This is a genomic window from Candidatus Competibacteraceae bacterium (assembly GCA_016713505.1).
Classification (GTDB): domain Bacteria; phylum Pseudomonadota; class Gammaproteobacteria; order Competibacterales; family Competibacteraceae; genus Competibacter_A.
This window is the reverse complement of record JADJPA010000002.1, coordinates 229,618-286,129: the sequence shown is the minus strand read 5'-3', so window position 1 is coordinate 286,129 and position 56,512 is coordinate 229,618. Positions and strand designations below refer to the sequence as shown.

Genomic DNA, 56,512 nt, shown 5'->3' with positions numbered 1-56,512 from the left:
CCTTAGCGGAAATTCCATTAAAGTCAGCCCACATCCGGCCGATAACCTCAGACGTACTCTTTGAACCAATGGGATGGATTTGCACCATGGCCATCAACACTATCAACGGCGCCTATGCCGCACCCGTTCGCGGCGGCTACGCCGAGCGCGCCGCTCCGTCGAACGTGGCGGCTACGCCGGACAAACCGGTCGGCGAAGTCGATAAGGTCCAGCTGACGCCGGGCTCGATGAGCTTGCGCCAATTGGAAACCGGGCGTCAGGAGCCACCGGTCGATGACCCTAAAGTCGCGGCTCTGCGTAAAGCCGTCGCCGAGGGCAGCTATCAGGTCGATTCAAGCCGGCTCGCTCGCAAGATGTCCGACTTTGAAGAAACGCTGTTTTCCTAGGAAGGCGGTTCAATGACGCTGGCGACCTTGATGCGTGAAGAATTGACGGCGGTCGAGCGCTTGCAGCAGTGGCTGCAACGCGAATACGACGCTTTGAAAGCGCGGGATTTAGCTGGCCTGGAGCAGGTCATCACCGAAAAACAGCAGTGTGTCGAGCGGCTGCGAGCGTTGACCGATGCCCGGCTGCATTATCTGAAAGCCCAGGGAATCGCCGATGCCCGGCACTGGACATCCCATGTCGAGAAGTTGCCGGTCGCGCAGCGGCGAGAAATTGACACGCTATGGGGTGCGCTGGAACAAACCGCCCAGCAGGTCCGCGCGCAAAATGATGTGAACGGCGCGGTGATCGCCGCCAGCCGCAACCACGTCGAGCGGACGCTGGCCATCCTGCACGGTCGTGATTCCTTGGATTTCCTGTACGATCAGGACAGCCGCAAGGTGTTCGGCAGCCGCAATCAGCCGATTGCGAAGGCGTGATATCCGTGACTGCTCCGCTCGCTCAATCCCGTTGCGGATTTCGCGGCGACCGGTGTTTCGCCGGTCGGCCAGCCATTCTGTCAAGCGGGTTCCAGTCGAGCCGCGTCAGAGCTGCCAGCAACGGTTCCGGCCCGCCTGCTTGGCCCGGTAAAGAGCCTGATCGGCTCGGTCGAACACGCTTTCTGGAGCATCGCCCGCTTCAAAACCGGCCACGCCGCAGGAAATCGTCACCGGAATCGTCACGCCATTATGGCTGAACTGTGCTTCCGCGATGTTGCGACGCAGCTTGTCGGCGACGTTGAACGCGGCCGCGTTGTCCGCCCCCGGCAACAGCATGGCGAATTCCTCGCCGCCGAAGCGCGCGATAAAATCCGTACTGCGGATGCGGCCGGCCAATTGCTGGGCCACGCCGCGCAATACCTCGTCGCCGGCCGCGTGGCCGTAGCGGTCGTTGATGTCCTTGAAGCGATCGATATCCCAGATCACAAAGCTCAAAGGATTGCCGAAGCGTTTCCAACGCTGATACTCGTTTTGTAGCTGATCTTCGTAAGCGAGCCGGTTATAAACACCCGTCAGCGGGTCTTTGCGCATGGTTTCGCTCTTTTCCTTCAACAAACGAGCCAGCATTTCTTTCTCTTTGCTCAACACAACCACCTGGTTTTGCAGGTCCGCAATCAACCGGTCTTGCCCGACCATCAACGACAGCGGCTCGCCGGCCAACGCGGGTTGCGCGGTCCGCTCTTTGGCGTGAGTGACTTTTTGCAGCTTGCGCCACCCGTGAAGTCCGGCTTGCGTCGCGGCGAACGAGCCGATGATCGCCAACAGGGTCGCTGAAATAGCGTACGGCTCCAGTGTTTGCAACACCCCCCATTGCTCGGTCGCCATGCCGCCTGACACCATCGCCGAAGCCCCGCGCCAGACGCCTATCAATGCGAATGCTTGAACGGAGATTTCAAGAAAACGCCTCATCTTGGTTTTCATTTTCATCCTACCTTCGTAGTGATTCCCTGACCGTCGCTCGTGACTGATTCACGCGTTGACGCAGTTTTTGGCAGCTTTCAATACTCACAACGTCTCCCACTCGAACGTAACGATTCCTCCTTTAACCGTTACCTGTTCGCTTTCCCGGAATCCCACGAGACGTTTTGCAAGAACAATACCAATTAAAATAAGTTAATAATCAATATCTTGATAAAAAACAGGACGTCAATAATTTGACTTGGCCCACTCTGCGCGAGCGGCCCGCTGCGTTGTCAATTCATTGACGGCGGCCCGCCGCACGGTTTTGGTGTTTGCACGGTGAGCCGTCACCAACAGCCAGCCGCTCGCGGCGCTTTAACCGAAACTCATCGATCAAGTCGCTTTTCAGTTAAATCCGAAAATTTGGCGTTCATGCGATAAAATCAGGATCAGGCTGGCATTCAGTGGGAGCGGACCTCATGCAAGCGATGCGATTCAATTTCAGAACCCTGTGCCGCAACGCGGCGGAGCGCGGCGGCCAGATGCAGCGCCGTTTGCTGGATGCGCTAGAGGCGCGACACACCGTCAAGAGCTTGCCCGAGTTCGGCATCGAACGGGCGGCGCAACTGGCCGGTTGCACCGCCAGTCACATCCGTAATTTGGAACTGCGCGGCGACTTGCCCGAACCCCGGTTGGTGGAAGCCGGCTCGATCCAGCGGCGGATTTACAACTACAACGAGGTCAACCGCATCCGCGCCGCCATCGGCAAACGGCCCGGCCGGCCGCTCGGCGCCGGCTGCGTGCGAGTGGTGTTTTCCAACCTCAAGGGCGGCGTGGCGAAAACCACCATGTCGCTGCATTTCACGCAATATCTGGCGCGTGAGGGCTACCGCGTCCTGCTGGTGGACGCCGACCCCCAAGCCACCGCCACCGGCGCGTTCGGTTTCATCCCCGATCTCGATCTCGGCGACGGTGACGACCTGTTTCCAGCTCTGACCGAAAGCCCGGCGCTGATCGAAAAAGCGGTCAAACCCACTCATTGGGAAAATCTCGACTTGCTTCCGGCCCGACTGGCCCTGCAATACACCGACTGGCGGCTGTCGCAACCGGAGGAGCGCTACAATGAAGCGCTGGGACCGCCGCCGGTGCGACTGCACCGGGCGCTGAAAGAGATCGAGGACGGCTACGACATCGTCGTGATCGATACCCCACCCTCGCTGGGGATGCTGTCATTGAACGCCATCGCCGCCGCCAATCTGATCGTTATGCCCATCGTCCCGCACATGTACGACATTTCCTCCAGCGTTCAATACTTCCGCATCCTGGAGCAGATTTGCGCGCTGTACGAGCGGGAAATCAACGTGCAGCGGCTGAGCATCCTGCTGACCAAGGTGGACGCCAGCACCGAAACCCTCAACAACATCGCCGTGATCAACGGCGCTTACGGCGAATTGCTGCTCAGCAACCGGATGGGCCTGACCAAGGAGCTGCAAAAATCCGCCAGCGATCAGGTCAGTATCTACGAGATCGACCAGCCGCGCGGTTCCCGCGACACCTACAACCGGGCGGTGATGATGCTGGATGGCGTCAATTCCGAAATCCTGCTGGCGGTGCGCCAGCTCTGGCAACAGGAAGTGCTCAGCGGCATCGAGGCGGCCGAGCACCGCGCCAAGGTGATCGTATGAGCCGCCGCAAACCGCTGAAAAGCTTGAGCGACTGGATCGGTGCCGGCGGTCACAGCTTCAACGGCAGCCTGCTGAAAAGCGACGATGACGGCGCCATCCGCCAACTGGAGCTCGACCGGATCATCGCCGGCCGCTACCAGCCCCGGCACCGTACCGATGACGACTATCTGGCCGAACTGGAACGCAGCGTCCGCCAGTTCGGCATCATCGAGCCGCTGGTGGTCCGGCCGCTGGCGGACGGCAGTTACGAGATTCTGGCCGGCCACATGCGCTGGCGGGCGGCGCAACAGGCCGGTTTGAGCAGCGTGCCGGCCGTACTGCGGGAAGCCGACGACCGCACCGCCGCCGCCATCGCCCTGGTGGAAAATCTGTTGCGCCGCGCCCTGAACCCGATCGAGGAAGGGCGGGCGCTGCGGCGGTTGCGCGAGGAGTTCGACCTGACTCAGGAGCAACTGGCGGAACTGCTCGGCCTGTCGCAACCGGCCATCAGCAAGGCGCTGCGCTTGTTGAGCCTCGATCCGAAGGTGCAAGAGCTGATCGAAGACGGAAAGCTGGAAGCCGGCCACGGAAAAACGCTGCTCGGTTTGTCGCGCGCGGCGCAAGTCCGGCTGGCCGAACAAACCGCCGCAGCCGGCTGGAGCGTGCGCGAGCTGGAGCGACGCCGGACGCTGCTGGCCGCTTCCCCACCGTCGCGCTCGACCGTAGCGCGCGATCCTGACCTGGTTCGGTTGGAGGAACGCTTGCGAGAGCGGCTGGCTGCCCCGGTCCGGTTGCGCTACGACGCCGCTCGCGGTTACGGGCGTATCGAAATCAGCTTTTCCAGCCTTGAGGAGTGCGATGGAATTCTATCCACCATTGGAATCAATAAAGCCGATAAATGATAATTTAATTTTACATCTGTAAGTAATTTAATATTAATAACAGTTATTTTACCGTTTATCGTGTTTTACTTGAATTTTTTTATAAAAACGATATAATGTAAAAATTATATATCAACAATGTTTGTGGTAGACCTCACTTTACCGCGCCACTCCAGGCGCGGTCTTTTTATTGCCGATTCGCCTTTGACAGTAACGGGTGCGATCCCGGCCACGGCCATCAAGCCCCGCCTCCTTGCCGTCGCCACCCGAGCAGCCTTTAGTCACTCTCACTCCTTCAGTCTTACCGTTGCAATCGGCGAAGCGCGACTGTCACGTTTTTCCAGTAAAGCCGTCACCGCTTGCAAAACAACCATTGACAGAAAACTAAATTCATACTATGTATTATCCTTGTATATACAAAATAGATTTTTCCGATGGGGAAAAGCAAAAAGAAATCCAGCAAGGACGATGATGTAAAGCTGGTGGTCCGGATCGAGGCGACGTTGCGCGATGCGTTCATCGAAACTTGTCAAGAAATGGATACTACCGCTTCGAGGGAGGTGCGGCGGTTCATTCGGGATTTTCTGACCCACTCGTCCAAGGAAGCCGAGTAAGCCGCGGCGGCGCTCGCCGTTCTGCATCGTTTATTAATTGTTAGTTAATTGATTAATTTAAATTTTTATTAACTTGATTTTTTGAGGTGCGCCGTCATGTTTCCCTCCCCCCGCATCACTGGCTCTCAGGAGCAAACCCGCGCGGCGCTCAAGGCCATGAGCGCCTATTTTATCGCGACCGATCAAGCCCGACCCCGGCAGGAACGGCAGCAGTTGGCTCAGGAATGGCTGGCGGCCGTCCGTCGTTTGCGCGCCCCCCGCTAGCGTCTGCTCCGGCCCGCCGCTCCGGCGGCCGGCGGTCTTGCATCCCATCTGGCCCGCCGCTCCGACGGGCTGGAACCCGCTCGTGAATTCCATCCGCCAACGGCTTCTGTGGTGGCTGTTGGCCGGCTTGTCCGCCGTATTGGCCGCCTCTGGCTACGCCGCCTACCGGCAGGCTCGGACCGAAACCAATGCGTTGTTCGATTACCAGTTGCAACAAACCGCGCTGGCGCTGCGCAACCAAAATCTGCTCGTCCTGGCCATCGGCGGCGACAACGAGGTGACCGGCGATCTGTCAGTGCAAATCTGGGACCGGAGTCGGGGTCTGTTATACGTCTCCCAGCGCCAGCGGGAACTGCCCTTCGCCACCCAACCCGGCTTCGCCGATCTCGCCTGGCAAAACGAGTCCTGGCGGCTGTTTGCGCTGCATGCCGGCGAGCGAATCGTGCAAGTCGCCCAACCGTCAGGGGTGCGCTTGCGGATGAGCGCCGATATCGCCTTGCGCAACCTCGCGCCGTTCCTGCTGCTGTTGCCCGGCATGGGGCTAGTGGTCTGGTTCGGCGTGGGCGCGAGCTTGCAACCGTTGTACCGGATCGCTTCCGAGATCCAGCGCCGCCGTCCCGGCGCGCTGGAACCGGTCGCCGCGGATCGCCTGCCGACGGAAATCACCCCGCTGATCCGCGCGCTTGACGAGCTGCTGGCGCGGTTGGCGCAAACGCTCGACAACCAGCGGCAGTTCATCGCCGACGCCGCCCACGAACTGCGCACCCCGCTGACCGCCGTGCGCCTGCAAGCCGCGTTGGCGCGACACGCCAGCACGGCTGAGGAGCGCGCCGGCGCGATTCAAGATTTGGAAGCCGGTTTGGGGCGCGCCACGCATTTGATCGAACAACTGCTGGTTATGGCGCGACTGGACGCCGAGCCGACCGGTCGGTTGGAGCCGATGGATTTGCTTGAGCTCGCCAAAACCGTGGTGGTGGAGCAGTCGCCCATCGCCGATAGCAAAGCGCTCGATCTGGGTCTGTTGTCCGGCGAACCGGCTACCATGACCGGCGATCCGGCCGAACTGCGCGCCTTGCTCGACAATCTGGTCGGCAACGCCTTGCGCTACACGCCCGCCGGCGGACGCGTGGATATCGAGGTGCGTCAGACCGAAACCGAGGTGGTGCTGGCGGTCAGCGACACCGGACCCGGCATCCCGCCCGCCGAACAAACGCGCGTGTTCGACCGCTTCTACCGCGGGGCTGACGCCGCGGCGCCGGGCAGCGGGCTCGGCTTGGCGATCGTCAGGCGCGTCGCCGACCGGCATCACGCTCGCATCGATTTGGACTCCTCTCAAAACGGCTCGGGCTTGCGGGTCACGGTGCGTTTCCCGCAGGCCCGAGTCATGGCTTGACCACATCGCCCGGAAGCAGGGCCGATAGGGCTTTCCAAGGCCGCTCGGAGCCTGTTGGCGCGCGCCTGCCACGGACCGCGAGCGGCGGGTTTTGGAGTATAGTGAGCGCCGGCATAAGACCAATGATGAGAAGAAACGCCCATGCCGTTCATCGATAAACTCAAGGACGCGGTCTTCGGCAAGCCGTACGACCCGCTCAACCCCGAGACCCGCCATAATTTGGCCATGGTCGCCTTTCTGGCTTGGATCGGTCTGGGGGCCGACGGTTTATCCTCCGCCTGTTACGGCCCGGAGCAAGCCTTTTTAGCCCTGGGTCAGTACACCCATTTCGGGCTTTATCTCGCCGCCGCCACTTCGCTTACCGTGTTCGTGATCGCCCTGGCGTACAACCAGGTGATTGAATTGTTCCCCAGCGGCGGCGGCGGCTACAAGGTCGCCACCCAACTGCTGGGGCCGCGCGCCGGCTTGGTATCGGGGTCGGCGTTGCTGGTGGACTACATACTGACCATCGCTATTTCGATCGCCGCCGGCGTGGACGCTCTGTTCAGCCTGCTGCCGCCCGGCGCGCAAGCGTACAAGCTGCCGACCCAAGTCGCGCTGATTATCGTCTTGATCATGCTCAACTTGCGCGGGATGAAGGAATCCATTCGGGTGCTGTTGCCGATTTTCATGGGATTTTTCCTCACCCACGCCTTTCTGATCGTCTACGGAATTATCGCGCACTTCGAAGGGCTGCCTCATCTGATCCCGGACACGATCACCGAAACCCAACAGCTGACCCAACAAATGGGCTGGGTCTTTGCCGTTTCGTTGTTCTTGCGGGCTTACTCATTGGGCGGCGGCACCTACACCGGCCTTGAGGCGGTTTCCAACAACGTCAACATGTTGAGCGAGCCCCGCGTCCGCACCGGTAAATACACCATGTTCTACATGGCCGCCTCGCTCAGCTTTACCGCGGGCGGCGTCATCTTGTTGTACTTGCTGTGGCAGGCCCAATACGTTCCCCACCAAACGCTGAACGCGGTCACTTTCAGCGCCATCATCGACAGTTGGGGATTTGGGCCGCTGGTCGATCATGCCTTGCTGGCGGTGGTGCTGGCGCTGGAAGGCGGCTTGCTGTTCGTCGCCGCCAACACCGGCTTTCTCGGCGGTCCGACGGTGCTGGCCAACATGGCGGTGGATTCCTGGGTACCGCGACAGTTTCGCAACCTGTCTGGCCGGCTGGTCACCCAAAACGGCATCCTGCTGATGGGGCTGGGCGCGCTCGTCATCCTGCTGTGGACCAAGGGTGACGTGTCGGTGCTGGTGGTGCTTTACAGCATCAATGTCTTCATTACTTTTTCGCTGTCCTTGCTCGGGCTATGCAAGCATTGGTGGGCCAGCCGTTACGATGAGATCGACTGGAAACCGCACCTGCTGCTATCTCTGCTCGGGTTCGCGGTGACCGGCGGCATCCTGATCGTCACCGTGGTGGAAAAATTCACCGAGGGCGGCTGGCTGACCATCTTGATCACCGGTCTGCTCATCGCGCTCTGCGCTCTGGTCAAGCGCCACTACGAACACGTCCGCCAACAGTTGCGCAAGATCGACGCGCTATATGCGCCCCGCCCCGACTGGGGCGAGGACCTGCCCGAACCGCCGCTGGCTCCCGAACAACCGACCGCCATCTTCCTGATCGGCAAAAACCGCGGCTTGGGCATGTACGCCCTCAAATGGATCAATGAAGTATTCAGCGGGCACTTCAAGAACTTTGTTTTTGTGAGCATCGGCGAGGTGGACGCGGAAAGCTACGGCGGCAAGGGCGCGCTGCGCTCCTTGCAATACCAGATCGAAAATTCCTTGCGTTACTACGTCAACTATTGCCATAGCCAGGGTCTGGCCGCCACCTCTTATGCCGCTTACGGCACCGACGTAGAGAACAAGCTGGAAGAACTGGTGGTTAAAGTGGTGGCGGACTACCCTACTTCGGTTTGCCTGGGGAGCAAGCTGATCTTCGACAACGAGAGCTGGCTGATCTCGTGGCTGCACAACCACACGGCCCTCGCCATGCAGCGCCGCCTGCACATGCGGGAAATCCAGATGATCGTGATTCCGCTGAAGATTTGAACGGCGCGCCGAACCGTTCCAAAGCCTGTCGCTATCGATCCAGCGACGGGTCTAGCAACGCTTCGACCGACACCGCCAAGCGGTCCAAGGCATCGCCATAAAAATGGTCGGTTCCCGGCAGCACGTGCAACCGGGCGGTCGGCTGCCAGCGTCGCAGCCATTCTCGCAACCGCGCCGGCGGCGCGAACTCGTCGCGCTCGCCGACGATGACCAGCCATTCGGCAACCGGCTCGGGCAGATTGCTGAAATCCAGAAAAGCCAGCGGCGGCGCCACCAGCAGTTGCCGGCGCGCCGAGGCCAGCGGCGGCGCGAGCGTCAGGTTGATCCAAGCCCCGAAGGAGTAACCGGCCAGGTCGGTCACGATCTTGTCACGTTCGGCCAGATACGTCGCGGCGGCTCGAACGTCGTCCCGCTCGCCCGGACCGTCAGCGTACTGGCCTTCGCTGGCGTTCACGCCCCGGAAATTGAAGCGCAGCGTGGTGTAACCCCGTCGCTGGTAGGCGGCGGCGATGACCCCTACCACCGGGTTGTCGAGATCGCCGCCATACAGCGGATGAGGGTGGGTGATGAGCGCCGCCTTCGGCCCGGCCATTTGACACAACCGCCCCTCCAGACGCAGCGAACCCGCAGCGAACGAAACGGGTTGTTCGACGGCCGGCATCGAACCGCACCCGCGAGTTTATTTGGAATAGACCGAATCCCAGATTTTCCCTATCCAAGAGCGCTTGTTCCAGCTTCCTTTCAGCCCTTTTTCGAGGAAGAATCCGGTGTATTTCTTATCGGTCCCCATGATGTGTTCTCGCAGCCATTTTCTCAGAAAATGGATAAGCTCCAGGTTGACCGCTTTGGCATCGGTCCTGAATTTATTTTGAATTGCAATCACCTCTTTCTTGAGGTCTTCATGCTGTTTTCTGTGCGCTTCATAATAAGGGTAATCAAATATGCGGAACAGGCTTTCTTCAAGCGCAAAATGAACGATAGTGTATTGGACGAGCTCGTTTAAAATATCTTCGACAACGGTGGAATTGGGATAGGGTTTTACTGTTTCATCATAGAGCTTGTTAATCAAGACCACCAGCACCTTATGCTGCTCATCAATTTCCTCGATACCGACCGAAAGCTCATCCGCCCACGGAATAAATTCTTTCATGCTCATCTCCAGTTCTGTATTCCAATAAAAGCCCGCATTTTCGTAAAACTATTGTAAGGCGCATTTTGTAAAAACCGGTCGGCCGTCGATGCGAAGACCCGCAACGCACGGCCTGTTCGGTAAAGGGTCACTGGCCATCGGTCGATATGAGCCAGCGGTGGCGCTCAGGCCACCGCCGCCGCGCGCAGCCGATCGTGCGCTAGCAGGTTCTGAAACTCAGCGAATGGCAAAGGCCGACCGAAATAATAACCCTGGCCTTGATCGCAACCGTGCGCCCGCAGGAACTCGACATGTTCGAGCGTTTCCACACCCTCCGCCACCACCTCCAGCCCGAGGCCGTGCGCCAGAGTGACAATCGCATCCACGATAGCGGCGTTGCTGTCGCTGGTCGGTAAATCGGTGACGAAAGAGCGATCGATTTTCAAAACGTCGACCGGAAACCGTTGCAAATAGCCCAGCGACGAGTAGCCGGTGCCAAAATCGTCGATGGCGATTCGAACCCCCATCGTTTTAAAGGCTCTCAGCGCCGCGATATTATCCTCGGTGTGATGCATCAAAATCCCTTCGGTCAGCTCCAGTTCCAGACAGGCTGGCTCAAAGCCGGTTTCCGCCAATAACCCTTTCACCAGATCGGTCAAATCGCTTTGCCGGAATTGGCGGGCCGATAAATTGACCGCGATCCGAAATCCGGGATAGCTGTTTTTATGCAGTTGGCCGATCGTGCGAACCGCCGTCCGCAAGACCCATTCACCTACCGGCAACACCAGTCCGCTGTCCTCGGCGATCGGAATGAAGCGAGCCGGCGGCAGCAAGCCGAGTTCGGGATGGTTCCAACGGACCAGCGCCTCGGCGCCGGTAATGGCGCCGATGTGAAAATCCCATTTGGGCTGATAATACAATTCCAGTTGCTGGCGCTCTACGGCATGGCGCAGGCTATTTTCCAGATTCAGCCGCTCGCGGGCGATGATCGTGGCGCCAGACAGATAAAATTGGTAGCTGTTGCGGCCCAAATCCTTGGCCCGATACAGCGCGCTGTCGGCATTCTTGAGCAGGTTTTCGGCGCTGCGGCCATCGCGGGGACACAGGCTGATGCCGACGCTGCAATTGATATGCAGCTCGTGATCCTCGATCTGATAAGGCTCGCTCACCACGCCCAGAATCCGCTCCGCCATCCGGGCGGCGCCGTCGTTTTCTTCCAGATCGGGCAAGACGATGGCGAATTCATCTCCGCCCTGCCGGGAGATGGTGTCGCCTTGCCGCACGCAGTCCTGCAAGCGCTTTGCGACCTCCCGCAGCAACTGATCCCCGACCGTGTGGCCGAGCGTGTCGTTGATCCGCTTGAAGTGATCCAGATCGACCAACAGCACGCCCACTTGCACGCGGTCGCGCAAGGCCCGCAACACCGCCTGCTCCAGACGGTCGCCCAGCAGCGCTCGGTTGGGTAGGCCGGTCAGCACGTCGAAATGCGCCAGATGCTGGATGTGCTCTTCCGCCTGTTTGCGTTCGGTGATGTCCTGGATGACCGCCACGAAGTAATCCACCACGCCGTTGGGGCGGCGCACGCAGCGGGTGGAAACGCTGGCGTGAAGCAAGGCGCCATCCTGACGCAGGAACCGTTTTTCGAGCGAATAACCATCAATCCGCCGGTTCATCATCCGGTCGAATTGGGCTAGATCGGTCGCCAGATCGTCAGGATAGGTCAGTTCCGCCCAGCTCAAGCGCAGCAATTGCGAGCGCCGGTAACCGAGCAAATCACACAGCCGGTCGTTGACCTCCCACCAGCGCTTGTCCGGCCCGATCAAGGCGATGCCGACCAGGGGCAATTCGAAATAACTGCGAAAGCGGGCTTCGCTGGCGCGCAGGGTTTCCTCGGTGCGCTTGAGATCGGCGATATCGGTATTGGCGCCCAGATAGTGGGTCACGCGGCCGGCTCGGTCGCGCAAAGGCACGGCGCGAGTATCCAGCCAGGTCGTCCGGCCCGAGAGGCTTCGAAACCGGTGGTCGACCGCAAACTCGCTCCCCTCTCGCACCGCTTGCCGCCACGTCTTTAACACCTGCTCGCGCTCGTCGGGATGCACGGCCTGGGTCCACGGCACCCCCGCGGCCTGCTCGGCGGTCAGCCCGGTCATCTGGCACCAGCGGTCGTTGACGTAACGGCACTCGCCTTGCAGATCGGTCATGAAGATGCCCGCCGGCAGCTGCTGGGTGATCATCCGATAGCGCTGCTCGCTCTCCCGCAGCGTTTCCAGGCTTTGCTGCAACCGTTGGATTTCCGCTTCCAGCCCGCGCTGGCGGGCCACATCCTGCCGCAGCTGGTGGACTTCCGTTTCCAGTTGGTGCTGGCGGGCGGTGTTGCCCTGGCGCCACCGCTCGACTTCGACTTCCAGCTCCCACTGCCGGTCGTTCAAGCCGCCGATGCGTCCCTTGAGCTCGTTTCGCTCCCCGACGACATGGCGGTATCGGCCGAACAGCATGACCACGGGGATGCCGAGCATCCCCAGCAGCAACAGGCCGCCGCCGACCCACAAACGCAACCCGTAGCTATCGAAGTTGCTCTCGGTCAAGCGCTCGGGCTGAGCGGCCGCCCCGGCGGCCAGCGAGAAGGTCAGCCCGACCCAGCACACCCAAAGCAGCAGCAAGCCAACCCGCCGGACTCGTCCGTTGGGGCTTCGAGCTTCAAAAAACGCGCGCGCTGACGGCCCCAACTTTTTGGAGCAAAAGCCTGCTTGCAAGCTCAGCCGATCCATCCGTTTCGCTTCCAGGGTGAGAGCCTCAAGACACCTCCTTCAGCGGTTCGTGCTCGTTCCGGCTCTGCGAAGAAGCGTAGGCGGCAAATTCCGTTTCATCGTAGGGTTCGACCAACCGCTCGCGCGCGAACGCCCGAAAGTGACTTTCCACGATTTTACTGTGCAACCCGTTCTTGCGATACAACCCCAAAATAAGCCGTGCTTCAAATCCGTCGCCCCGCTCCAGCAGGTCTACATAGTCGGATTCCAGCGCTTTCCGTTCGACTTGGGTCAGGCGATCCAGGGCCGCTTGCAAGCGCGCAGCCAAAAATTGCGTGCGCAAGCGCTCTTGCTGGGCTTCCGGCAATGCGGCTTCCTCAGTTTGGGCCGGCGCGGTGGTGGAATTGGACGGAAGCAGCGGCCTTGTCACCTTCGAGGCGCGATAGTCCTCGCGAAAGGCGGCCATCAAATACGCTGGTAAATTATGCACCTTGCCCGCCGTCATATCACGCTCGGCGATTGCGATATTTTCTTCCAGATAATCCGGTTGGTAAGTGGCCAGCGCCATGCGGATCTGGCGGGCGCTCAAACCGAAAGTCGAAAGCTTCTCGCGCACGTGCTCCAGGCGCTGCAAACGATCCTCTGGCTTGTCGACGGCCGGCGGCGGTTCCTCGGCGGCGGCCAACCCGGCCTGATGTTGGGCGAACAACAACATCTGCGGGTTGTCGCTGACGCGGAACCGCACCGCCGTGATCCTGCGGTGATCGCGCTGGTAATCGATTTCCAGCACCAGATCCGAAGTGTCGTTCACCTGCCGCACCGCCGGTTTGATCACTTTGTCGTTAAACTTTCGAAAATCCTGATAATAACCATCCGCTTCACTGATCCCCAACAAGCGCTTGAGGATGTCCAATCCGATCCAGCCGGTGGTGCCGATCCGCCGGTAGCGCAGGCAGTTCTCGTACAGGGCCAGGGCGTAGCTGCTGCTGAATTTGCGTTGGATACTGAGGTTGAGCAGTGCATAAATTTCGGGCCGATAGAGCTTCTCGCAAAGTTCGGGGCTGTAGGCGTAAACGCAGTAGCCTCCCCGGATGACCGCCTGAGCCAGCAAGGTGGTGGCGCCCCACTCTTCCTGACGGCCATCCTCATCGAGGATGTTCCATTCCAACACCGTGCGCGCCAGCGTTTTCAGGGCTTCCTTGAGGGGGTCGAGGTTGTGGGTGTTGAATCCGATCGCCTCGGCGAGATCCTTGACCCGAATACGGTGCACCCGCGCGGTCAACAGGCTTTCGTAGGCATTATACAACAATACATTCGAGGCTTTACGCTGGGTAAGCGTCAGCCGGTTGTTGATGTGGATGGCGGCAATGTGCTTTTTAAGATTTTGATCGGCCAGATCGGCGACGACCATTCTTCGGCCCGCATCCACGCTATTGTGCTTTTCCCTACTGCGTGCCATGTCTCGTAGTCTAGCAAAAATGTCCCCCTGTCAAGAGAAATTTTACGGGGACATATTTATCCCATAAACGGGGACATTTGCTGGCGCTCACCGCTTTGGTCCGGCCGGTTTCTCCCTCTGAAATCGCCGCCAGCCAGCGCTGGCATCCGAAGTGTCACGCGGGGGACGGTTTGAAAAAAATGAAAAAGCAATTAATTGATTAACAAGGAGTTATTCTGAAATTTATTGCGGATTTGTGTCGAAAAGCTCGAAAAAATCCCATAAACGGGGACATTGGAGTTTTTCATCCCATAAACGGGGACATTACGTCCCATAAACGGGGACATTACGTCCCATAAACGGGGACATTACGTCCCATAAACGGGGACATTACGTCCCATAAACGGGGACATTACGTGTTATAGTATATTGATTTTTAAAATAAATTTTCAACCTAAACATTCTTTAAACGTTTCTTTTAAACGTCTTTAAACGTTTTTAAACGAGCGTCGTCGCCGTTTTTTCCAAGTTTTCAAAACCGATTAAAATACTCAAAAATCGGTGGTCGGGATAAATTCCTAACGTCCCCAAAAACAGTAAATTCCCGATGACCGAGACCGCGCTCGACAACCGACGGTCAGAAAATCATTTGCGCCTTGCATCCAAAACCGGCTCGATCCCGTAAGCAATCATGTCGGACCGAACAGTTCGGCTCGCATTACCAACCCTTAGCCTTGAGGAACACTGTCATGACCAAAACCGCCTTGAACCACCTCACGCTCGCCGCCGCTGTCGCTGGAGCCTTGAGCATGGTGGCGAGCCCAGCGTTCGCCGCCAAAGAAAATCAGGACAAGTGCTACGGCATCGCCAAGGCCGGCGAGAACGATTGCGCCAGCGCCGCCGGCACGCACGATTGCTCCGGTCACTCCAAAACCAGCTATGACGGTCAGGAATGGAAGTATGTCGCCAAAGGCACCTGCGAGAAGATGGGGGGTCAGATGAAAGCGTTCAAGGGTCAAGGCAAACCGGCGTCGAGCTGAGCGGCGTGACCGAGACCCGCAGCCGCACCGTCGTTCCCAATCAAGCGGGAATCGGACTGCGCCATCTTCACCTGCCGGACTTTCTGGCCGCGCCGCAGCCAGCGGCGTGGCTGGAGGTTCACAGCGAAAATTACCTCGCTCCGGGCGGCCCGCGCGTCGCGGCGTTGGAGCGGCTGCGAAGCGACTATCCGCTGAGCTGTCACGGGGTGGGTTTGTCGCTGGGTTCGGCGGAAGGGCTGGACCGGGCGCATCTGGCGCGGTTGCGGGCGTTGTACGACCGGTTGGAGCCGGAGTTGATCTCCGAGCATCTGGCGTGGTCCACGGCGCCGGATGGCATTTTTCTGGCCGATTTGCTGCCCTTGCCCTACACCCGTGAGGCGTTGGCTGTGGTGGCGGCGAACATCGATCTCGCCCAAGAAGCGTTCGGCCGGCGTTTGTTGGTCGAAAATCCGTCCGCTTACCTGCGATTTACTGAATCGGACTGGGATGAAGCTGAGTTTCTAGCGGAGCTGGCGCGCCGCACCGGCTGCGGCCTGCTGTTGGATGTGAACAATCTGTACGTCAGCGCGCTGAATCAGGGCACCGATCCGATGGCGTCCTTGGATCGGCTGCCGCTGGCGGCGGTCGGGGAAATCCACATCGCCGGCCACGCCCGAGTGGCGACCGCATTCGGCGACTTGTTGATCGACGATCATGGCTCGGCGGTGATCGAACCCGTTTGGCGCTTGCTGGCGGCCACGCTGGCGCGCACCGGTCCCAAGCCGGTGCTGATGGAATGGGACACCCATATTCCGGCATTGCCGGTGCTGTTGGCCGAAGCCGAGCGGGCCGAAGCCTGTCTGCGTGAGGCGAGCGATGCGGCTGGCTGAACTGCAAGAGCGTTTCGCTCGGGCCGTGCTGGCGGGCGGCTCGGAGCGGGAATTGCTGGAGGTGCTGGCCGACTCCTTCGGGCAGCGCGAACGACGCTTGGCGGTCTATCGCAACAACGTTCGTCATGCGTTGTCGAGCGTGCTGGAGGCCGCGTTTCCCGTGGTCCGGCAATTGGTTGGCGTTGAGTGCTTTACCGCTACCGCGCTGGCGTTCGCGGCCCGCCATCCGCCCCGTCGGCCGGTGCTGTATGAGTACGGCGGCCATTTGCCGGGGTTTCTGGCCGACTTTCAACCCTTGGCGGAATTGCCGTGGCTGGCGGATGTCGCCCGGCTGGAGTGGGCTCGCAACGAAGCCTTGTTCGCGGTCGAGCGAGAGCCGCTGACGCCGGCCCAACTCGCCGCCGCGCCGCCGGCTGGCTTGGGCGAGCTGTATTTGAGGCCGCACCCTTCCGCCCGTTTATTGGAATCGCTCTGGCCGATTCACGCCATCTGGGACGCACACCAGCCCGCCGGCGAACCCTTGGAAGCGGTCGATCTCAGCCGCGCTGAATCCGTGCTGGTATGGCGGCAAAAAGGAGCGGTGCGCCAGCGGTTGTCGGCCGTCGGAGAATTTGCTTTGCTGGCGGCGTTCGCGGAAAACCGTCCGCTGGCCGAGGCGGTGGCGATAGCCGCCGGGCGGGATTCGATGTTTGATTGCGCGGTCGCGCTCGCTCGGTTCCTCAATGACGAGCTGTTGGTGTTCTCCTGGGAGGATAGCTGCGGTGGCAGCGGTTGAACGCGGCGCGGACGCTTCGCTGGGACGGTGGCCGCGGCGGGCGATCGCGGGAATTGGCGGTGAGCGCGCCCGATCCCGCTTATACTGCGTCATTCGACCCACTGTTCGAACACTCTCAATGGCATCTCACGACTTGCTGGCCGACCTGCTCGCCCGCTGTGCCTTGCGCGACCGTCGCGCCTTTGAAGCGCTTTACCAGCAAACCTCGCCCATTCTGTACGGCCTGTTGTTGAAGCTGACGCGCGACCGGGATTCGGCGGCCGATTTGTTGCAAGAGGGTTTCGTGCGGATCTGGCAGCGCGCGGGAGACTATCGGTCCCAACTCGGCCAGCCGATCACCTGGATGGGCAGTATCGTCCGCCATCTCGCCATCGACCGGTTGCGACGGGGCGACCACCGCCACCGCGCCGAATTGGATGATGACGGCTGGGCGAGGATGGCCGACCCGGGCTTGAGCCCCGAAGAGGAAATGTATGTCCAGCAAGGCGACAGCGCGCTGGCCCGCTGTTTGGAGGCGTTGGAGCCGGAACCGCGCCGCGCCGTGTTACTGGCCTATTTCGAGGGCTTGACCCACGACGCTATCGCGCGGTCGCTCGATCGGCCGCTGGGAACGGTCAAGGCTTGGGTGCGGCGCAGTTTGCAACGCCTGAAAATCTGTTTGGGGGAGGCGTCATGAATGACTCGCATTCCCTCTGGCGCGACCGGTTGGCTGCCGAGTATGTGTTGGGTACTTTGCACGGGTCCGCCCGCCGCCGCTTCGAACGCTTGCTGCCGGCGCATCCGATGTTGCGTCGGGCGGTGGCCGACTGGGAGCGTCGCTTGAACCGACTGACGGTTGACAGCCCCCCGGTCTCACCGCCGCCGGAGGTTTGGGACGCCCTCCAGCAGCGATTGTTCGCCGCCGAACCGCGCCGGTCGTGGTGGGACAGCCTGACGTTTTGGCGCGGCTGGGCGGCGGCTGGAGCATTGGCGACGGTCGTCGCGCTAGCGCCGCAACTGATGGCGCCCCTCTCGGAAGCGGATATGAGCTTTGCGGCCATTCGTGGCAAGCAACGGGAGCTGTTATGGACGGTGGCGCGGACGGACGATGGCCGCTTGCACGTCAGTAACCTGCGACCGATGGCGATGCCCTCCGACCAACGCTGTTTTCTGTGGCTGAAACCCGCCGATTCGCCGCCGGTGATGCTCGGTGTCTTACCGGACGATGGCGGCGCCCGCACCTTGCCGATGCCAGCGGGCGTGCCGGAGGCGGCGCGGGGCGAACTCTGGGTCACCATGCAGCCGATGGCGCCCAAACCGCCACCCCCGATCGAACCGCTGTATCAGACTCGCTGGAAGGCGATTTAAGCGATTTTCAGGTTGACCCGCTACCCTAGGTAGGAAAATCCGTCAAAACGCCTGTACGGGCTTCTGGCGCGGTTCTAGAGGCGGTTTCGAGTGGGGTTTGAAAAGATCGGATTCTTCGATTGGGCTGACCGCTTCGGTTTCGCCGCTTTCCCCTGGGTCGGGAAACAACTGCTGGGCCGCCTGCTCCATCGCCTGGAAGATCGGCTCGAAGGCCCGGCCACGTTCCGTCAGTTGGTATTCGACATGCGGTATCGCGGATCCTAACGCGTGGCGCTGGATGATCTGGTGCCGCTCCAAATCCCGCAGCTTGCTGGCGAGCACCTTGGCCGAAATACCCGCAATGCGCCGTTCGATTTCAGAAAAACGGTGGGGCTGGCCATCGAGCAGACACCAAAGAATCCGCAGCGTCCAAGCTCCCGACACTACATCCAGGCATCTTTCCAAGCGGCAACGAGTGCGGCCAGGGCCGAATGGGGGCGGAGGATCGTTAGTCGGTCTGTTCATAGCTATACCCTTGATATTTAGGTGGTTACAGAAAAGTAACTCTCTACCACAATCACGCGAAATCCACTATGCTGCCAGTGGTTTTCGCGGCTGTGGCCACGCACCGTTCCCCCGATTTCAACCCCGAAAGGGTTGAAAGAGCCGCGAACCTAAACCCCTCTGTCACGGAACGCCTCAATGTCCGGTCCCGACGCCTTCGCCAACCTTCCCGCCACGCCTCGAATGCCAGCGCTGTTCGTCGGCCACGGCACCCCGATGAATGCTATCGAGGACAACCGTTTCAGCCAAACTTGGCGCAAGATCGGTCAGTCGCTGCCCCGGCCGCGCGCCATTTTGTGCGTGTCCGCGCACTGGATGACCCATGGAACGACGCGAGTTCATGTCGGCCAGCGACCGAAAACCATTCACGACTTCGGCGGCTTCCCGGCCGAGTTGTACGCCCAGCAATACCCCGCTCCTGGCGCGCCAGAGGCGGCGGAAGCGGTGATCCGGCTGGTGCGGTCGGTGCCGGTACAAGTGGATACCGAGTGGGGGTTGGATCACGGCGCTTGGTCGGTTCTGATGCACTTGTTTCCGGCGGCGGATATTCCCACGCTTCAGCTGTCGCTCGATTTATCTCGGTCACCGGTAGAGCACTTCGAGCTGGCGCGCGAACTCAAGCCGTTGCGCGATAAGGGGATTATGATTCTGGGCAGCGGCAACATCGTCCATAACCTGCGCGCCATGCGGCCGGGCGCACCCCCTTACGACTGGGCCGAAGCCTTCGATGCCGATCTGACCGCCAAATTGGAAGCACGGGATTTTCGGGCCACCGCTCATTATCAGGCACTGGGTGAGATCGCACGGCTTTCGCATCCCACGGTCGAACATTACCTGCCGGTGCTTTATCCGCTCGGTGCGGCCGCTGAAAAAGACCGGCTAGAATTTTTCAATGTCGGCTTCGATCTGGCGTCGCTGTCGATGCGCTCTTTCATCTTGCAGTAGCGCCCCAACCATCCCCATTAGGAGATCATTATGGCTCAATATTCCATCGCCGTTGTCGTCGGCAGCCTCCGCCGCGATTCCTTCAACGCCAAGCTCGCCAACGCCCTCGTTAAGCTGGCGCCGGCGGAATTTTCGTTCAAGACGGTTAAGATCAGCGATTTACCGCTCTACAATCAGGACGATGACGGCAATCCGGCCGAATCGGTCAAACGGCTGAAAGCCGAGATCACCGCCGCGCAAGGCGTGCTGTTCGTCACCCCGGAGTACAACCGTTCGATCCCCGGCGTGCTCAAAAACGCCATCGACCACGCCTCGCGCCCCTACGGCCAGAGCGCGTGGAGCGGCAAGCCGGCGGGGGTCGTCGGCGTTTCGGTCGGCGCTATCGGCACCGCCTTGGCGCAGCAGCACTTGCGCACTATCCTGGCTTATCTGAACATGCCAACACTGGGCCAGCCGGAGGCGTTTATCCAAGCCAAGGACGGGCTATTTGACGAGGCGGGCAACATTGGCGAGGGCAGCCGCAAGTTCCTGCAAGATTGGATGAATCAGTACGCTGCCTGGGTCAAAAAGCACGCCGGTTAAGTTGTAAAATCAGTGAAGAGCTGTTGCTGGCGATCGCACTTACTCATCAGCAAACTGTAGCAAACTGTGACTCTTTCCACGCTAAACGATACTGAAAACGCGGGTTCCGCGCCCACTTTGATCGACGGCTTCGGCCGTCGGATCGACTACGTGCGGTTTTCAGTGACGGATCGCTGCGATTTTCGCTGCGTCTACTGCATGAGCGAGCAGATGAAATTCCTGCCGCGCGCGCAAATTCTGACCTTGGAAGAACTGACGGTGCTGGGTCAGGCGTTCGTGGAATTGGGCGTGCGCAAAATCCGTATCACCGGCGGCGAGCCGCTGGTCCGACACAACGTACTGTGGCTGTTTCAGCAACTAGGCCGGTTGCGGGAGCGCGGTCTGGCGGAGCTGGTGCTGACCACTAACGGCTCGCAACTGGAGCGATTGGCCGCCGATCTCAAGGCCGCCGGGGTGGCGCGGCTGAACATCAGTCTGGATAGCCTCGATCCAGCGCGGTTTCGCCGCATCACCCGCAGCGGTGAGCTGGAGACGGTATTGCAAGGCATTCGAGCCGCGCAAGCCGCCGGCTTTCAGCGCATCAAGCTCAACGCGGTGATTCTAAAGCATCGCAACCACGATGAAGTGGTCGATCTAGTGCGGTTCGCGCTCGATAGCGGTTTGGATATCAGCTTTATCGAAGAAATGCCGTTGGGCGAGATCGGCGATCATGACCGGGCCGAGGCCTATTATTCCAGCGACGCCATCCGGGCCGATCTGGCGCAAGTTTTTGAATTGATTCCAACCACGGAAACCACTGGCGGGCCGGCGCGGTATTACCGCATTCCCGATACCCACAGTCGCATCGGCTTTATTTCACCTCACAGCCACAACTTTTGCGGCGACTGCAATCGGGTGCGGGTATCCGCTGAAGGCCGCTTGCTGCTCTGTTTGGGGCAGGAGCATTCGGTCGATTTGAAACACACTTTGCGCGCTTATCCCGGCAATCGGGAACGCTTAAAACAGGCTATCATCGATGCCATGACCTTCAAGCCGCGCGGCCACGATTTTCAACTGGACAGACAACCGGTCATCCCGCGGCATATGAATCATACCGGCGGCTGAGCCAATATCTGGCCGCCAACCATCAAACGCTTAAAGAGGCACACCGCGCCGGTTCAGTGACTGTTGCGCCAGCGCGCAAAGCAGCGCCGACTCCACGCTTGATGCGGCGCTCGATCAAATCCGCCAGTTAGGGAATTCTCTTGTCATGGGTCAATATCCCGCATAGGATCAATAGGCTAATAGCCTGCTTTGGCCTAGATGGAGACGGATCTTGCGTGTCGTCGTCGCCCCCGATTCCTACAAAGGTAGTGTTTCCGCTGTCGCGGTTGCCCAAGCGATGGAGCGCGGCATCCGGCAGGTATTCCCAACCGCCCAGGTTTGTAAAATTCCCATCGCCGACGGCGGTGAGGGCACGGTCGAGGCGTTAATCACCGCCACCAACGGCCAGCTTCGTCAAACCCAAGTCACCGGCCCGCTGGGTGACCCAGTCACCGCTCAGTGGGGCATCCTCGGTGACGGCAAGACCGCTGTCGTCGAAATGGCTGCTGCCTCCGGCCTTCCCCTATTGACTACCGAACAACGCAATCCTCGCATCACTACGACCTTTGGCACCGGCGAATTGCTGCGCGCCGCGCTTGATGTGGGCCTACGCAAAATCATTCTCGGCATCGGCGGCAGCGCTACCAACGACGGCGGGGTCGGGCTAGCGCAGGCATTGGGCATCCGTTTTACGGGCGACGATGGTGCGGAACTGCCCTACGGCGGCGCGGCGCTGGCGCGTCTCAGACGGATTCATTTGGATGGGCTCGATCCGCGCTTGCGGGAAACCGAGATCACCGTCGCTTGCGACGTGGACAATCCGCTCTGCGGGCCGCGCGGCGCGTCCGCCGTGTTCGGGCCGCAAAAAGGCGCGACGCCAGAGGTGGTCGCCGAGCTGGACGCCGCCCTCGCCTACTTCGCCGCTCTCGCGACGGCGGCGACCGGACGGCAGGCGGCGGAACAACCGGGCGCGGGCGCGGCGGGTGGCCTCGGTGCGGCCATGTTGTTTTTCACCACCGCCCAGCTCCGGCCCGGTGTCGACATCGTGTTGGACGCCGTGCATTTCGCTGAGGTGGTCAAAGAAGCGTCCTTTGTCATCACCGGCGAGGGCCGCACCGATTTTCAGACCGCATTCGGCAAAGCGCCGGTCGGCGTCGCCAAAGTCGCCAAACAATTCAAAGTGCCGGTGTTTTGCCTTTCCGGTGCGTTGGGCGATGGCGCTGACGATCTGCTGACTCACGGTATTGATGCACTGTTGAGTATTTGCGACCAGCCGATGACTCTAGCGGAGGCTATGCGCGCGGGAGAACCGTTGATCGAAGCCGCCACCGCGCGCTTGTGCCGGATCATTCAGGCGATGCGTTCGCCGCGGTGATTTTTCCGAAAGAAAAGTTTTTCCCGTCGTGGCGAGCAATTCACGGCTACGGTGCATCGTCTACACTGTATTCAAGTTGATCCGACGCGCTCGTATTTTTCGAGCAAGGCGCATCTCACTGAGGAGTCCATTCCATGTCCGTTAACCTGTTCGACCATGCTTTAAACCGTCGCCAATTTTTGTCTGCGGTGTTAGCGGGTTCCGCCGCGCTAGCCTTCGGCGATCTGGTGTTGCCGCGCGTGACCCGCGCCGCCGCCGCTGGCCCGTTTGCCCTACCGCCCCTACCTTATGCTGACAATGCGCTGAGTCCCGCCATCTCGGCCAACACCATCGGTTTCCATTACGGCAAGCATCACCAAGGCTACGTCACCAAACTCAACGAACTGGTTGCCGGCACGCCGTTCGCCGAGCAATCGCTGGAAGCCGTGATCAAGGCCAGCGCCGGCAAAGCCGATCAGGCAGCCATCTTCAACAACGCCGCGCAAGTCTGGAATCACACCTTCTACTGGAACAGCTTGCAACCCAAAGGCGGCGGCAAACCGGCGGGCGCATTGGCCGAATTGATCGAAAAATCCTTCGGCGGTTACGACAAGTTCAAGGCTGAATTTGCTAAGGCCGCGACCGGCCAATTCGGCAGCGGTTGGGCATGGTTGATTAAAGATGGTGACAAGCTAGCGGTGACCAAAACCGGCAATGCCGACACGCCCATCGCCCACGATCAGAAACCGCTGCTGACCATCGACGTGTGGGAGCACGCTTATTATCTGGATTACCAGAACCGGCGAGCCGATTACGTTGCCGCCGTCATCGACAATCTCCTCAACTGGGAATTTGCCGCGAAGAATCTGGCGGGTTGATCTCCCGTTTCCAAACCGCCCGGCGCTCAAAAAACCCTCTCTCACCAGCGAGAGAGGGTCAGCGCGAGGTTCGATTGCGTGATTACTGGGCTTTGACGATCACGAAGTTCTGGTCGGGTTCCGACCACTGTACCGTGACGTTCTTACCGGCTTGTGGGAAGTTTTGCAGGGTGTATTGTCCGGTAACGCCTTGCAGGAATTCCATACCCAGAGTGGTTACAGTGAAGTTGGCGTTGCCAAATTCGACGCCGTCGGCAAAAGCGCGCAGGTTGTGGACGCCGTTGCCGAGACTGTTCCAGTTAAAGGTGTAACCGAAACCGTTATTGTCATCGCCGCAAACCGTCGCCGTGTCCGGGCGCGTGGTGCCGTAAGCGATCCGTTGCCGTTCCCCGCCATCAATCTGGATCTCCACGGTGTTAGCTTGGCAAATCCAACCCCGGATCAGCCCGATGCCGCTCTCGAACGACCCTTGTTGCGGGCTTTCCAGATAAGCCAGCGAAGAAGCCTGCGGAGTGATTCCGTCGGCTTTGGCGAAAAGATTTTGAGTGGCGCCCACGATCACGAAGTTCTGATGGGGTTCCGACCAGCGCAAGGTGACGCGCTTGCCGGCTTGCGGGAAATCCTGTAGCGGGTATTCACCGCTGGCGCCGCGCAAAAATTCTTGGCCCAAAGTGGTTACGGTAAAAGAAGAGTTACCGAATTCCTGGTTGTCGGCGAAAATCCGCAAGGTGTGAGTTCCGTTGCCCAGGATGTTCCAATTGTAGGTATAACCGAAACCGTTGTTGGCATCACCGCAGACTGACTCGGTATCTTTACGAGTGGTGCGATATGCGACTTGCTGGCGCGGCCCGCCATCGATTTGCACCTCGACTTTATTGGCCTGGCAAATCCAGCCGCGAATCAAGCCGATTCCGCTTTGGAACGAACTTTGTTGCGGGCTTTCCAGATAAGATTTATGGGTTCCGCCACAAGCTTGACCGGCGAACGGCAAGATATCCGGGATAATCTGCACGCCGGTTGAATAGATTTGATCGGGTTCGATTTCGCCGGCCGTGGGGAACGTCACCTCAATGAAGAAGCCTTTCCAACCGCTGGCCGGTTGCTGCACCTTACCGACGTAACTGCCATCGGATTGTGGTGATAGCACTTCACTGGTCCAGATCGGGCCCACGTTTTCCAGTCGGAAATCGCGGGTGTTGAGGTTGGTGGCTTGCCATAACCGCACTTCCTTGGGCCGGTTCGTGGGGATTACCCGCAGCGTGTCCTGACCTTCTTTGGTCCAAGTGATTTGCGGGCTGGTCTTGTTGTCCAAGATACCATCGATCCACGACAGCGCTTTGATGATGGTGTCTTCGTTTTGTTTGTGATCGGTGTTCGGCGTATAGCGCAACCACTTGGGACCAGGCAGGTCGCCGTAATAGAATCGCGAGGAATCGGTGACGAAGAACTGGTCGCCGGTGGCGTTTAAAATCAGCTTCGGCATCGTATACCGGTCGCGGTAAGCATAAGGATCGACTACCCGCAACAGCGCTTGTCCTCGCGGTGTTTGCAGCCGGCACGGGAGATCGAATTCCACGTAGTCTTTAAGCGCTGGAGCGAAGAAACCGTAAGCTTCCCAGTGGTGTATGAATTGCTGGCCTAGATTCAGCATGTCGATGGAGGCCGGGATGATGGCTTTGACGCGCTTGTCCACCGCAGCGGTCAACCATGTCGTCCAACCCCGCTTCGAACCGCCCATCACTAGGAATTTTTTGATCGTCCTGCCCTTGCCCGCCGCGAAATCTTGCACGGTATCCATGGCGCGAACGGCGGCTTTGGTCATCGCCAGATGGACCGCCCATTCCTCATCGCCGGTATTCAGCGCCTTGTCGAGACTGTAACCGAGAATCGCGTCTTCCTGTCGGGCGTTTCCGGGATCGTCGGTGAAATACAGCGGTTGGTTAGGAACTTGACGCACCACCGCCAAGACCGCGCCGCTCGCAATGGACACCAAGCCGATATTCTGATCCACGCTGTCGATGGGTGCGCCGATGTTGTCACCGCCGTCGATCAGCAAGATTGCGGTATCGGTGCTGTCCAGGCTCACTTGGGGGATGACGACGATGATTTCATGCTGCCAGATGGGCCGGTCCACCTCGGCGGTGGAACGCCATTGCTGGGAAGTCATATTGAGAAAGTAAGCGTTATAACCCGCCCGATTGCTGGCGCTGTACTGGTGATAGGCGTAGTTTGGATCGGGCTTGGCCACGTAGCGATCCAATGCCGTTTCGGCGGCCGCGGACGCGCCTGCCAGTCCGATCAACAGGACAGCCAACCACGGCGCATAGCGCCAAGATTCCCTGAAGGGTTTGAGCATGATTTATTTAACCTCTAGATATGCGTTAGGATGAAAACGAACCGGTCACTACCGCAACCGGCGCACCGCAAACGCGATCCCCGCAGAGGAGCGGGCACCGGACATCTGAACCGGGTCTAGAATATTCCACGTGGAATATCCGCAGCTCTGTGAATCATGAGAATAGCGCGCGCTACCGAGGAGAACAATTGTGTCCCTGATCATCACTGAAACCGAGAACGCCATCGGCACCATCACCATGAATCATGCCGCCAAGCGTAACGCGCTCAGCGATGCGCTGATCGAGGAAATCACCATTACCTTAGAGGCTTTCAAGGAACAGAATATCCGCGTCGTGGTGCTGCGCGCTCCGGCCGGCGCCAAAGTGTGGTCCGCCGGTCACGATGTCAGCGAATTGCCGAACCGGGGTCGCGATCCGCTGGGTTGGGCCGACTCCTTGCGGGTGGTCATTCGGGCCATTCAGGAATATCCGGCCCCCGTTCTCGGTCTTATCGAGGGCGGTGTGTGGGGTGGTGGCTGCGAAGTCGCCATGGCCTGCGACATCCTGGTCGCCACGCCCGACGCGACTTTCGCAATCACGCCGGCCAAACTCGGCGTCCCTTATAACCTAGGCGGTTTGCTGACGGTGATGAATATGATCCCGTTGCCGGTGGCAAAAGAGATGCTGTTCACGGCCCAGCCGATCCCGGCGGCTCAAGCCTTGAATCTGGGTATGATCAACTACATTAAGCCGGCCGAGGAAATCGAGAGTTTCATCTATGCATTAGCGACTCATATCGTCGCCAATGCCCCGCTGAGCATTTCCGTGATGAAAGAGGAATTGCGGTTGCTGTCCAGCGCGCGCTCGATTACTCCTGAATTGTTCGAACGGATTCAGGGGCTGCGTCGTATCGTTTACGATAGTCACGATTATCAGGAAGGTTTGAAAGCGTTCCTAGAGAAGCGCAAGCCCCAGTTCAAGGGGGAATAAGCGCGGTCGCGCGCTGTTTGCGGGGTCCGTGCAAAAGGTGGGTTGGAGTCCGTGGGACCGTCTTTTTTGAGGTGGATATGCCACGTGGAATAATTAGCGGCGGAGACCCGTCAAACGGACCGCGCTGCGAGTGCCGCCGCTAGGCCACGCGGAATAAATCGGGTGGTATAACCCTGTTCAAGCGGCTACGCCGCGCGCGGTGGATGCTTCTCGGGCCAGTTCGCGCGCCGCGCGCGCCATGCGGCCGAACATCGCCTTGTACAGGCCGCAATAAGGATCTTTCTCGAACAGGGTGCCGTGGACGGTGTAGGTCCGCACCGGGCAGCCGCCATGACACAGCGACAGGTAGTCGCAACTCAGGCAATCGCGCTGGATGAGCTGGATGGGGCGCTCGTTAAACTTCTGGCGTGCCGGACTGTTCTTCAATAGTTCGCCGAAGCTGTCGCATTCAAAGATATTGCCGTAGTGGTAATCAGGATAGCTGGTAACCCAGCAGTCACATTGCGCCACGTAGCCGCGCGCGTCGATTGAGACCATGGAATTGACGCAGTTATCGCCCCAAATGCAAGGCAGCGTCGTTGGCTGGTGGCTGAAATGTTGCAACAGGGAATCCAGCGGCCCGACCCGCACGCCCTGGCGATAGCCGCGCTCCAGCCAAACATCGGCCAGTTCGGTGTAAAAGCGGCTGAGTTTTTCCACTTCCGCCACCGGTAATTCTTTCTTGGCGGCCGTCGCTTCGCCGCCCGGAAACGGCGTGTTGACCTGGAAATCGGTGATGCCCAGCTCATCCACGAAATGACGGTAAAATCGTTCCGCGCCGATCTCCAGGGTCGCTTGGTTTGGAACGGCGATGACCTGTACCTCAATGCCGGCCGCCCGCGCCTCGCGCACCCGCCGCGCCCAAATGTCGTTATAGGTGTCCGGTCCTTGCCCGAGCAGCTTGCGGTGCAGGTTGGGGTAGTCCAACGAGGTGCCGACGCTGTTGCCGAACATTTCGGCGATCACCTTGTTCCAGCGAGAGCTGTAGGAGAGCATGTTGCTTTGCAGGCCGTGGAGAACGTGCTTGCCGCGCGCCTCGGCCTCACGCTGGATCAGCGCGTTGGCCTGCTCGTACCAACTCGGCGGCAACAGCATCGCTTCGCCGCCCTGCCAGTAGATAGTCAGTGTGGCGAGCGATTTTTCCACCATGTAATCCAATATCTTGCGGATCATTTCACCCAGACGGTCGAGCGTCAACCGGTCGGTGGTCTTAGTCTCGAAGCAGTATTCGCAATCAGCGTTGCATTGGAGGGTGGATAGCAGGATCAGCGAGATATGGCTTTTCACGCGGCGGTCTCCTCAGGGCTGAAAATAGGTCGGCGAGCGCTGCCGGGCGCGACAATTCCCTTTAAACTTAGCTGAATCCGCCATCGTGAACCGATTCAGACCGGTAACGGTGAGTGCGCCCCTGTCCAAGGCATCGCGCCGTTGCGAAAATTTCCGACAGTACCAGGAGGAAAATTTATGAAATGCTTGCTTAATGCCGCCTTAACCGCAGCACTGGGGTTTGCCGTTTGTTCCTGCACCATCGTTTCCGATCCCAGTTCCGGCGCCAGCGGCGCGACCAGCGGTTCCAGCGGTGGCTCCAGCACGGCGTCCATGAATCGCCAGCAACAAGCCACCGAATTCGCCAAGATCAATCTGGAACAACTGCGCAACGACATGGCGGCGGGCGAGGGTGAATATCTCAGTTCGCTGGCCGTATTGCTTGCCATCGAGCCGAACCGCCAGCCGGCTTTCTTCACCCTGGCGCGGGAGAAATTCAGGGTGTTGTTTCCCAGCGACCGTACCAGCGCCGCTGAAATGTTGGCGGCGCTAGAGCAGGAGATGCGGGCCAATCCACGAGTCGGTCAGCGGGTGACGCTGAACTGAGGCACGCCATCGCCTGGCCGGTTTGTCTGCTGGGCGGGCTGCTGATCGGGTGTGGGTTGTGGGTGACCGACGGACGGGCCGAAACGACTTATCTGGCCGACTTGTTGGATCGCGCCGAAACCGTCGGGCTAGCGGAACGGCGGGAGTGGCAAACGCTGCTCCATTATCGGTCCGCCGTCGGCGAGGAAGGCGTGCTCAGCGATGTGGATGATCCGCGCTTCTTTCTGGCGCCGACCGGAAAAACCGAACCGCGCGCCGAACTCGCCGCGACGCTGCGCGCTTTTTTCAAAACCGATCCGGTCGGCGGCGACCCTCAACCGGCCCAGTGCGCCTTTATCGCCCGTTACCGATGGCTGAAGGCGGAACTGAACATCGACGACCGTCGCCTGTTACCCCAGGATTGCGGGCGTTTTCGGCAGTGGTTTCGCGAGTTGGACGCGGAAGCAGTGACCCTGGTGTTCGCTTCGGCCTATCTCAACAACCCCGCCTCGCTGTTCGGTCATACCTTCCTGCGGCTGGACCGGCGCGGCCAGACCGAGCGAACCCGGCTGTTGGCCTACGCCATCAACTATGCGGCCGACGATTCCCACAGCAGCGTTTGGAGTTATGCGCTGGATGGTATTAGTGGCCGTTTTATCGGCAAGTTCGACGTTCGGCCTTATTACCAGCTGGTCCGCACCTACAGCGATCTGGAAAGCCGTGATATCTGGGAATATCGTTTGAACCTCGACGAGCCGCAACGGCGGCGACTGCTCGAACACGCTTGGGAACTGCGCGGCATTGAGTTCGAATACTACTTTTTCCGGGAAAATTGTGCGTGGCAGTTACTGATCTTGTTGGAGGCGGCTAATCCGAATTGGCGGTTCAGCGACCGCTTTGGGACCTGGACTCTGCCGGCGGACACGATCCGCTTGCTGGCCCAGCAACCAGGATTGCTGGAGGAGGCGACGGCTCGACCGGCGCGCGGCACCGCGATCAACCGCCGCTATGAAACCTTGACCGCCGATGAACGCCGGTTGGCGCGGCGGTTGCGAAACGATCCGGCAATCATCGGCGCGCCCCAATTTCAGCGGCTTACCCGGCAGCGGCGGGCGCTGTTGTTGGAACTGGCGCTGGACGAACGCCAACACCGCCGATCCGGCAACAGCGGGCCAGGACGCGAGCCAGCGCCGGACGGGATCGCACACCGCTTGTTGGTGGCCCGCAACCAGCTTGCGGTGGCAACTCCGCCGGTTAAGATCGAACCTTATGCCACCCGCCCGGAAACCGGTCACGCCTCGCGACGGATCGGCTTTGGCGGCGGCCAACGAGCGGGAAGGGGCTTTGTGGAATTCAACGCGCGAGCCGGCTATCACGGTCTGCTGGAGCCCGATACCGGCTACACCCCTGACGCGCAGATCGAAGCGTTAAGCCTCGCTGTCCGCCATGATCAGCACAGCGGCCGGCTGGCGCTGGATCGGTTGACGCTGCTCGATATCACCTCGCTGCCGCCGGCTAATGCCTTGACGCCGCGACCCTCCTGGCGGCTTCACGCCGGCTGGGAGCCAAATCCCCAATCGGGCTGCCGCGATTGCGCCGCGTTCGAACTGAGCGGCGGTTTAGGGATGGCGGCGGAAACTCGCTGGCCCTGGCGGGCGGTGTGGTTTGCGTTGCCGGAATTAGCGTTCGAATACGGCGACGGTTTCGCCGGGGGCTATCGCGCCGGTTGGGGCGCGCGAGCCGGTATGCTGCTGCAACCGGCGCCTCGCTGGAAGCTGCTGGCGGGCGCGACGTGGCGGGATTACCGGCTGGGAGAACTCGGTACGGCGCTGCGGACAGAACTACGACAGAATTTGGCGCTGGATAAGAATTTGTCACTTAAAATGGATTGGCGCTATCTGGAAGGATTACACGAGTTCGGAATCGGATTACAGGTCTATTTTTGAAGCGTGTCCCGACTGTGGGGAGAGCGTGAGTTTCGATCCCGCTATTCACCCCCGATCACCCCGTATTCGACCGGCATCTTGAGGTAAAAGACGCGCACTTTTTCCTTCTCGATCACTTCCAGCAGTTGCTCGGCCTCTTGATCGCTAACGGCAAACACGACCTCGACGGGCAGATTGCCCGCCAACTCGAAAAAATGATCTTCGTGTAGCACGCCGTGCCGGCCAAAGCCGGCGATGGCGCGAAACGCCGACCCGCCGTGGATGCCCAGCTTTTTGGCGCGTTCCAGCAACCATTCATACAGCAGAATGCCGTGGTGCCGGCGATGTTCGTGGACGTAAAATTTCAGATAAGTCCCGTTCATGGCGCTCCCGATGCAACGAGCCATTTCATGACCGCTATGCCCAGCAACGTCATACTCACCGAGCCGATCACATGCGCCAGGACGATAACGGAGGTCCAGGCGTATTCCTCACGCAGCAGCAAAGTTACGGTTTCGGCCGAAAAGGTGGAGAAGGTGGTAAGCCCACCCAGAAAGCCGGTGGTGATGAACAAGCGAATTTCGGGCGCGAGCAGGGCGTGTTCGAGCAGAAATTGCATGGCCATTCCCATCAAGAACCCGCCCAGCAGGTTTGCAGCCAGCGTTCCAAAGGGCAGGGTCGGGAATACGGGATTGAGCAAAATACCCAATCCCCAGCGCAACCAAGCGCCTGAAGCGGCGCCGATGCCGATGGCAATAAAGGCGTAAAAACCCATGTTATCCCGTGCGTCATTGCCAGTTACGCGGCTTGGGATGCGGCCGCGAGTGGAAGGTCGAACGTTCTGGAGCGGGCTTTCACGTCCTGGTTGCGAGCAAGGCTAAGCTGTTTCATCTGCCGTATAGCAATTGCAGGACGCGCGCCATCCTCTTGTTTCCATTGATTTCCAAAAGTACCTTAAAAGCCGAGCGGCGGCAACCGAGACCGGCCGGCGGCAGCGGGCGCCGGCCGAAGCCGCGCGGAATACTTTCGAATCATGGCCGCCCTTTGTTCTTTCAGGGCGCCTCGGGATGGAATTTTCTGGATTTTCCATTAGAGTGACGCCAGATGAGCGCCTGATTTTCCAACAGGGCCATTGCACTAAAAAATCATTGGAGATGGAATCATGAATGTACGCCGTATCAGTCTTCTGGTTTCGGGCCGGCGGCCCGCTCGTTTTTCCCGAGTCCTGACGCTGGGGTTCGCCGCGCTGATCGGCGGTATGCCGCTGTACGCGGGCGCCTACGATCAAACCGGCAAGGCCTGTTGGTACGGGCCGCGGTTGCACGGTAGAGTGACCGCCAGCGGCCAGATTTTTAACCAGAACAAACTCACCGCCGCCCATCCGGAACTGCCGTTTGGCACTAGGGCCTTGGTCACCAACCTCGATAACAACAAAGCCGTGCGAGTGACCATCAACGACCGCGGGCCTCATGTAGGAGGCTGCGTGATCGACGTCTCCCGCGCGGCCGCGAAAAGGTTGGGCATGACCGAAAGCGGTATCAGTCGCGTCAGGATTCAGGCCGCATCGAGATAGACTGTCAGTCGAGACCTGACCTCTGACCGATCTGGCGACCGGTGAGGACCAGCGAGCATCGCTTTCGGATCGAAACCGCCGGGGCCGCGAGATCCTGGCGGTGGGAAACCGAAGGCGTCTGTTCTAGGGAAATTGCGCAAAGGTGAAGTAGCCTATCTCATAGGGTGGCTTGCGGCCGGTTCAAAATAATCTTCAGAGGGTTCTTGCTCCCAGCGATGCGGCCAGATCGCCACCACCAAGTACCCGTTTGCGATTTCCTCCTCCCGAATTGAAATGCTTGGTGAGAATGGATGCCATGAAAAGCGCTTGCGCCCGGTCGCAAACGCCAAGACCCGCAGAACAACCCTCATTGGGATAACGGTCTCATGACGGCGCCGCGCCAAGACCATTCATGAACTCCAGTTTCAAAGCTGCATTGGCGGCCGTGGCCGAATTTGTGGCGTTTTGGCTATCGGTAGTAGCTTTGGCTGTCTGGATTGTTCGGCGTTCGTTCCGGAAGTGGCAGGAAGACCAAGCCATTGAGGGCAGGACTGGCGCGAGCGCGGCGGTTCGGAGCGAGTTACCACAGTTGGGCCACGAACTGGGCGACTGGGCGGAATGGAGCGGTGCTCAGGCTTTTACCGGCGACCGCGATCCAGCGTTCGTCCGCGCCAACCTCGGCGACTGGCGTTGATGGGAACGTTCGGGCTGGCTGTACTCGCGCTGTTGCTCGGCGGAGTCTGGGTGTTCGGCCGGGCCGCCCATGCCGTCAAAGCACCCGCGAACGCGGCGGCCTGGGGCGCCGCCGCCTTGACTGTCTTGATCGGTCTGACTCTGACCGGTGGGGTTTTTCTGGAGTTTCGTCAAAGGAGCCGGGATGCGTTGGAGCGGCGCTTTCACTCGATGGCCGTCGAGCGATCTCAAGCCATCGTAGCGGAATTTAAAGGAAGTCTGCGCGAACTTGACGCCGTGCGGCGTTTTTACAACATCTCCGGCGATGTCACTCGCGCCACGTTTCACCAGTTCGTCGCGCCGATCTTTCAATATCACCAGTTCCAGGCGTTGGAGTGGATTCCTCGGGTGGCGCGGGAGCAGCGCGCCGGCTTTGAAGCCGCCGCCCGCCAGGACGGTTTGGCGGGATTTCAATTCACGGAACGGGATTCGGAAGGGCGACTGGTTCCAGCCAGCGAGCGCGATGAGTATTTTCCGGTTTACTACCTGGAGCCTTATACCAGCAATGAAGCAGCTTTAGGATACAGCCCTGATTCTCTTCATCCATCCCGAGGAGCGGCACTGTTGCAGGCGTGGGACAGCGGTCAACTCACCCTCACCGAGCGCTACGTTTTAGTTCAGGAATCCGACCGGCGATTTTCAGTGTTGGCGTTCGCGCCGGTGTATCACGGCGGAGAAACTCCGCCCAGCGTGGAGGAACGCCGGCAGCGTTTGAAAGGCTTCGTCTTGGGAGTCTTCCGAATGTCCGATGTCATCGCGAACGTCTTTGCCAACCACCTGTCCGCTGGGCTGGTGATGAGCGTGAGCGATCTTTCCGCCCCGCTCGAACGGCAACCGCTTTATATCTGGAGCCCATCCCAACCAGACGCCGAACCGGCGGTGGGCCATCCCCCGTTGCTATACCGTCAGGATTTCGCGATGGCCAACCGGGTCTGGCGAATCGAGGCGCGCCCGACCGCGGTGTTCAGGGCCGACAATACCGACCGCTCGTATCGCTGGGTACCCGCGGTCGGAACGCTCCTCACCTTTCTGGTCGCGCTTTATCTGTTCACCGTGGCATCCCAACGCCGCCGCGCGGAACAATTGGTGGCGGAGCGTACGGCCGAATTGCGAGAGAGCGAACAGTTGTTTCGCTTGATCTTTGAAAAAGGGGGCGATGGCGCGCTGCTGCTCGATAACGGATGCTTCATCGATTGCAACGAGCGGGTGCTCGTCATGTTTGGCGCCACCCGCCGCGAGCAGGTCGTCGCCTGCCAGCCGGCCGATCTGTCGCCAGACCGCCAGCCGGATGGTCGCTTGTCCGCCGAAAAGGCGCGGGCGTTAGGCGCGGCGGCTTTTCAAGAAGGCGACCAGCGCTTCGAATGGCTGCATCGCCATTTCAGTGGCGCGGAGTTTTGGGTAGAAGTGCAACTAACGCCGATTCCCTGGCATGGTCGGCGGATTTTGTACGCCGCCTGCCGCGACATCAGCCAGCGCAAACGTGCGGAAGAAGCATTGCGCGAAAGCGAGGAACGGTTCCGCGCGTTGCACGAAGCCGCCTCCAGCGGGATGGTCATTCACGAGCGCGGACTCATTTTGGAGTGCAATCAGAGTCTGGCCGACATGATCGGGTCGCCGGTGGAGCGGCTGGCCGGCATGAGCTGCTTGTTGCTGTTCGCCCCCGAATGGCGGGAGCTGGTCAAGCAATATCTTCTCGATGACGCCATCAAAGCCTACGAAGCCGAAGGGCTGCGCGAGGATGGTTCCGTCTATCCGCTGGAGATTCGCAGCAAGAACAGCGTCTATCAAGGCCGTTCGGTTCGAGTGACGGAATTTCGCGACATCACGGAACAGCGGCGGGCGGAGGAGCGGCAGCGGCTGGCGACGGCGGTGTTCGAAACGGTTCGGGAATCGATCGTGGTGACCGATGCCGAGAATAATATTGTCGCCGTCAATCCGGCGTTTACCACATTGAGCGGCTATGCGGAAGCCGAGGTGCTGGGTCGAAGCCCGCATCTGCTCAAATCCGAGCGGCAATCCGAAACCGATTACGCCACCATGTGGCGGACCGTCGCTGATGAAGGCATTTGGCAAGGCGAACTCTGGAACCGGCGCAAGGACGGCGAGCTCTATCTGGCGCTGGCCACCATCAATCAGGTGTGGAACGCGGCCGGCGAACTGACCTATTACGTAAGTATCGCTACCGACATCACCGAACAGAAGCAAGCCGAGCAGCGCATCGAGCATCTGGCTTACTACGATGCGCTGACCGATCTGCCCAACCGGACGCTGCTGGCCCAGCGAGCGGAACTGGCGCTGGCGCTGGCGGCGCGGCGCGACGAGGAACTGGCGCTGCTGTTTCTCGATCTGGATCGCTTCAAGGAAGTGAACGATTCGCTCGGCCACGCCGAAGGCGACACCCTGTTGGTGCAGGTCGCGGCGCGGCTCAAAAGCCTGCTTCGCAACTCGGATACCGTTTGCCGCTTGGGAGGCGATGAATTCGTGTTGCTCCTGCCCGATGCGGGTCGGGATGGAGCCCCGAGGGTGGCCGATAAGATGTTGGCGGCCTTTCGCGAGCCGTTCACGGTCGCCGGCCACAGCTTGCGGGTGACGGTGTCAGTAGGCGCCGCGCTCTACCCGCATGACGGCACCACTTTCGACGATCTGCTGAAAAACGCCGATACCGCGCTGTACCGGGCCAAGCAAGAAGGGCGCAACACTCAGGTTTCCTACGCCCGCGAGATGAACGTCGCCGCGTTCGAACGCCTGGTGCTGGAATCGGAATTGCGCAAGGCTATCGAAAGCGGGCAGTTGGTGGCCTATTTCCAGCCCAAGGTTTATCTGAGCGACGGCCGGCTGGCCGGGGCCGAAGCGCTGGTGCGCTGGTTGCACCCCGAGCGAGGTTTGATTTCACCGGGATTTTTCATTCCGGTGGCGGAAGCCAGCGGCCTGATCGTGGCTTTGGGGGACTGGATGCTGGAAGCCGTCTGCCGGCAGCTTGCCGCGTGGCGGGAAGCGGGTTTCCCACCGCTGACCGTCGCGGTCAATCTGGCCGCCCGTCATTTCCGCGATCTGGAGTGTGTCGGGCGCATCCAGAATCTGCTGGCGGTGTATGGCCTGCCGCCGCAAGCGCTGGAACTGGAACTGACCGAATCGACGCTGCTCGATGCCGGCACGCGCACGGCTGAAACGCTGCTGGCGCTCCAGCAATTGGAGATCGGTTTGGCCATCGACGATTTTGGCACCGGTTATTCCAGCCTCGGTTATCTCAAGCGCCTGCCGATCACGGCGCTGAAAATCGATCAAAGCTTCGTGCGCGACCTGGTTACCGATCCCGACGATCTGATTCTTGCCGCCACCATCGTCAACCTCGGGCACAGCCTGGGATTGACCGTGGTCGCCGAGGGCGTCGAAACCGAACAGCAGCGGCGCATCCTGCTGGAGCAGGGCTGCGATCTGGCGCAGGGCTATCTGTTCGGTCCGCCCGTGCCGGCCGAACGTTTCGTCGGCTGGTTCGGCTGCGACACCGTGCGGCCCCAACCGATTGGTGAAGGACCGCCCGGCGTGCGACCGGCCAGCGGGTGAACCAGAGCGGCCGCGTTCTTCAAGGACGCCAAAACGGCTTTTCCCCTTCCTGAAGCGCATCGACGCGACTGATCCCAATATCTTTCAACATCGCATCATCAAAACCGAGCAAGGTTCGACGCTGGCGATAGGTTTCATGCCAGGCACGCACTTGGTTCAGCGCAACCCGCAAGCGCGGGCGGAGACCAGCGCGCGGGTGTGAGAAAAATTCCCAGCGGAATACAGTATCAAGGAACATGATTGACCCTCCGACAGCATTTGCGGGCAGTATGCTGGCGGCTGATCGATTCAACAAACGAATAAATTTTATATAATCGATCATTATTAATGATGGATAGGAGGCTGTTATGTCCGCCCCACTCGATCCTGATTTGTTGCGAACCTTCGTGGCCATTGTGGATGCCGGCGGTTTCACCCAGGCCGCCAAGCAGGTGCATCGCACCCAGTCGGCGGTGTCGATGCAGGTGCGCCGTCTGGAGGAGATATTGAACCGAGCGCTGTTCCAGCGCGTCGGGCGCGGCGTGCAGCTCTCACCGGACGGCGAAGCCTTGTTGGGGTACGCGCGCCGCTTGTTGAAACTGCACGACGAAGCGCTGGCCGCATTGACACGGCCGGATTTGACGGGTTTGGTGCGCATCGGCACCCCGGATGATTATGTCGACCGCTTTCTACCGGACATTCTGACCCGCTTTGCCCGCGCTTTCCCGCGTGTGCAGTTGGAGGTCCATTGCGAACCCAGTACGAACGTGCGACGGCTGTTGACGGAAGAACGGCTGGATTTGGCGTTGATCACCTGTACGCCCGGCGCGGAAACCGGCGAGGTGCTGCGCCGCGAGCCGGTGGTGTGGGCCAGCGCCGAACGCCATCTGGCGCATGAATGCGAGCCATTGCCGTTGGCGTTGTTTCAGCCCGGCTGCTGTTTTCGTGACTGGGCGCTCACCGCGCTGGACGGGCAGGGGCGACCGTATCGGATCGCCTATACCAGCGCCAGTATCAGCGGGGTGTTGGCGGCGGTCACCGCCGGCTTGGCGGTCACGGTGCTCTGCCGTAGCGTGCTGCCGGCCGGCGTGCGGCCGCTCGGAATCGATGAAGGTTTTCCGGTGCTGCCGTCGGCGAGTATCACCCTGCATCGCGGTCACGGTGTTTCGGCGGTGGCGGAGTGTCTGGCCGGCTACATCCGCGAAGGCTTCGGCGTCGATGCGCCGCCGCTGGTATCCCTCAGGGATCGCGAGCGGCTGGTTGCTTGAGGGTCGCATCCGCCGGCCGGCGATCCGCTCTCTCACCGCTCCTTTGGAAGCGCCAATCCGCTCAATCCTCGTCCAGTGCCTTGAAACGTCGGGCCAGATCGTCGATCAGGGCGCGCACCGCTGGCAGCAAGCCGCGCCGCGAGGGATACACCGCATGGATGATTTCCCGACGGGGCATCCAGTCCGGCAAGAGTCGGATCAGCGTCCCCGCGGTCAGTTCGGCGCGCACCATCATCGTCGGCAACTGCACCACGCCGACGCCGGCCAAGGCGGCGGCGCGCAAGGCGATCATATCGCCGGTCACGAGGCGCGGCGTGTGATAGAGAACAGCTTGCGCTCCCTCTGGCCCGAACAGCGTCCACTGATAATTTTGCTGGGGGCCACCCAGCGCCAGGCTCGGCCACCGCGCCAGGTCGGCCGGGAAGCGCGGGCTACCCTGAGGCGCCAAAAGCGCCGGGCTGGCGACCAGAGACTGGCCGCGATCAGCTAGCGCCCGCGATACCAGCTCGCTGTCTTCCAGCGGCGGCGGACGCACCCGCAACGCCAGATCGATGCCCTCACCGATCGGATCAACCCGGCGGTTGGTCGCCTCCAGATACAAGGTGACGCGCGGGTGAGCGGCCAGAAAATCGGCCAGCATCGCGCTCACATGCGCGTGCAGCAGCGCCACCGGGCAGGTCAGGCGCACGCTGCCGCAGGGTTCCGAGTGCGTGACCGCGATGGCTTCCTCGGCGGCCTCCGCTTCCACCAGCATCGCCTTGCAGTGCTCGTAATAAGTCTGGCCGATTTCGGTCACGACAAACCGTCGGGTCGTGCGCTGGATCAGCCGCACGCCGAGCCGTTCTTCCAACAACGCAATGCGACGGCTCAGCTTGGATTTCGGAATACCGAGCGCACGACCCGCCGGCGCGAAGCCACCGTGATCGACGACCTGCACGTAGTAATAGAGGTCGTTTAAATCCCGCATGACCCTCCTCTGAATTCCCCTCAGCGTTTGTGAATTAGGCGGTCGCTCAACAAGCTATCGTTCCAATCATAGAACACTGAAGGCTGAATTTGCCGTCTACCGCCTTGATTGTCCTCTCTATACACTGTTACCCATCAAGTTCAGAGCGGCCGAACAACCTTAGGAGATTGCGATGAAAAAAGTGAACAGCGTCTATGGCGCGCCTCGACCGCATTGGGTGGGGGATGGTTTTCCGGTGCATTCGATGTTTGATTACAACGGCCTCGGCAAGCTGCTCAGCCCGTTTTTGTTGCTCGACTACGCAGCCCCGACCCGGTTCGAGCCGAACGGCGGTTCGCCGCGCGGCGTGGGCGAGCACCCGCATCGCGGCTTCGAGACGGTGACCATCGTCTACGACGGTGAAGTCGCGCACCGCGATTCGACCGGCCAGGGCGGCGTGATCGGACCCGGCGACGTGCAGTGGATGACGGCGGCCGGTGGCATCCTGCATCAGGAATTTCACTCTGAAGCGTATTCGCGTTCGGGTGGGCCGTTCGAGATGGTGCAACTTTGGGTCAACCTGCCGGCCAAAGCCAAGATGAGCGCACCCGGCTATCAAGCCATTACCAACGCCGATATTCCGACCGTGGCGCTGCCCGACGGCGCGGGCACGGCGCGGGTAATCGCCGGCGACTATCGGGGCCGCACCGGCCCGGCGCGCACCTTTACGCCGCTGAACGTGTGGGATGTCCGAGTGAAGGCGGGCAGGGGAGTCGAGTTTGAGCTGCCGGACGGTTGGACGACGGCGTTGGTGGTATTGCGCGGCAACGTGCGCGTGAGCGGCGATACGGCGGCGCACGAGGCGCAGCTGGTGGTGTTGGAGCGCGCCGGTAATGCGGTCACGATTGACGCCGGCACGGACGCGAAGCTGCTGCTGCTCGCCGGTCAGCCTATCGACGAGCCGATTGTGGGTTATGGCCCGTTCGTGATGAACAGCCAACAGCAGATCGTTGAAGCCATGAGGGACTTCAACAGCGGCCGTTTCGGGCGTATTGCCTCGTAGTTTTCCCGTCATGCCGGCTTCTTCGGCCGGCATGATCCTTAACCCGGCGCTAAGCGGGCCATGCCAAAAAAACCGGAAGGCCGACGCCACACCATTTGTTGCTGTCGGCGCTCGGTGCGTGTACCGCCATCACCGTGACGATGGACGCACAGCGCAAGCAGTTGAAGCTGGCAGGCGTCGAGGTGGAATTGCGCGTGGTCGAGGAAAAACAGTCTCCCGCGCCAGCGCAGACCCACATCGCCCGTGACATTCGGCTGAGCGGTGATCTGAGCGATGCCGGCCGCGCGCGCTTGCTCGAAATCGCCAACGTTTGCCCGCCGCACGAGATTCTAAGCGGTGAAATCACCATCGACAGCCGGCTGATCGATGGGCTGTCAGCTTGAATGGCGGGTACACAGACGCTTTGAGTAAACCGTGGCGCGCCCGCGGTCGTCACGGCAGCGGCGCACCATCGGCGCCTGGGGTTCTCTCGACCGCGCCGGGCCAGATTTTCGCTCCCGGCGCCAAAAATACCGTGAACCGCCTTTTCTTGATCCCTGACATGGGTTAGTTTGCGGCTGACCCATTCACGGCGCGATGCGAAATGCTTATGGCCAAGAAAATCATGCTCACTCTCGTCATCGTGTTGGTGCTGGTAGGCTCGCTCGCTGGTATCAAGGGATTGCAGTTCAAGACCATGTTCGCACAAGGGGCGAATTTTGCCCCGCCGCCCGAAACGGTCACCACCGCTCAAGTCAAGCAGGATGTCTGGCAGCCCACGCTGAGCGCCGTCGGTTCGGTGGCCGCCGTGCAGGGCGTGATGCTCCGGGCCGAACTGACGGGGACGGTGAAGAACATCGCATTCGATTCGGGCGCGAGCGTGCGGGCCGGCGATCTGCTGGTGGAGTTGGATTCGTCGGTCGAACAGGCCCAGCTTCGGGCGGCCATGGCCAGCGCCGATCTCGCCCGCCTCAATCTGGAGCGCGCCCGCGATCTGCGCGGCCGGAACATGGTGTCGCAGGCCGATCTGGACAGCGCTGACGCTCAGGCCAAGCAGGCCAACGCGCAAATCGACAACATCCGCGCGCTGATCGCCAAGAAGAGCATCCGCGCGCCCTTCGCCGGCCGGACCGGCATCCGCCAGGTCAACCTCGGGCAATTTCTGGAAAATGGCGCCGCCGTGGTGACCCTACAAGCGCTCGATCCCGTCTACGTGAATTTCGCGTTGCCGCAACAGGATCTCGCCCAACTCAGCGCCGGCATGGCGGTGCGGGTGACCACCGACGCCTTTCCCAGTCAGACCTTCGACGGCAAGCTCACGGCGATCGACCCCGAAATCGACGCGGCGACCCGCAACGTGAGCGTGCAGGCCACGCTGGCCAACTCCGCCGGCAAACTGCGGCCCGGCATGTATGCCAACGTCGCCGTGGTGCTGCCCGAAACGGAGCGGGTGCTGATGATTCCCGCCACGGCGGTGCTGTACGCGCCCTACGGGGATTCGGTGTTCGTGGTCGAGGACAAGAAAGATGAAAAGACCGCCGCGGCCGGCAAAGTGCTGAACCAGAAATTCGTGCGCCTGGGCAAGACGCGCGGCGATTTCGTGGCGGTCGCCTCCGGGCTGGAAGCGGGCCAAACCATCGTCACCACCGGCGTGTTCAAGCTGCGCAACGGCATGAGCGTGGTGGTGGACAACAAGCTGGCCCCGAGTTTCCAGCTGGCCCCCAAGCCCGCCAATTCCTGAGCCGGCGCGATGAAATCCTTCACCGACTTGTTCATCAGCCGGCCCGTGCTGGCCATTGTGGTCAACTTGGTCATCATCATCGCTGGCGTCCAGGCCATCTTCAACCTCAACGTCCGGCAATACCCGCGCAGCGACAACGCCAGCGTCACGGTTACCACCGTCTACGTGGGCGCGGGCGCCAGTCTGGTGCGCGGTTTCATCACCACGCCGCTGGAGCGCGCCATCGCGGCGGCGGACGGCATCGAGTATCTGGAATCGCAAAGCGCCCAGGGGCTTTCCACCATCAAGGCCCGCCTCCGGTTGAACTACGACGCGACCAAGGCGCTGGCCGAAATCAGTTCCAAGGTCGATCAGGTGCGCGGCGATCTGCCCCCCGAAGCCGAAGTGCCGGTGCTCAACATCGAATCGGCCGACAGCCAGTTCGCCTCGGCGTACTTGAGTTTTTCCTCGGACATCCTGCAACAGAACGAGATCACCGACTATTTGGTGCGGGTGGTGCAACCGCGGCTGTCGGCGGTGGAAGGCGTGCAGCGCGCCGAGATTCTGGGCGCTCGCACTTTCGCCATGCGGGTCTGGCTCAAACCTGAAAAACTGGCCGCGCTCAACGTCAGTCCGGCGCAGGTGCGCCAAGCGTTGGCCGCCAACAACTATCTGGCCGCCATCGGCCGCACCCGTGGCTCGTTGATTCAAGTCAACCTCACCGCCAACACCGATTTGCGCTCGGTCGAGGAATTCAAGAATCTGGTGATCCGCCAGCAAGACGGCGCGCTGGTGCGGCTGGCGGATATCGCGGAGGTGGTGCTCGGCGCCGAGGACTATGATACCGAAGTGCGCTATTCCGGCCAGACCGCCGTGTTCATGGGCATTTTTCCGCTGCCCAACGCCAACGCCATCGACGTCATCAAACGCATCCGCGCGGAAATGGAGTCGATCCAGAAAGAATTGCCGACCGGCTTGCAGGGGCGGGTCGCCTACGATGCCACCGATTACATCAACAACGCCATCCGTGAAGTGATTACCACCCTGGGCGAGACGCTGCTGATCGTGGTCATCATCATCTTCCTGTTTCTGGGTTCGCTGCGCTCGGTGCTGGTGCCGGTGATCGCCATTCCGATTTCGTTGATCGGCGGCATTTTCCTGATGCAGATCTTTGGCTTTACCATCAATTTACTGACCCTGCTCGCCATCGTGCTGTCGGTCGGTCTGGTGGTGGATGACGCCATCGTGGTGGTCGAGAACGTCGAGCGCCATTTGCAAGCGGGCAAGACGCCCTTCGATGCGGCCATTCTCGGGGCCCGAGAACTGATCGGTCCCATCATCGCCATGACCGTCACCTTAATTGCGGTTTACACTCCCATCGGCTTGCAAGGCGGGCTGACCGGCTCGCTGTTTCGCGAGTTCGCCTTTACCCTGGCGGGCGCGGTGACCATTTCCGGAGTGGTGGCGCTGACGCTATCGCCGATGATGACCTCCAAACTGCTGACCGCCGAGGACGAACGACATTGGCTGCCGGCGCATATCAACGCCGGCTTCGAGCGCGTCAAGCAGTTTTACGGGCGCGTGCTCGACAGCGCGTTGAACGCCCGCCCGCCGGTGTATCTGATGTGGGTGGCGCTGTCGGTGTTGGTGGTGCCGATGTGGATGTTTTCGGCCGAGGAATTGGCGCCGACCGAAGATCAAGGGGTGATCTTCGGTATCGTCGATGCCGCCGCCAACGCCACGCTCGATCAAACCGGTCAATTCACCGCCGCCGCCAATACGGTGTTTCAGAGCGTGCCGGAAACCCAGTTTACCTTTCAGATCACTTTCCCGACTTCGGGATTCGGCGGCATGGTGGTCAAGCCCTGGGACGAGCGCGAGCGGACCGTGTTTCAAATCCTGCCCGACGTCCAGCGGAAGTTGCAGCTCATCCCCGGCATCCAGATGTTTCCGATCACCCCGCCGGCCTTGCCCGGCGGCGGCCAGTTTCCGGTGGAATTCATCATCGCCTCGACCGCCGACACCCAGGAAATCTTGCAGATCGCCCAGCAAGTGCAGAAAAAAGCGATGGAGAGCGGAATGTTCGCGTTTCCGCCGCTGATCGACGTGAAGATCGACCAGCCGCAGACCGAAATCGTGATCGACCGCGACAAGGTGGCCGCGCTCGGACTCAACCTGCAACAGGTCGGCGCGGACCTCACCGCCGCCGTGGGCGGCAACTTCGTCAACCGCTTCAACATCGCCGGCCGCAGCTATAAAGTCATCCCGCAAGTCGAACGAAGCGGCCGCCTCAATCCCGATCAACTGGAAAATATTCATGTGACCGGACCCAACGGGCAATTGATGCCGCTCAGCACCGTCGCCTCATTACGCAACAGCACCGCGCCGCGCTCGCTCAATCGCTTCCAGCAGCTCAACGCGGTCAAGATCAGCGGGGTGGCGATCCAGCCGCTCGATCAAGCTTTGCGCTTTCTCGAAACCGAGGCCGCTAGGGTGATGCCGCAGGGTTACGCGATCGATTACACCGGCGAGTCGCGCCAGTTGCGGCTGGAAGGTGGCAGCCGGTTCTTCGCGACCATGGGTTTTGCCATCATCATGATCTTTCTGGTGCTGGCGGCGCAGTTCAACAGTTTCCGCGACCCCTTCATCATCCTGCTCGGTTCGGTGCCGCTGGCGATGTTCGGCGCGCTGCTGTTCACCTTCCTCAAGATGCCGAACCCGCAGATTCCGTTTCCGCTCACCGAAGGCTGGACCACCACCTTGAACATCTATTCCAAGGTCGGACTGGTGACGCTGATGGGGTTGATCGCCAAGAACGGTATTCTGATCGTGGAATTCGCCAACAAGCTGCAACTCGAAGGCCACGCCAAACTGGCGGCGGTGCGCGAAGCGGCGCTGATCCGGTTGCGGCCGATCCTGATGACCACGGCCGCCACCATCGCCGGCCATCTGCCGCTGACGCTGGTGACCGGCGCCGGCGCCGCCGCCCGCAATTCCATCGGCTTGGTGCTGGTCGGCGGCATCGCGATCGGCACCTTGTTCACTCTGGTGTTCGTACCGACGCTTTACATGCTGATCGCCAAGGATCACGCCCGCGACCGGGCAGCGGTCGAACGCGCGGCGGCGCTGGCGAGCGCTTGAGCCGTGTTGTGGTTTATGATTTTTTAAATATTAAATATTAATTCATTCAGGTCATTATAATGTCTTGGGACAATCAGATTCTTCTTTTCGCGGCGGCGCACCGGACGGAAAGCCTGGACGCGTTCTTTCGCGGCATCACTTGGCTGGGATCGTTGTACGTGCTGGTCCCGCTTTCCCTGTTGCTCGCCGCTGGTCTGCTGTATTTTGAAAAACAGGGGGAAGCTTGGTTGCTGGCGGCCGGTCTTGGCGGCGCGACGGTATGGGTTCACCTCATCAAACTGCTTTTGGGCCGTTCCCGGCCGGCTCTGGTGGAACGGCTGGTTCCATTGCCTTGGGATAGTTCGTTTCCGAGCGCCCATACCGCCCAAATCGTCGCGTTCACACTGTGCGCGGTGCTGATCGTCCGCCGGATTTGGCCTCAATGGTGGGTGGTCGCCACGCTGGCAGCGGTGGCGTTGGTCGTCGTCGTAGGCGCTTCCCGCCTCTACTTGCAGGTTCATTATCCAACCGATGTCTTGGCGGGGATCGTGCTGGCGGGCGCTTGGATTGCCCTGGCGCAAAAAATTCTCTGATCCGACATCGGGTACGCCATTCGGGGGTCATCATGTGGCATAAATCGTCGGGCGGCGGCGAGGCGGGCTATCACCCGTTGCGCAAGCTCAAAGTCATCCTGTCGGGCTTGCGGTTCGCGGTGATGTACGATTTCAGCGTTGCCTACAAGCTGGTCATCTCCGCTATCGTGATCGTGCTGGCCCTCATCTTCCAGCAATGGATCGATGCGCAGATGTTGCTGTTGGCCACCGGCTTGGTGCTGATGGCCGAGCTGTTCAACAGCGCCATCGAAGCCGTTTGCGATTTCATGGAGCCCAACAAAAACGAAAAAATCGGCGCCATCAAGGATATCGCCGCCGCCTCCGTCGCGGTCATCATGGCGGTGTGGCTGATCGTGGTGATCGGCGATGTCTTTAATATTGTGACGGCGCTGACGCAGCGCTGGCGCGGATAAGCGCTGGCGCGGATAAACAGAGAGGGCGTCACGATTTCGGCGGCGTACCGAGCCCGATCGACTCAAGCCGGTCAGTGGCCCTGAGGCGCCAGGCGGATTCCCGCACTGGCGCGTCGACCACCGTGGAGCCGCCCTGTCGGGGCGGATACGACCAGCAAATTAGGCGAACTTATTAGGCGAACTTGCTGCCACAACAGGCAAGATGCGCTCATGGTAAGCCCCATGGTGGTTTCCATGGCGGCGATTTACGACGCGTTCTCGGAACTCCAAGGAGTGCGCCAGTACCAGGGAGCTGATCGACCTCGAACTGCTTAAGATGGGCGCCTTCGTCGCCGCTGAGATGACGCCTCAGCTCTGGGCCGCCAGCGTGAAGATGCCGGTGCTGATGGCTCAGGTGCTGGAAGACTCGTGGACGCGCAACCCCGAAGACGCGCAAAAGACCTTCGATCTGCTGGCGAGCAAGGACAAGGAATTGTTTTGGATCGAGAATACGACTAGGGGCGGTTCCTCGACAACGGGCTCGCTAGCTGGCTCCAGCAAGGGTGGCGCGAGAGCACCGTACCTGCCACTCAAAACCGATGCAGTCAGGATCTGGTCGATCACGTATCGGGCTGTGGGCGTGTAGCCGCCACGCCGGTCAAGAGCAAACCGAGGTGACGGCGGTCGTGGGCGGTCGAGCGTCGAAAGGCGTTCAGTTGTCCAGCACTTCGCGCAATTTGTCCAGCCGAATCGGTTTGATCAAAGTGATGACCGAACGCAAGCCCTTGAATTCCGCTAACAAGCGGGCGTCCTTGGCGTAATCGGGGTTATAGCCGGTGATGATGATCAGGTTGGCGTCGTAGTGTTGCTCCATCAACCACAGCACCAGTTCGTTGCCGTCCATCTCCGGCATGACCATATCCATCACGATGGTGGTCGGGCGCAGCTCGTGGTAGGCCGCTTGAAAGCTGCGGCCGTCGGTGGTCACCCGCACCTCGTAGCCCAAACCGGTGGCGACCTTGCGCACGAATTCCCCGATTTCCGGTTCGTCGTCGATGACCAGAAGGCGTTTCTCACTCATGAAGTCTTACCTGGATTCAGCCTGCGGAGGAACCGATGTGATGGAGCTTTAGAATAACATGCTTCAGGCTGGGCTCGTCCTCGTCGGAGTGAATGGCAAAGCCCAGCGCCTGATTCAGTTGCAGCATCGGCGTGTTTTCCTTGAGGACTTCGCCGTAGATTTCGCCGATGCCCCGAGTCCGGGCGTAGTCGATAATGCGGCGCATCAGCAAGTTGCCGAGGCGCATCCCGATCAGCGCGCGATCCACCAGGATCGAATACTCCGCCCGGTCGTTGTTGGGATCGGCGCTGAGGTTGACGATGCCGTAAATCTCGGCCTTGCCGGGCAAGCCGGGGCCGACCGCCACCAGCGCGATTTCCCGGTCGTAGTCGATCTGGGTCAAACCGGCGGCCATCTCGTGCGAAAGCTCGCGGATCGGCTGGAAAAACCGCCGCCGCAAGTCTTCGGGCGAAGCGCGCGACACCAGCGCGTGCAGCGCTGGCTCGTCTTCCGGCAAGACCGGACGCAGCAATAGCGTTCGATCGTTGGGCAAGGTGATGGTCTCCTCCAGCTCGTTCGGATACGGGCGGATCGCCAGCCGCTGCCCCGGTGCCAGGGCTTTGGCGCTCGGCGTCAGGTGTACCCTGGCATCCAACGCCACCACGCCTTGCGCGTTGACCCAGAGCGGATTGATATGCAACTCCGTCACTTCGCCCAAATCGACGATCATTTGGGAAACCTTGACCAGCGTCAGCGCCAGCGCCTTGAGGTCGGCGCGGCGCAGCAGGCTGTAGCGCAAGCGTTTGTAAATGCGGGTTTGCGCCATGATCTCGCGGGCCAGATGCATGTTGATCGGCGGCAACCCGTAGGTGAAATCGTCGATGGTGTCAGCCTCGATACCGCCCTGGCCGAAATAAATCACCGGCCCGAAGCCGCCGCCGGGACGGACGCCCAAGGTCAGTTCGTAGGCGCCATCGCGCGGGACCATCAGTTGCAACACAAAGCCGTCAAACCGCGCCGCTGGCGCCACGGTGCGCAAGCGCATCAGCATGGCGGTCGCCGCTTGTTGCACCGCCTCCGGCGTGCTCAGGTGGCGGACGACGCCGCCGATTTGTGATTTGTCAGACACATCCGGCGAGATGATTTTCAAGGCGATGGCCTGATTCAGACGGCCGGCGATCTCGGCGGCTTCGTAAGGAGAGCGCGCCGTCAGGGTTTTGGCGACCGGGATGCCGTAAGCGCCCAGCAGTTGCGTCGCCTCGTATTCGTTGAGCAAGCGCCGCCCGCCGTCCAGCGCCTTGGCGATCACGGTTTTGGCCAGGGCGAGATCGGCGGTGAATTCCTCCGGCAGCGAGGGCGGTGTCTCCATCAGCAGGGCTTGATTGCGTTTGTACTGGACGATCCGCATGAAGGCTTGCACCGCATCGCCGGCGGTTTCGTAGGTCGGTATCTTCCGCCCTAACCGCCACCGGGCTTCCGCGCCGGTTTTCGGGCCTGGAAAGCTGGCGATGATGCAGCGGCTGCCGGTGGGGCGCTGGAGCAAGGCATCGGCCACCGCTGTGGCTTCCGTGAAGGCGCTGGGAGTTTTGATGACCAACACCCCGTCCACGCCGGGATCGGCCAGCAGCAGGTCGAGCGCTTTACCGTAGGTCTTGTCATCGGCCTGATCGCCGAGGTCCAACGGGTTGGGGCGGGCGTCCGGTTCGATCAGGGTTTCCAGGCCGCGCTGGGTCGATTCCGAAAACTGCGCCAGTCGCCCGCCGAAATCGTAGAGGATATCGGTCGCCATCAAGCTCATGCTGGAGCTGTTGCTGAGGATGGCCAGCCGGTCGTTGTTCACCAGGCGGGCGGCTTTCAGCACCTCGACCATTTGTAGCAGTTCGTCGCTGTCGTCCACCCGCAGCAGGCCGGCGCGGCGGAAAGCGGCGGCGAACACCGCATCGTCGAGCTCTTCTGGAAAGCGGCGCGGCTTCAGCACGATGACAGGTTTGACGCGCGAGGCGCGCCGGGCCGCCGACATGAATTTGCGGGCGTCCCCGATGTTTTCCAGATACAACAAAATAGCCCTGACCCGGTAGTCGCCCGCCAGATAGTCGAGGATATCGGCCAGATCGACATCGAGGCCGTCACCCAGATGGATCAAATGGCTGAAGCCGAATCCGTAGTGATTGCCGATATCGAGGGCGGTCTGACCGATGGTGCCGGATTCGGTGACGAAGGCGATTTGGCCGGGCAGCAGCGGCTGGCGGTCGAGGCTGGCGTTGAGGTGGGTCAGCGGGACGTTGAAGCCTTGGGAGCCCGGCCCCATGACCCGCAACAACCAGGGTTTGGCGGCGTCCAAAATAGCCTGACAGACCGTTTTGCGCTCGTGGCTTGGCAGGCTGCGCGTATCGCTGTAGAGCACGGCCGCGCGGGCGCCGCGCTCGCCCAACTGGGCGATCAGCGCGGGAACTTCCCGCAGCGGCCGGGTGATGATCGCCAGCGCCGGGGCGACCGGCAGGTCGGCGATATCGCGGTAGGCGAGGGCGCCCTCCAACGCGAAGCGCTTGGGGTCCACCGGCATGATCGGGCCTTTAAAGCCGCTTTTCATCAGGTTGCGGGCGATCAAGACCTCGGAATCACCCCCGTCGCCGATCAGGGCGATCGCGTGGGGTTTAAAAAGATAATCCAGGTTTCGAATGGTCATGGACAACCACGGTTTTCGTTCGTGCTGGTGACGCCAGAGCGCTTGGGTGAAGCCGCGCTCGAATTGGAATTTCCCTAGTCCGCACCGATCTGCGCTGGTCCATCGGGCCTGTGGTTTTTGGGTTTTGTCATGGATGCTTGATCGGTCGGTCGGAGGTCGAGGGATACTATAACAGTCCCTGGAAAAGGGAGGGAATTTCCGATGAAACGCCGTTTCGACGCCGCGCGTGGCGGTTCTCATCGTATCGAAACGGCTCCCTGGCGGTGTCAGAATCCCATGAACGGGCAGCGTTTGAGGCCTACACTCCGCTTTTGGAATGCGCCCGCGATCGTGACGTGCGCCTGGAAGAATACGCCCGCCCCGCATCGGCTGAGAGCAAACGGATCAGAAGGAGCGGATGCGTCGCTTGCTGAACGTGGTGGCCTCCGGTCGCGCCGACTTCGGGGCGCTGGTCACCCACATCTATTATAAGCTCGATGACATCGTGGCCGCTTATGACCTGTTCGCCAACCAGCGCGACGGCGTGCTGAAAGTCGCCATCAAACCGCGCTGAGTCAGCTTTATGGTCGGGAAGCCCGCCAGAACTCCTCGGCGGGTTCCTTTCATGATGCGAAGTTGCATGAGAGCTGAAGTGCATCTTCGGGTACTATTCAGCTAATGTTAATAGGTCATTGCACAACATCGTCGCCAAGTTAGCCATGAGGCTGTTGGCTGGCGTTGTGTAAACCAATGTGGGCAATAAGGCTTGAGGGCCTGGAGGTGAAAGATGAAACTGACTAAAACGATCATGGTGTTAGGCGCATTGGTGCTGGCCGGTCAAGCACCGCTGGCGCTGGCGCAAAAATGCAATGATGAAAAGCAGGTATGTCACGATAAGTCTGGGCCTAACGTCGAGTTGACCCGCCAACGTTATGGAGATGCAGCCGCCCAAAAATTAGAGCGGCGTGAAGCGAGAAAGAATGAAGGCGCGGGCGGCGGTCAAGCCGGCGGTGGCGGCGGTCGCGCGGGCGGCGGTCAGGCCGGCGGTGGCGGCGGTGGTGGCGGTGGTGGCGGCGGTCAGGCCGGCGGTGGCGGCGGTCGCGCGGGCGGCGGTCAGAACGCGGGCGGTCAGGCCGGCGGCGGGCAGGCCGGCGGCGGGCAGGGCGATACCTTTTCACCGGCGGCCGGCATAAGTTGCATTCGTTCGGCGCAGGTTTGCTATTCCGGGGGTATGCCGCATCCGTTCTATACGGCTAAATATTTTGGCGCTGGCGCCGCGAGCCGCATCAGTCAGTAACCGATGATCGGTGCGACCGATCTGACGCTCTTTCGCCACCGGTTCGAGGGAGTCGCCTTGGCCGGTGGTGGTGTTTGTGATGGGTTGAGAGGTTGAAATTTGCTTTATGAGCGGTTGGGGCTGTCCGCACGAACTCAATGGAACTTGCCAGCATGTTCAGGGGCGATCCTGCGATCCGGGGATGAAAGGATGCGTGCTGGCGGGTCGTTTCCGCTTCAGTAATGAAACCAAGAATCGACCTGCCCGTCCGCTCCAGCGCGATGGCGGCGGCCGAACCGACCGAGGCCGCGAGCGATAGCACGCCCAGCACAGATCAGCGTCTGCCTTGCTCTGGGACTCGCTGGTTGTCGCGCTTAAGCTGTTCTGATCATGACGTTGCTGCTGGTCATCCTCATACCCTTTCTCGGCGCCGCTTTTGCGGCGGCGATGTCCCAACTCAGTCGGACGCACGCCGCCTGGACGGCGGGCGCGACGGTTCTGGCCTCTCTATTTTGTCTGCTGCCGCTGGCCAGCGCGCCTTTCGCCGGTCAGACACTGATCCAGCGCTTGCCGTGGCTGCCCGCCGTCGGCCTCGACCTTGCGTTTCGGCTCGATGGGCTGGGTTTGCTGTTTGCCCTACTGATTCTGGGCATCGGCCTGCTGATCGTGCTCTACGCCAGTTATTACTTGTCGGAACGGGATCGGCTGGGACGGTTTTATGCCTATCTGCTGCTGTTCATGGGGTCGATGCTGGGCATCGTCCTGGCCGAAAATATTATCCAACTGCTGATGTTCTGGGAGTTGACCAGCTTATCGTCTTTCCTGCTGGTCAGTTACTGGTATCAGCGCGAGGAGGCGCGCAACGGCGCGCGGATGGCGTTGACCGTGACCGGAGCGGGCGGCTTGGCCCTGCTCGGCGGCTTTCTGCTGCTCGGCGAGATCGCTGGCAGCTACGAGCTGTCCGCTATCTTGCCAGCGGGCGATGCGATCCGCGCGCATCCGCTGTATCGGCCCATGCTGGTGCTGGTGCTGCTCGGCGCATTCAGCAAATCGGCCCAATTCCCGTTTTATTTCTGGTTGCCCAACGCCATGGCCGCGCCGACCCCGGCCTCGGCCTACCTGCATTCGGCGACCATGGTCAAGGCGGGCATCTTTTTGCTGGCGCGATTGTTTCCGGTTCTGTCCGGCACTCATGAATGGTCGTGGCTGGTCGGTGGAGCCGGCATCATCACCTTGTTGCTGGGCGCGTTCATTTCGCTGTTCCAGCACGACATCAAAGGACTGCTGGCCTATTCGACGATCAGCCATCTGGGGTTGATCACGCTGCTTTTTGGCATCGGCACCCCGCTGGCTGCCGTGGCGGGAATTTTCCACATCATCAACCATGCGATCTTCAAAGCGTCGCTGTTCATGGCGGCCGGCATTATCGACCACGAGACCGGCAGCCGCGACATGAGAAAGATCAACGGCTTGTGGAAGTACATGCCCTATACTGGGGTATTGGCGATAGTGGCCTCGGCCGCCATGGCGGGCGTGCCGCTGCTGAACGGTTTTCTGTCGAAAGAGATGTTTTTCGCCGAAGTTTTCGGAGCCACCACTCATTTGCGCCTGGGGTGGCTGTTGCCGGCGACGGTAACGCTGGCTGGTGTGTTCGCCGTGGCCTATTCGCTGCGCTTTATCCACGATGTGTTTTTCAACGGCGCTCCCATCGATCTGCCGCGAACCCCGCACGAGCCGCCGCGCTGGATGAAAGTCCCAATGGAGGTGCTGGTGCTGCTCTGTCTGGTGGTGGGGGTTTTTCCGGCCCAGACGGTCGAACCGCTGCTGGCCGTGGCCAGCGCTGGCGTCTTGCAGGAGCCGCCGCCGGCGCACGATCTGGCGATCTGGCACGGCGTGAATCCGGCTCTGTGGATGAGCGTCATCGCCTTGCTGGGTGGCGGGTTAGTGTATTTGGGACGCAAGCCGTTATTCGCGTTTTACGACCGCCACGCGGAGCGCTTGGAGGTAAAGACGCTCTACAACGCCTGGTTGGAGGGGTTGTTCGAGGTGGCTGGGGCGTTGACCCGGCGGCTCGATACCGGTTCGCTGCAACGCTTGCTGGGGGTGGTGATGCTCTCCGCGCTGGTTCTAGGGGTGGCCGGCTTCGGCGGCGGCTCCGCGCCGCTGACCGGCCCGCGCCCGCTGTTGCCGGTGGATGGCGTCAGCCTGTTGGTGGCCTTGGGATTGGTGGCGGCGACGGTTGGCGTGGTGATCTGGCACCGGCAACGGCTGGTGGCGCTCATTCTGATGGGCGCGGTCGGCTTGGTGGTCGTGCTGACCTTCGCCAAGTTCTCCGCGCCCGATTTGGCCTTGACCCAACTGGCGGTGGAGATGGTAACCGTGGTTTTATTGCTGCTGGCGCTGTATTTCTTGCCGCAGCACAGCCCGCTCGAATCGACGCCGCTGCAACGGGGCGCGCATCTCGCGCTGGCGGTCGCGGCGGGCGGCGGCGCGGCGGCGCTGACCTGGGCGGTGCTGACTCGACCCTACGATTCCATCGCTGGTTACTTCCTGGCCAACAGCGTGCCAGGGGGTGGTGGGGCCAACGTGGTCAACGTCATCCTGGTGGATTTTCGCGGCTACGATACCCTGGGCGAGATCAGCGTGCTGGCGCTGGCCGGTCTCGGCATTTACGCGCTGCTGGAGCGGTTGCGGCTGGACGGCCCGGAGCGCGACGCCGGGGGCCGGTCCTGGGATACGGATACCCAGCCGGCCATCATGGCGGCGCTCAGTCGGTTGTTGCTGCCCTTGGCCTTGCTGATGGCGGCCTTCATCTTCTTGCGCGGCCATAATCTGCCCGGCGGCGGCTTTATTGCGGGCCTCATTACGGCGGCGGCGTTGATCGTGCAATATTTGGCCAACGGGGTGGCCTGGAGCCAGGAACGCCTGCCCTGGGAGATGCCGCTTTTTATCGGACTGGGCCTGTCGGCCAGCGCCGCCGCCGGGTTGGGTAGCCTGTTGTTCGGCTATCCGTTCCTGACTTCGACGTTCGGTCATTTTCATTGGCCCCTCATCGGCGATTTTGAGTTGGCCTCGGCCATGGTATTCGATCTGGGCGTCTATCTGGTGGTGGTCGGCGCGACGTTGTCGATCCTGATCTGTTTGGGGTTGCTGCATCGTCTGGAGCGCCGCGCTCCTCGGGTGAAGCCGGAAACCAGAACAGCGGGGGAGGGGCGTTGATGGAACTGTTGCTCGCGCTGATCGTCGGGGTGCTGACCGCCGCCGGCGTGTATCTGACGCTGCGCGCCCGGACCTTTACGGTGGTGCTGGGGCTCGCCTTGCTGTCTTACGCGGTCAATTTGTTTCTGTTCGCCATGGGCCGTCTCACCGTCGGTCAGCCGCCGCTGATCGCCGCCAGCGCGGCCGGATACGCCGATCCGGTGCCGCAAGCGTTGGTGCTGACGGCCATCGTCATCAGCTTCGCCATGACCGCGTTCGTCATCGCATTGGCGCTCAAGGCACGGGCGGAGCTGGGCAACGACCATGTGGATGGGCGACACCGGTCATGAATCATTGGGTCATCGCGCCGGTGCTGTTGCCGTGGTCGATCGCTATCTTACTGCTGCTGGCGGGTCGGGCGAGCCTCGGTTGGCGGCGTGGGGCGAGCGTGGCCGCTGTCGCTGCCCAGATTGGGCTGGCGCTGGCGCTGGCGTTGGAGGTGAGCGATGGCGATATTCTGGTTTACGCGCTGGGCCACTGGCCGGCGCCGTTTGGCATCGTGCTGGTGGCGGACCGCTTGGCGGCCTGGATGTTGGTCGTCACCGCCTTCTTGGCCCTGTTCGCCTTGCTGTACGCGATTCGCGGCGACGATGCGGCCGGAGCGCATTTTCATAGTCTGTTCCAGCTTCAGCTATTCGGGTTGAACGGCGCTTTTCTCACCGGCGATCTGTTCAATCTGTTTGTGTTTTTCGAGGTTTTGCTGATCGCTTCCTACGGGCTGTTGCTGCACGGCGGCGGACGGCGGCGGACGCGGGCGGGTTTGCAGTTCGTGGCGGTCAATGTGATCGGCTCTACCCTGTTTCTGTTCGCGGTGGGGACGCTCTACGGGGTGCTCGGCACGCTCAACATGGCCGACTTGGCGCTCGAAGTCGCGGCCACGCCTCCGGCGGATGCGCCGCTGGTGCGGGCGGCGGGTTTACTGCTGTTTGGGGTGTTCGCTCTCAAGGCGGCCTTGCTGCCGTTTTACTTGTGGCTGCCGGCCGCTTACGCTCAAACCAGCGCGCCGGTCGCCGCGCTGTTCGCCATCATGACCAAGGTCGGCGCCTACAGCATTTTAAGGGTCTATCCGCTGCTTTTCGGCGCGGGCGCGGGGCTGGTCGCCGATCTGATCGAACCGTGGTTGCTACCCTTGGCCCTGGCGACTTTAGGGGTCGGGATGCTGGGCGCGCTGGCCAGCACCCAGCTCCGCCAACAGATCGCCTATCTGATGGTGGCGTCGGTCGGCTCGCTGCTGCTCGCGTTCGGTCTTAATAACGCTGCTGGCATCGCCGCCGGTTTGTATTACCTGCCGCATACCACTTTCGCCGCCGCCGCGCTGTTCCTGCTGGCGGACAGCATCGCCCGCCGCCGCGGTGAATTGGGCGACCGGCTCGATCCTGGGCCGACCGTCGCCAGCGCTGGCGTGCTGGGCAGCTTGTTCTTCGTCGCCGCCGTGGCGGTGGCGGGCTTGCCGCCGCTGTCGGGTTTTCTCGGTAAATTCCTCACGTTGAGGGCGGCGCTGGCCCATCCCTGGTCGCCTTGGATCATGACCGTGGTGCTGGTGGCCGGCCTGTTCGGCCTCATCGCGCTAGGCCGAACCGGTAGCTTGCTGTTTTATCGGACGTTGCCGCCAGCAACACCTCCCGCGCTGGAAGAATCCTCAGAACTGGCGCGCGAGCTGGCGCCCGCTGTCGGCTTGCTGCTGCTGGTCGTTGGGATGACCGTGGCGGCCGGTCCGATCGCCGAGAGCGCGCAGGCCACCGCCGCTCAAATCTTGCAGCCGCAACGCTATATTCAAGCCGTTATCAAACCGAGAGGGATCCTGTAATGTCTCGTTTGCTGCCGCATCCGCTGGTGGCCCTGATGCTGGCGGCGATCTGGTTGTTGTTGGCCAACAGCGCCGCGCCCGGCCAGATCGTGTTGGGTCTGCTGCTAGGGTGGGCGATTTCGCTGTTCGCGGCGCGGTTCTGGCCGCAAACTCCGCGCATCCACCGGCCGCTGCTGGCGCTGCGGTTCGTCGGTGTGGTGCTCTACGACATTCTGGTGGCGAACCTGACGGTGGCCTGGCTGATCCTGCACTCGCCGGCGCGGCTGCGGCCGGCGTTCGTGCCGGTGCCGCTGGAGCTACAATCGAATTTGGCGATCAGCGTGCTGGCCAACGCCATCTGTCTGACGCCCGGCACGGTGTCCTCGCGCCTGTCGCTGGATCGCCGTCATTTGCTGGTGCACGCGCTCGATGTGGGTGACCCCGATAAACTGGTCGCGACCATCAAGCGCCGTTACGAGGCCCCGTTGCTGGAGATCTTCGAGCCATGCTGAGCAACGTCGCCTTACCGGTCGCTTTCGCTCTGGTGGCCGCCGCGTTCGCTGGCAGTTTCTGGCGGCTGCTGATCGGTCCCAGCGTCCCGGATCGCATCCTGGCGTTGGATACGCTTTACGTCAACGCCATCGCCCTGCTGGTGTTGTTCGGTATCCAGCTGTCCAGCCCCGTCTATTTCGAAGCGGCGCTGCTGATCGCGTTGATGGGCTTCATCGGCACCGTCGCCTTGTGCAAGTATCTGTTGCGCGGCGACATCATCGAGTGATTGCCATGCTGGATGTCCTGCTGTCCTTGCTGGTTCTGGCCGGCGCGCTGTTGACCTTCATCGGCTCGCTTGGCTTGGTCCGGTTGCGAGATTTCTACTCCCGACTGCACGCTCCGACCAAAGCGACGACCTTGGGCGTGGGGA

The 56,512-nt window shown here is 60.9% G+C and carries 54 protein-coding genes and 1 pseudogene (2 of these 55 running past the window's edge); 41 read left to right on the top strand and 14 right to left on the bottom strand.

All coding sequences use genetic code 11. The features are described 5' to 3' along the window. The 3 genes from flgA to IPK09_16250 all read left to right on the top strand — a co-directional run. A protein-coding gene (flgA, locus tag IPK09_16260; protein ID MBK7985152.1) for a flagellar basal body P-ring formation protein FlgA crosses the window boundary here: on the top strand, positions 1-6 show its end. 702 nt of this gene lie to the left of the window's left edge; 6 of the gene's 708 nt are visible here — the last part of the coding sequence; its start codon lies beyond the left edge, outside the window; the stop codon is at positions 4-6. Between the two features lie 80 nt (positions 7-86). Then, a complete protein-coding gene (flgM, locus tag IPK09_16255; GenBank protein ID MBK7985151.1) occupies positions 87-386 on the top strand; it encodes a flagellar biosynthesis anti-sigma factor FlgM in 300 nt (99 codons plus the stop codon). 12 nt (positions 387-398) lie between these two features. Further along, positions 399-863, top strand: a complete 465-nt coding sequence (locus IPK09_16250) for a flagellar protein FlgN (protein MBK7985150.1) — start codon at positions 399-401, stop codon at positions 861-863. 105 nt (positions 864-968) lie between these two features. Here the strand turns inward: IPK09_16250 and IPK09_16245 are convergent, their stop codons facing one another. Continuing rightward, positions 969-1,748, bottom strand: a complete 780-nt coding sequence (locus IPK09_16245; protein MBK7985149.1) for a GGDEF domain-containing protein — start codon at positions 1,746-1,748, stop codon at positions 969-971. 554 nt (positions 1,749-2,302) lie between these two features. Between IPK09_16245 and IPK09_16240 the strand changes: the two genes are divergently transcribed. The 6 genes from IPK09_16240 (at position 2,303) to IPK09_16215 (ending at position 8,745) form a co-directional block, all read left to right on the top strand. Then, on the top strand, positions 2,303-3,508 hold the full coding sequence (locus tag IPK09_16240; protein MBK7985148.1) for an AAA family ATPase: 1,206 nt from the start codon (positions 2,303-2,305) through the stop codon (positions 3,506-3,508). Next, positions 3,505-4,389: a ParB/RepB/Spo0J family partition protein gene (locus IPK09_16235; protein ID MBK7985147.1), complete on the top strand. Its 885-nt coding sequence runs from the start codon at positions 3,505-3,507 to the stop codon at positions 4,387-4,389. Before IPK09_16240 ends, IPK09_16235 begins: the two co-directional genes overlap by 4 nt. Before the next feature lie 413 nt (positions 4,390-4,802). After that, a complete protein-coding gene (locus IPK09_16230) occupies positions 4,803-4,982 on the top strand; it encodes a hypothetical protein (protein MBK7985146.1) in 180 nt (59 codons plus the stop codon). 96 nt (positions 4,983-5,078) lie between these two features. Next, positions 5,079-5,246 carry a hypothetical protein gene (locus tag IPK09_16225; protein ID MBK7985145.1) on the top strand — a complete coding sequence of 56 codons (168 nt, stop codon included), beginning with the start codon at positions 5,079-5,081 and terminating at the stop codon, positions 5,244-5,246. 82 nt (positions 5,247-5,328) lie between these two features. Beyond that, entirely contained in the window at positions 5,329-6,639 is a 1,311-nt protein-coding gene (locus IPK09_16220) for a sensor histidine kinase N-terminal domain-containing protein (GenBank protein ID MBK7985144.1), read from the top strand. Positions 6,640-6,780: 141 nt separating this feature from the next. Then, positions 6,781-8,745: an APC family permease gene (locus IPK09_16215; GenBank protein MBK7985143.1), complete on the top strand. Its 1,965-nt coding sequence runs from the start codon at positions 6,781-6,783 to the stop codon at positions 8,743-8,745. 31 nt (positions 8,746-8,776) lie between these two features. On the opposite strand, the gene IPK09_16210 is transcribed toward IPK09_16215, so the two are convergent. From IPK09_16210 to IPK09_16195, 4 genes are all read right to left on the bottom strand, one after another. Continuing rightward, positions 8,777-9,406: an alpha/beta hydrolase gene (locus tag IPK09_16210; GenBank protein ID MBK7985142.1), complete on the bottom strand. Its 630-nt coding sequence runs from the start codon at positions 9,404-9,406 to the stop codon at positions 8,777-8,779. Between the two features lie 18 nt (positions 9,407-9,424). Then, positions 9,425-9,895: a hemerythrin family protein gene (locus IPK09_16205; protein ID MBK7985141.1), complete on the bottom strand. Its 471-nt coding sequence runs from the start codon at positions 9,893-9,895 to the stop codon at positions 9,425-9,427. Positions 9,896-10,059: 164 nt separating this feature from the next. Next, complete coding sequence (locus IPK09_16200) at positions 10,060-12,534, bottom strand: EAL domain-containing protein (protein MBK7985140.1); 2,475 nt, start codon at positions 12,532-12,534, stop codon at positions 10,060-10,062. Positions 12,535-12,667: 133 nt separating this feature from the next. Continuing rightward, positions 12,668-14,032, bottom strand: a complete 1,365-nt coding sequence (locus tag IPK09_16195; protein MBK7985139.1) for a replication initiation protein — start codon at positions 14,030-14,032, stop codon at positions 12,668-12,670. Between the two features lie 776 nt (positions 14,033-14,808). Here IPK09_16195 and IPK09_16190 point away from each other — a divergent pair. From IPK09_16190 to IPK09_16170, 5 genes are all read left to right on the top strand, one after another. After that, positions 14,809-15,099: a DUF2282 domain-containing protein gene (locus IPK09_16190; protein MBK7985138.1), complete on the top strand. Its 291-nt coding sequence runs from the start codon at positions 14,809-14,811 to the stop codon at positions 15,097-15,099. After that, entirely contained in the window at positions 15,012-15,968 is a 957-nt protein-coding gene (locus IPK09_16185) for a DUF692 domain-containing protein (protein ID MBK7985137.1), read from the top strand. Before IPK09_16190 ends, IPK09_16185 begins: the two co-directional genes overlap by 88 nt. Beyond that, the gene (locus tag IPK09_16180) at positions 15,955-16,743 is read left to right on the top strand and encodes a putative DNA-binding domain-containing protein (GenBank protein ID MBK7985136.1); all 789 of its coding nucleotides are present in this window, start codon (positions 15,955-15,957) and stop codon (positions 16,741-16,743) included. The genes IPK09_16185 and IPK09_16180 overlap by 14 nt, the downstream gene beginning before the upstream one ends. 118 nt (positions 16,744-16,861) lie before the next feature. Beyond that, a complete protein-coding gene (locus IPK09_16175) occupies positions 16,862-17,419 on the top strand; it encodes a sigma-70 family RNA polymerase sigma factor (GenBank protein ID MBK7985135.1) in 558 nt (185 codons plus the stop codon). Continuing rightward, positions 17,416-18,090: an anti-sigma factor gene (locus IPK09_16170; protein MBK7985134.1), complete on the top strand. Its 675-nt coding sequence runs from the start codon at positions 17,416-17,418 to the stop codon at positions 18,088-18,090. The genes IPK09_16175 and IPK09_16170 overlap by 4 nt, the downstream gene beginning before the upstream one ends. A 42-nt stretch (positions 18,091-18,132) precedes the next feature. Here the strand turns inward: IPK09_16170 and IPK09_16165 are convergent, their stop codons facing one another. Next, the gene (locus tag IPK09_16165) at positions 18,133-18,594 is read right to left on the bottom strand and encodes a helix-turn-helix transcriptional regulator (GenBank protein MBK7985133.1); all 462 of its coding nucleotides are present in this window, start codon (positions 18,592-18,594) and stop codon (positions 18,133-18,135) included. A gap of 177 nt (positions 18,595-18,771) precedes the next feature. On the opposite strand from IPK09_16165, the gene ygiD reads away from it, so the two are divergent. From ygiD to IPK09_16140, 5 genes are all read left to right on the top strand, one after another. Continuing rightward, a complete protein-coding gene (gene ygiD, locus IPK09_16160) occupies positions 18,772-19,578 on the top strand; it encodes a 4,5-DOPA dioxygenase extradiol (GenBank protein ID MBK7985132.1) in 807 nt (268 codons plus the stop codon). 30 nt (positions 19,579-19,608) lie between these two features. Then, positions 19,609-20,160, top strand: coding sequence for an NAD(P)H-dependent oxidoreductase (locus IPK09_16155; GenBank protein MBK7985131.1), 552 nt, complete (start codon positions 19,609-19,611; stop codon positions 20,158-20,160). 66 nt (positions 20,161-20,226) lie between these two features. Further along, positions 20,227-21,264 (top strand): GTP 3',8-cyclase MoaA, encoded by a 1,038-nt coding sequence (moaA, locus tag IPK09_16150; GenBank protein ID MBK7985130.1) that lies wholly within the window; start codon positions 20,227-20,229, stop codon positions 21,262-21,264. A 211-nt stretch (positions 21,265-21,475) separates the two neighbouring features. Next, complete coding sequence (locus tag IPK09_16145; GenBank protein ID MBK7985129.1) at positions 21,476-22,618, top strand: glycerate kinase; 1,143 nt, start codon at positions 21,476-21,478, stop codon at positions 22,616-22,618. Positions 22,619-22,752: 134 nt separating this feature from the next. Continuing rightward, positions 22,753-23,475 (top strand): superoxide dismutase, encoded by a 723-nt coding sequence (locus IPK09_16140; GenBank protein ID MBK7985128.1) that lies wholly within the window; start codon positions 22,753-22,755, stop codon positions 23,473-23,475. A gap of 82 nt (positions 23,476-23,557) precedes the next feature. Here the strand turns inward: IPK09_16140 and IPK09_16135 are convergent, their stop codons facing one another. Continuing rightward, on the bottom strand, positions 23,558-25,831 hold the full coding sequence (locus IPK09_16135; GenBank protein ID MBK7985127.1) for a hypothetical protein: 2,274 nt from the start codon (positions 25,829-25,831) through the stop codon (positions 23,558-23,560). Positions 25,832-26,021: 190 nt separating this feature from the next. Between IPK09_16135 and scpB the strand changes: the two genes are divergently transcribed. Next, positions 26,022-26,801 (top strand): methylmalonyl-CoA decarboxylase, encoded by a 780-nt coding sequence (gene scpB, locus IPK09_16130; protein ID MBK7985126.1) that lies wholly within the window; start codon positions 26,022-26,024, stop codon positions 26,799-26,801. A 177-nt stretch (positions 26,802-26,978) separates the two neighbouring features. Here the strand turns inward: scpB and IPK09_16125 are convergent, their stop codons facing one another. Further along, a complete protein-coding gene (locus IPK09_16125; GenBank protein ID MBK7985125.1) occupies positions 26,979-28,127 on the bottom strand; it encodes a radical SAM protein in 1,149 nt (382 codons plus the stop codon). Positions 28,128-28,304: 177 nt separating this feature from the next. Here IPK09_16125 and IPK09_16120 point away from each other — a divergent pair, with 177 nt between their 5' ends. Beyond that, positions 28,305-28,712: a DUF3015 family protein gene (locus IPK09_16120; GenBank protein MBK7985124.1), complete on the top strand. Its 408-nt coding sequence runs from the start codon at positions 28,305-28,307 to the stop codon at positions 28,710-28,712. 62 nt (positions 28,713-28,774) lie between these two features. Next, positions 28,775-30,637 (top strand): DUF4105 domain-containing protein, encoded by a 1,863-nt coding sequence (locus IPK09_16115; GenBank protein ID MBK7985123.1) that lies wholly within the window; start codon positions 28,775-28,777, stop codon positions 30,635-30,637. Positions 30,638-30,678: 41 nt separating this feature from the next. Here IPK09_16115 and IPK09_16110 read toward each other — a convergent pair whose 3' ends face one another. Both IPK09_16110 and crcB read right to left on the bottom strand, forming a co-directional pair. Beyond that, on the bottom strand, positions 30,679-30,999 hold the full coding sequence (locus IPK09_16110; GenBank protein ID MBK7985122.1) for a DUF190 domain-containing protein: 321 nt from the start codon (positions 30,997-30,999) through the stop codon (positions 30,679-30,681). Beyond that, positions 30,996-31,391, bottom strand: a complete 396-nt coding sequence (crcB, locus tag IPK09_16105) for a fluoride efflux transporter CrcB (protein ID MBK7985121.1) — start codon at positions 31,389-31,391, stop codon at positions 30,996-30,998. The genes IPK09_16110 and crcB overlap by 4 nt, the downstream gene beginning before the upstream one ends. A gap of 483 nt (positions 31,392-31,874) precedes the next feature. On the opposite strand from crcB, the gene IPK09_16100 reads away from it, so the two are divergent. The 3 genes from IPK09_16100 (at position 31,875) to IPK09_16090 (ending at position 36,464) form a co-directional block, all read left to right on the top strand. Then, positions 31,875-32,189, top strand: coding sequence for a septal ring lytic transglycosylase RlpA family protein (locus IPK09_16100; GenBank protein MBK7985120.1), 315 nt, complete (start codon positions 31,875-31,877; stop codon positions 32,187-32,189). A 391-nt stretch (positions 32,190-32,580) separates the two neighbouring features. Beyond that, positions 32,581-32,862: a hypothetical protein gene (locus IPK09_16095; GenBank protein MBK7985119.1), complete on the top strand. Its 282-nt coding sequence runs from the start codon at positions 32,581-32,583 to the stop codon at positions 32,860-32,862. Further along, positions 32,859-36,464 carry an EAL domain-containing protein gene (locus IPK09_16090; GenBank protein ID MBK7985118.1) on the top strand — a complete coding sequence of 1,202 codons (3,606 nt, stop codon included), beginning with the start codon at positions 32,859-32,861 and terminating at the stop codon, positions 36,462-36,464. Before IPK09_16095 ends, IPK09_16090 begins: the two co-directional genes overlap by 4 nt. Before the next feature lie 19 nt (positions 36,465-36,483). Here IPK09_16090 and IPK09_16085 read toward each other — a convergent pair whose 3' ends face one another. Next, the gene (locus IPK09_16085; GenBank protein ID MBK7985117.1) at positions 36,484-36,702 is read right to left on the bottom strand and encodes a DUF1127 domain-containing protein; all 219 of its coding nucleotides are present in this window, start codon (positions 36,700-36,702) and stop codon (positions 36,484-36,486) included. A gap of 109 nt (positions 36,703-36,811) precedes the next feature. Between IPK09_16085 and IPK09_16080 the strand changes: the two genes are divergently transcribed. Continuing rightward, positions 36,812-37,711: a LysR family transcriptional regulator gene (locus IPK09_16080; protein ID MBK7985116.1), complete on the top strand. Its 900-nt coding sequence runs from the start codon at positions 36,812-36,814 to the stop codon at positions 37,709-37,711. 61 nt (positions 37,712-37,772) lie between these two features. Here the strand turns inward: IPK09_16080 and IPK09_16075 are convergent, their stop codons facing one another. Next, positions 37,773-38,678, bottom strand: coding sequence for a LysR family transcriptional regulator (locus IPK09_16075; GenBank protein MBK7985115.1), 906 nt, complete (start codon positions 38,676-38,678; stop codon positions 37,773-37,775). A gap of 172 nt (positions 38,679-38,850) precedes the next feature. Here IPK09_16075 and IPK09_16070 point away from each other — a divergent pair, with 172 nt between their 5' ends. The 7 genes from IPK09_16070 to IPK09_16040 all read left to right on the top strand — a co-directional run bounded on the left by IPK09_16070 (position 38,851) and on the right by IPK09_16040 (position 46,191). Next, positions 38,851-39,720: a pirin family protein gene (locus IPK09_16070; GenBank protein ID MBK7985114.1), complete on the top strand. Its 870-nt coding sequence runs from the start codon at positions 38,851-38,853 to the stop codon at positions 39,718-39,720. Positions 39,721-39,815: 95 nt separating this feature from the next. Then, on the top strand, positions 39,816-40,103 hold the full coding sequence (locus IPK09_16065; GenBank protein ID MBK7985113.1) for an OsmC family protein: 288 nt from the start codon (positions 39,816-39,818) through the stop codon (positions 40,101-40,103). 206 nt (positions 40,104-40,309) lie between these two features. After that, a complete protein-coding gene (locus tag IPK09_16060) occupies positions 40,310-41,440 on the top strand; it encodes an efflux RND transporter periplasmic adaptor subunit (GenBank protein MBK7985112.1) in 1,131 nt (376 codons plus the stop codon). 9 nt (positions 41,441-41,449) lie between these two features. After that, entirely contained in the window at positions 41,450-44,560 is a 3,111-nt protein-coding gene (locus tag IPK09_16055) for an efflux RND transporter permease subunit (GenBank protein MBK7985111.1), read from the top strand. A gap of 59 nt (positions 44,561-44,619) precedes the next feature. Continuing rightward, positions 44,620-45,132 carry a phosphatase PAP2 family protein gene (locus IPK09_16050; GenBank protein MBK7985110.1) on the top strand — a complete coding sequence of 171 codons (513 nt, stop codon included), beginning with the start codon at positions 44,620-44,622 and terminating at the stop codon, positions 45,130-45,132. A 32-nt stretch (positions 45,133-45,164) separates the two neighbouring features. After that, positions 45,165-45,566: a diacylglycerol kinase gene (locus IPK09_16045; protein ID MBK7985109.1), complete on the top strand. Its 402-nt coding sequence runs from the start codon at positions 45,165-45,167 to the stop codon at positions 45,564-45,566. Positions 45,567-45,882: 316 nt separating this feature from the next. Next, positions 45,883-46,191 (top strand): hypothetical protein, encoded by a 309-nt coding sequence (locus IPK09_16040; protein MBK7985108.1) that lies wholly within the window; start codon positions 45,883-45,885, stop codon positions 46,189-46,191. A 66-nt stretch (positions 46,192-46,257) separates the two neighbouring features. Here IPK09_16040 and IPK09_16035 read toward each other — a convergent pair whose 3' ends face one another. Next, positions 46,258-46,626 carry a response regulator gene (locus IPK09_16035; GenBank protein MBK7985107.1) on the bottom strand — a complete coding sequence of 123 codons (369 nt, stop codon included), beginning with the start codon at positions 46,624-46,626 and terminating at the stop codon, positions 46,258-46,260. Positions 46,627-46,642: 16 nt separating this feature from the next. Continuing rightward, complete coding sequence (locus IPK09_16030) at positions 46,643-49,291, bottom strand: bifunctional acetate--CoA ligase family protein/GNAT family N-acetyltransferase (protein MBK7985106.1); 2,649 nt, start codon at positions 49,289-49,291, stop codon at positions 46,643-46,645. Positions 49,292-49,679: 388 nt separating this feature from the next. Here IPK09_16030 and IPK09_16025 point away from each other — a divergent pair. The 8 genes and pseudogenes from IPK09_16025 to IPK09_15990 form a co-directional block, all read left to right on the top strand. Beyond that, positions 49,680-49,844: pseudogene (locus tag IPK09_16025) on the top strand (NAD(P)-dependent alcohol dehydrogenase). A 213-nt stretch (positions 49,845-50,057) separates the two neighbouring features. Continuing rightward, positions 50,058-50,567: a hypothetical protein gene (locus IPK09_16020; protein MBK7985105.1), complete on the top strand. Its 510-nt coding sequence runs from the start codon at positions 50,058-50,060 to the stop codon at positions 50,565-50,567. 369 nt (positions 50,568-50,936) lie between these two features. Beyond that, on the top strand, positions 50,937-53,765 hold the full coding sequence (locus IPK09_16015) for a monovalent cation/H+ antiporter subunit A (protein ID MBK7985104.1): 2,829 nt from the start codon (positions 50,937-50,939) through the stop codon (positions 53,763-53,765). Beyond that, positions 53,765-54,094, top strand: coding sequence for a Na+/H+ antiporter subunit C (locus IPK09_16010; GenBank protein MBK7985103.1), 330 nt, complete (start codon positions 53,765-53,767; stop codon positions 54,092-54,094). Before IPK09_16015 ends, IPK09_16010 begins: the two co-directional genes overlap by 1 nt. Next, entirely contained in the window at positions 54,091-55,611 is a 1,521-nt protein-coding gene (locus IPK09_16005) for a monovalent cation/H+ antiporter subunit D (GenBank protein MBK7985102.1), read from the top strand. The genes IPK09_16010 and IPK09_16005 overlap by 4 nt, the downstream gene beginning before the upstream one ends. Continuing rightward, complete coding sequence (locus IPK09_16000; protein MBK7985101.1) at positions 55,611-56,102, top strand: Na+/H+ antiporter subunit E; 492 nt, start codon at positions 55,611-55,613, stop codon at positions 56,100-56,102. The genes IPK09_16005 and IPK09_16000 overlap by 1 nt, the downstream gene beginning before the upstream one ends. Then, positions 56,099-56,368: a K+/H+ antiporter subunit F gene (locus IPK09_15995; GenBank protein MBK7985100.1), complete on the top strand. Its 270-nt coding sequence runs from the start codon at positions 56,099-56,101 to the stop codon at positions 56,366-56,368. Before IPK09_16000 ends, IPK09_15995 begins: the two co-directional genes overlap by 4 nt. A 5-nt stretch (positions 56,369-56,373) precedes the next feature. After that, positions 56,374-56,512 carry the start of a Na+/H+ antiporter subunit G gene (locus tag IPK09_15990; GenBank protein ID MBK7985099.1) on the top strand. 212 nt of this gene lie beyond the right edge of the window, so the window shows 139 of its 351 coding nt (coding positions 1-139); its start codon is at positions 56,374-56,376; its stop codon lies beyond the right edge, outside the window.

What these genes read in the sequence shown, in the direction of transcription:
- flgM (MBK7985151.1), top strand. Translation starts at nt 87, where the DNA reads ATGGCCATCAACACTATCAACGGCGCCTATGCCGCACCCGTTCGCGGC.
- IPK09_16250 (MBK7985150.1), top strand. Translation starts at nt 399, where the DNA reads ATGACGCTGGCGACCTTGATGCGTGAAGAATTGACGGCGGTCGAGCGC.
- IPK09_16245 (MBK7985149.1), bottom strand. Translation starts at nt 1,748, where the DNA reads ATGGCGACCGAGCAATGGGGGGTGTTGCAAACACTGGAGCCGTACGCT.
- IPK09_16240 (MBK7985148.1), top strand. Translation starts at nt 2,303, where the DNA reads ATGCAAGCGATGCGATTCAATTTCAGAACCCTGTGCCGCAACGCGGCG.
- IPK09_16235 (MBK7985147.1), top strand. Translation starts at nt 3,505, where the DNA reads ATGAGCCGCCGCAAACCGCTGAAAAGCTTGAGCGACTGGATCGGTGCC.
- IPK09_16230 (MBK7985146.1), top strand. Translation starts at nt 4,803, where the DNA reads ATGGGGAAAAGCAAAAAGAAATCCAGCAAGGACGATGATGTAAAGCTG.
- IPK09_16225 (MBK7985145.1), top strand. Translation starts at nt 5,079, where the DNA reads ATGTTTCCCTCCCCCCGCATCACTGGCTCTCAGGAGCAAACCCGCGCG.
- IPK09_16215 (MBK7985143.1), top strand. Translation starts at nt 6,781, where the DNA reads ATGCCGTTCATCGATAAACTCAAGGACGCGGTCTTCGGCAAGCCGTAC.
- IPK09_16210 (MBK7985142.1), bottom strand. Translation starts at nt 9,406, where the DNA reads ATGCCGGCCGTCGAACAACCCGTTTCGTTCGCTGCGGGTTCGCTGCGT.
- IPK09_16205 (MBK7985141.1), bottom strand. Translation starts at nt 9,895, where the DNA reads ATGAAAGAATTTATTCCGTGGGCGGATGAGCTTTCGGTCGGTATCGAG.
- IPK09_16195 (MBK7985139.1), bottom strand. Translation starts at nt 14,032, where the DNA reads ATGGTCGTCGCCGATCTGGCCGATCAAAATCTTAAAAAGCACATTGCC.
- IPK09_16190 (MBK7985138.1), top strand. Translation starts at nt 14,809, where the DNA reads ATGACCAAAACCGCCTTGAACCACCTCACGCTCGCCGCCGCTGTCGCT.
- IPK09_16185 (MBK7985137.1), top strand. Translation starts at nt 15,012, where the DNA reads ATGGAAGTATGTCGCCAAAGGCACCTGCGAGAAGATGGGGGGTCAGAT.
- IPK09_16180 (MBK7985136.1), top strand. Translation starts at nt 15,955, where the DNA reads ATGCGGCTGGCTGAACTGCAAGAGCGTTTCGCTCGGGCCGTGCTGGCG.
- IPK09_16175 (MBK7985135.1), top strand. Translation starts at nt 16,862, where the DNA reads ATGGCATCTCACGACTTGCTGGCCGACCTGCTCGCCCGCTGTGCCTTG.
- IPK09_16170 (MBK7985134.1), top strand. Translation starts at nt 17,416, where the DNA reads ATGAATGACTCGCATTCCCTCTGGCGCGACCGGTTGGCTGCCGAGTAT.
- IPK09_16165 (MBK7985133.1), bottom strand. Translation starts at nt 18,594, where the DNA reads ATGAACAGACCGACTAACGATCCTCCGCCCCCATTCGGCCCTGGCCGC.
- ygiD (MBK7985132.1), top strand. Translation starts at nt 18,772, where the DNA reads ATGTCCGGTCCCGACGCCTTCGCCAACCTTCCCGCCACGCCTCGAATG.
- IPK09_16155 (MBK7985131.1), top strand. Translation starts at nt 19,609, where the DNA reads ATGGCTCAATATTCCATCGCCGTTGTCGTCGGCAGCCTCCGCCGCGAT.
- IPK09_16140 (MBK7985128.1), top strand. Translation starts at nt 22,753, where the DNA reads ATGTCCGTTAACCTGTTCGACCATGCTTTAAACCGTCGCCAATTTTTG.
- IPK09_16135 (MBK7985127.1), bottom strand. Translation starts at nt 25,831, where the DNA reads ATGCTCAAACCCTTCAGGGAATCTTGGCGCTATGCGCCGTGGTTGGCT.
- IPK09_16120 (MBK7985124.1), top strand. Translation starts at nt 28,305, where the DNA reads ATGAAATGCTTGCTTAATGCCGCCTTAACCGCAGCACTGGGGTTTGCC.
- IPK09_16110 (MBK7985122.1), bottom strand. Translation starts at nt 30,999, where the DNA reads ATGAACGGGACTTATCTGAAATTTTACGTCCACGAACATCGCCGGCAC.
- crcB (MBK7985121.1), bottom strand. Translation starts at nt 31,391, where the DNA reads ATGGGTTTTTACGCCTTTATTGCCATCGGCATCGGCGCCGCTTCAGGC.
- IPK09_16100 (MBK7985120.1), top strand. Translation starts at nt 31,875, where the DNA reads ATGCCGCTGTACGCGGGCGCCTACGATCAAACCGGCAAGGCCTGTTGG.
- IPK09_16095 (MBK7985119.1), top strand. Translation starts at nt 32,581, where the DNA reads ATGAACTCCAGTTTCAAAGCTGCATTGGCGGCCGTGGCCGAATTTGTG.
- IPK09_16085 (MBK7985117.1), bottom strand. Translation starts at nt 36,702, where the DNA reads ATGTTCCTTGATACTGTATTCCGCTGGGAATTTTTCTCACACCCGCGC.
- IPK09_16080 (MBK7985116.1), top strand. Translation starts at nt 36,812, where the DNA reads ATGTCCGCCCCACTCGATCCTGATTTGTTGCGAACCTTCGTGGCCATT.
- IPK09_16075 (MBK7985115.1), bottom strand. Translation starts at nt 38,678, where the DNA reads ATGCGGGATTTAAACGACCTCTATTACTACGTGCAGGTCGTCGATCAC.
- IPK09_16070 (MBK7985114.1), top strand. Translation starts at nt 38,851, where the DNA reads ATGAAAAAAGTGAACAGCGTCTATGGCGCGCCTCGACCGCATTGGGTG.
- IPK09_16060 (MBK7985112.1), top strand. Translation starts at nt 40,310, where the DNA reads ATGGCCAAGAAAATCATGCTCACTCTCGTCATCGTGTTGGTGCTGGTA.
- IPK09_16055 (MBK7985111.1), top strand. Translation starts at nt 41,450, where the DNA reads ATGAAATCCTTCACCGACTTGTTCATCAGCCGGCCCGTGCTGGCCATT.
- IPK09_16050 (MBK7985110.1), top strand. Translation starts at nt 44,620, where the DNA reads ATGTCTTGGGACAATCAGATTCTTCTTTTCGCGGCGGCGCACCGGACG.
- IPK09_16045 (MBK7985109.1), top strand. Translation starts at nt 45,165, where the DNA reads ATGTGGCATAAATCGTCGGGCGGCGGCGAGGCGGGCTATCACCCGTTG.
- IPK09_16040 (MBK7985108.1), top strand. Translation starts at nt 45,883, where the DNA reads ATGGGCGCCTTCGTCGCCGCTGAGATGACGCCTCAGCTCTGGGCCGCC.
- IPK09_16035 (MBK7985107.1), bottom strand. Translation starts at nt 46,626, where the DNA reads ATGAGTGAGAAACGCCTTCTGGTCATCGACGACGAACCGGAAATCGGG.
- IPK09_16030 (MBK7985106.1), bottom strand. Translation starts at nt 49,291, where the DNA reads ATGACCATTCGAAACCTGGATTATCTTTTTAAACCCCACGCGATCGCC.
- IPK09_16020 (MBK7985105.1), top strand. Translation starts at nt 50,058, where the DNA reads ATGAAACTGACTAAAACGATCATGGTGTTAGGCGCATTGGTGCTGGCC.
- IPK09_16015 (MBK7985104.1), top strand. Translation starts at nt 50,937, where the DNA reads ATGACGTTGCTGCTGGTCATCCTCATACCCTTTCTCGGCGCCGCTTTT.
- IPK09_16010 (MBK7985103.1), top strand. Translation starts at nt 53,765, where the DNA reads ATGGAACTGTTGCTCGCGCTGATCGTCGGGGTGCTGACCGCCGCCGGC.
- IPK09_16005 (MBK7985102.1), top strand. Translation starts at nt 54,091, where the DNA reads ATGAATCATTGGGTCATCGCGCCGGTGCTGTTGCCGTGGTCGATCGCT.
- IPK09_16000 (MBK7985101.1), top strand. Translation starts at nt 55,611, where the DNA reads ATGTCTCGTTTGCTGCCGCATCCGCTGGTGGCCCTGATGCTGGCGGCG.